The 57,671-nt window shown below is 71.2% G+C and carries 49 protein-coding genes and 5 tRNA genes (2 of these 54 running past the window's edge); 33 read left to right on the top strand and 21 right to left on the bottom strand.

The features are described 5' to 3' along the window. A protein-coding gene (cimA, locus tag ACZ58V_RS00995) for a citramalate synthase (protein WP_471287755.1) crosses the window boundary here: on the top strand, positions 1–1,082 show its 3' portion. It extends 523 nt beyond the left edge of the window; only the last 1,082 of its 1,605 coding nucleotides appear in the window; its start codon lies off the left edge, out of view; the stop codon is at positions 1,080–1,082. 173 nt (positions 1,083–1,255) lie between these two features. Here cimA and ACZ58V_RS00990 read toward each other — a convergent pair whose 3' ends face one another. Next, on the bottom strand, positions 1,256–1,915 hold the full coding sequence (locus tag ACZ58V_RS00990) for an SLATT domain-containing protein (protein WP_468194928.1): 660 nt from the start codon (positions 1,913–1,915) through the stop codon (positions 1,256–1,258). A 171-nt stretch (positions 1,916–2,086) separates the two neighbouring features. Here ACZ58V_RS00990 and ACZ58V_RS00985 point away from each other — a divergent pair, with 171 nt between their 5' ends. Beyond that, on the top strand, positions 2,087–3,451 hold the full coding sequence (locus ACZ58V_RS00985; RefSeq protein ID WP_468194931.1) for a hypothetical protein: 1,365 nt from the start codon (positions 2,087–2,089) through the stop codon (positions 3,449–3,451). Between the two features lie 78 nt (positions 3,452–3,529). Here ACZ58V_RS00985 and ACZ58V_RS00980 read toward each other — a convergent pair whose 3' ends face one another. Continuing rightward, on the bottom strand, positions 3,530–4,702 hold the full coding sequence (locus ACZ58V_RS00980) for a Cmx/CmrA family chloramphenicol efflux MFS transporter (protein ID WP_471288718.1): 1,173 nt from the start codon (positions 4,700–4,702) through the stop codon (positions 3,530–3,532). A gap of 165 nt (positions 4,703–4,867) precedes the next feature. After that, entirely contained in the window at positions 4,868–5,806 is a 939-nt protein-coding gene (locus ACZ58V_RS00975) for a DMT family transporter (RefSeq protein ID WP_471287754.1), read from the bottom strand. A 72-nt stretch (positions 5,807–5,878) separates the two neighbouring features. Between ACZ58V_RS00975 and ACZ58V_RS00970 the strand changes: the two genes are divergently transcribed. After that, complete coding sequence (locus ACZ58V_RS00970) at positions 5,879–6,463, top strand: TetR/AcrR family transcriptional regulator (RefSeq protein ID WP_471287753.1); 585 nt, start codon at positions 5,879–5,881, stop codon at positions 6,461–6,463. A gap of 39 nt (positions 6,464–6,502) precedes the next feature. After that, complete coding sequence (locus tag ACZ58V_RS00965) at positions 6,503–7,081, top strand: YdeI/OmpD-associated family protein (RefSeq protein WP_471287751.1); 579 nt, start codon at positions 6,503–6,505, stop codon at positions 7,079–7,081. Positions 7,082–8,200: 1,119 nt separating this feature from the next. Here the strand turns inward: ACZ58V_RS00965 and ACZ58V_RS00960 are convergent. Then, positions 8,201–8,986: a S1 family peptidase gene (locus ACZ58V_RS00960; RefSeq protein WP_468194942.1), complete on the bottom strand. Its 786-nt coding sequence runs from the start codon at positions 8,984–8,986 to the stop codon at positions 8,201–8,203. A gap of 226 nt (positions 8,987–9,212) precedes the next feature. Next, positions 9,213–9,818, bottom strand: a complete 606-nt coding sequence (locus tag ACZ58V_RS00955; RefSeq protein WP_471287750.1) for a YceI family protein — start codon at positions 9,816–9,818, stop codon at positions 9,213–9,215. 372 nt (positions 9,819–10,190) lie between these two features. Here ACZ58V_RS00955 and ACZ58V_RS00950 point away from each other — a divergent pair, with 372 nt between their 5' ends. The 4 genes from ACZ58V_RS00950 to ACZ58V_RS00935 all read left to right on the top strand — a co-directional run bounded on the left by ACZ58V_RS00950 (position 10,191) and on the right by ACZ58V_RS00935 (position 15,582). Further along, complete coding sequence (locus ACZ58V_RS00950; RefSeq protein WP_468194947.1) at positions 10,191–10,997, top strand: SDR family NAD(P)-dependent oxidoreductase; 807 nt, start codon at positions 10,191–10,193, stop codon at positions 10,995–10,997. Positions 10,998–11,235: 238 nt separating this feature from the next. Continuing rightward, positions 11,236–13,614: a polysaccharide lyase 8 family protein gene (locus ACZ58V_RS00945; RefSeq protein WP_471287749.1), complete on the top strand. Its 2,379-nt coding sequence runs from the start codon at positions 11,236–11,238 to the stop codon at positions 13,612–13,614. A gap of 154 nt (positions 13,615–13,768) precedes the next feature. Beyond that, positions 13,769–15,352 carry an acyl-CoA carboxylase subunit beta gene (locus ACZ58V_RS00940; RefSeq protein ID WP_382496998.1) on the top strand — a complete coding sequence of 528 codons (1,584 nt, stop codon included), beginning with the start codon at positions 13,769–13,771 and terminating at the stop codon, positions 15,350–15,352. Between the two features lie 35 nt (positions 15,353–15,387). Beyond that, positions 15,388–15,582 carry an acyl-CoA carboxylase subunit epsilon gene (locus ACZ58V_RS00935; protein WP_020271460.1) on the top strand — a complete coding sequence of 65 codons (195 nt, stop codon included), beginning with the start codon at positions 15,388–15,390 and terminating at the stop codon, positions 15,580–15,582. Positions 15,583–15,734: 152 nt separating this feature from the next. Here ACZ58V_RS00935 and ACZ58V_RS00930 read toward each other — a convergent pair whose 3' ends face one another. The 8 genes from ACZ58V_RS00930 to ACZ58V_RS00895 all read right to left on the bottom strand — a co-directional run bounded on the left by ACZ58V_RS00930 (position 15,735) and on the right by ACZ58V_RS00895 (position 26,453). Then, complete coding sequence (locus tag ACZ58V_RS00930) at positions 15,735–16,316, bottom strand: GTP-binding protein (RefSeq protein WP_009314218.1); 582 nt, start codon at positions 16,314–16,316, stop codon at positions 15,735–15,737. Continuing rightward, a complete protein-coding gene (locus ACZ58V_RS00925) occupies positions 16,297–16,875 on the bottom strand; it encodes a DUF742 domain-containing protein (protein WP_184598587.1) in 579 nt (192 codons plus the stop codon). The genes ACZ58V_RS00930 and ACZ58V_RS00925 overlap by 20 nt, the downstream gene beginning before the upstream one ends. A 94-nt stretch (positions 16,876–16,969) precedes the next feature. Further along, entirely contained in the window at positions 16,970–17,383 is a 414-nt protein-coding gene (locus tag ACZ58V_RS00920) for a roadblock/LC7 domain-containing protein (protein ID WP_003993185.1), read from the bottom strand. 10 nt (positions 17,384–17,393) lie between these two features. Beyond that, the gene (locus ACZ58V_RS00915) at positions 17,394–20,702 is read right to left on the bottom strand and encodes a nitrate- and nitrite sensing domain-containing protein (protein WP_471287748.1); all 3,309 of its coding nucleotides are present in this window, start codon (positions 20,700–20,702) and stop codon (positions 17,394–17,396) included. Positions 20,703–21,079: 377 nt separating this feature from the next. Then, the gene (locus ACZ58V_RS00910; protein ID WP_104781463.1) at positions 21,080–21,655 is read right to left on the bottom strand and encodes a GTP-binding protein; all 576 of its coding nucleotides are present in this window, start codon (positions 21,653–21,655) and stop codon (positions 21,080–21,082) included. Further along, a complete protein-coding gene (locus tag ACZ58V_RS00905) occupies positions 21,636–22,031 on the bottom strand; it encodes a DUF742 domain-containing protein (protein ID WP_053668780.1) in 396 nt (131 codons plus the stop codon). Before ACZ58V_RS00905 ends, ACZ58V_RS00910 begins: the two co-directional genes overlap by 20 nt. A 111-nt stretch (positions 22,032–22,142) precedes the next feature. Continuing rightward, positions 22,143–22,556 (bottom strand): roadblock/LC7 domain-containing protein, encoded by a 414-nt coding sequence (locus ACZ58V_RS00900; RefSeq protein WP_030667329.1) that lies wholly within the window; start codon positions 22,554–22,556, stop codon positions 22,143–22,145. 9 nt (positions 22,557–22,565) lie between these two features. Further along, complete coding sequence (locus ACZ58V_RS00895; protein WP_468194959.1) at positions 22,566–26,453, bottom strand: sensor histidine kinase; 3,888 nt, start codon at positions 26,451–26,453, stop codon at positions 22,566–22,568. Positions 26,454–27,053: 600 nt separating this feature from the next. Between ACZ58V_RS00895 and ACZ58V_RS00890 the strand changes: the two genes are divergently transcribed. The 10 genes from ACZ58V_RS00890 (at position 27,054) to ACZ58V_RS00845 (ending at position 33,382) form a co-directional block, all read left to right on the top strand. Then, positions 27,054–27,245: a hypothetical protein gene (locus tag ACZ58V_RS00890; protein WP_468195328.1), complete on the top strand. Its 192-nt coding sequence runs from the start codon at positions 27,054–27,056 to the stop codon at positions 27,243–27,245. A gap of 172 nt (positions 27,246–27,417) precedes the next feature. Continuing rightward, positions 27,418–28,194 carry a fumarylacetoacetate hydrolase family protein gene (locus ACZ58V_RS00885; RefSeq protein WP_189727922.1) on the top strand — a complete coding sequence of 259 codons (777 nt, stop codon included), beginning with the start codon at positions 27,418–27,420 and terminating at the stop codon, positions 28,192–28,194. Further along, the gene (gltX, locus tag ACZ58V_RS00880; RefSeq protein ID WP_468194961.1) at positions 28,187–29,671 is read left to right on the top strand and encodes a glutamate--tRNA ligase; all 1,485 of its coding nucleotides are present in this window, start codon (positions 28,187–28,189) and stop codon (positions 29,669–29,671) included. Before ACZ58V_RS00885 ends, gltX begins: the two co-directional genes overlap by 8 nt. Positions 29,672–29,840: 169 nt before the next feature. Beyond that, positions 29,841–32,057: a FlgD immunoglobulin-like domain containing protein gene (locus ACZ58V_RS00875; protein WP_471287747.1), complete on the top strand. Its 2,217-nt coding sequence runs from the start codon at positions 29,841–29,843 to the stop codon at positions 32,055–32,057. Positions 32,058–32,086: 29 nt separating this feature from the next. Beyond that, positions 32,087–32,818: an HAD family hydrolase gene (locus ACZ58V_RS00870; RefSeq protein ID WP_468194966.1), complete on the top strand. Its 732-nt coding sequence runs from the start codon at positions 32,087–32,089 to the stop codon at positions 32,816–32,818. A 91-nt stretch (positions 32,819–32,909) separates the two neighbouring features. Next, positions 32,910–32,981 (top strand) — tRNA-Gln (locus tag ACZ58V_RS00865). Between the two features lie 21 nt (positions 32,982–33,002). After that, positions 33,003–33,075 (top strand) — tRNA-Glu (locus ACZ58V_RS00860). Between the two features lie 41 nt (positions 33,076–33,116). Further along, positions 33,117–33,189: transfer RNA gene (locus tag ACZ58V_RS00855), tRNA-Glu, on the top strand. Between the two features lie 20 nt (positions 33,190–33,209). Beyond that, positions 33,210–33,281 (top strand) — tRNA-Gln (locus tag ACZ58V_RS00850). Between the two features lie 28 nt (positions 33,282–33,309). Next, a tRNA-Glu gene (locus tag ACZ58V_RS00845) sits at positions 33,310–33,382 on the top strand. A gap of 123 nt (positions 33,383–33,505) precedes the next feature. Here ACZ58V_RS00845 and ndgR read toward each other — a convergent pair. After that, on the bottom strand, positions 33,506–34,222 hold the full coding sequence (ndgR, locus tag ACZ58V_RS00840; RefSeq protein ID WP_184598579.1) for an IclR family transcriptional regulator NdgR: 717 nt from the start codon (positions 34,220–34,222) through the stop codon (positions 33,506–33,508). Between the two features lie 196 nt (positions 34,223–34,418). On the opposite strand from ndgR, the gene leuC reads away from it, so the two are divergent. The 4 genes from leuC (at position 34,419) to ACZ58V_RS00820 (ending at position 37,738) form a co-directional block, all read left to right on the top strand. Then, positions 34,419–35,849, top strand: a complete 1,431-nt coding sequence (gene leuC / locus ACZ58V_RS00835; protein ID WP_468194970.1) for a 3-isopropylmalate dehydratase large subunit — start codon at positions 34,419–34,421, stop codon at positions 35,847–35,849. Between the two features lie 6 nt (positions 35,850–35,855). Next, positions 35,856–36,449 carry a 3-isopropylmalate dehydratase small subunit gene (gene leuD, locus ACZ58V_RS00830; RefSeq protein WP_189727933.1) on the top strand — a complete coding sequence of 198 codons (594 nt, stop codon included), beginning with the start codon at positions 35,856–35,858 and terminating at the stop codon, positions 36,447–36,449. A gap of 277 nt (positions 36,450–36,726) precedes the next feature. Further along, positions 36,727–36,957, top strand: coding sequence for an SCO5555 family protein (locus ACZ58V_RS00825; protein ID WP_359896460.1), 231 nt, complete (start codon positions 36,727–36,729; stop codon positions 36,955–36,957). Between the two features lie 136 nt (positions 36,958–37,093). Next, positions 37,094–37,738: an HU family DNA-binding protein gene (locus ACZ58V_RS00820; RefSeq protein WP_189727937.1), complete on the top strand. Its 645-nt coding sequence runs from the start codon at positions 37,094–37,096 to the stop codon at positions 37,736–37,738. Positions 37,739–37,825: 87 nt separating this feature from the next. Here the strand turns inward: ACZ58V_RS00820 and ACZ58V_RS00815 are convergent, their stop codons facing one another. Together ACZ58V_RS00815 and cofC are read right to left on the bottom strand one after the other, a co-directional pair. Then, complete coding sequence (locus ACZ58V_RS00815; RefSeq protein WP_184598572.1) at positions 37,826–38,029, bottom strand: hypothetical protein; 204 nt, start codon at positions 38,027–38,029, stop codon at positions 37,826–37,828. Between the two features lie 9 nt (positions 38,030–38,038). Further along, entirely contained in the window at positions 38,039–38,677 is a 639-nt protein-coding gene (gene cofC / locus ACZ58V_RS00810; protein ID WP_468194975.1) for a 2-phospho-L-lactate guanylyltransferase, read from the bottom strand. Between the two features lie 159 nt (positions 38,678–38,836). Between cofC and ACZ58V_RS00805 the strand changes: the two genes are divergently transcribed. Genes ACZ58V_RS00805 through ACZ58V_RS00795 form a run of 3 tightly spaced genes read left to right on the top strand, consistent with a single transcriptional unit; the run spans position 38,837 to position 41,864 of the window. Further along, complete coding sequence (locus tag ACZ58V_RS00805; RefSeq protein ID WP_468194978.1) at positions 38,837–39,640, top strand: lysophospholipid acyltransferase family protein; 804 nt, start codon at positions 38,837–38,839, stop codon at positions 39,638–39,640. Continuing rightward, positions 39,637–40,647: an NAD(P)H-dependent glycerol-3-phosphate dehydrogenase gene (locus tag ACZ58V_RS00800; protein ID WP_468194980.1), complete on the top strand. Its 1,011-nt coding sequence runs from the start codon at positions 39,637–39,639 to the stop codon at positions 40,645–40,647. Before ACZ58V_RS00805 ends, ACZ58V_RS00800 begins: the two co-directional genes overlap by 4 nt. Before the next feature lie 59 nt (positions 40,648–40,706). Beyond that, positions 40,707–41,864: a D-alanine--D-alanine ligase family protein gene (locus tag ACZ58V_RS00795; protein WP_468194982.1), complete on the top strand. Its 1,158-nt coding sequence runs from the start codon at positions 40,707–40,709 to the stop codon at positions 41,862–41,864. Positions 41,865–41,888: 24 nt separating this feature from the next. On the opposite strand, the gene ACZ58V_RS00790 is transcribed toward ACZ58V_RS00795, so the two are convergent. Then, positions 41,889–42,407 carry a DUF3515 domain-containing protein gene (locus tag ACZ58V_RS00790; RefSeq protein WP_468194985.1) on the bottom strand — a complete coding sequence of 173 codons (519 nt, stop codon included), beginning with the start codon at positions 42,405–42,407 and terminating at the stop codon, positions 41,889–41,891. A gap of 20 nt (positions 42,408–42,427) precedes the next feature. Next, the gene (locus ACZ58V_RS00785) at positions 42,428–42,661 is read right to left on the bottom strand and encodes an Lrp/AsnC family transcriptional regulator (protein ID WP_193481916.1); all 234 of its coding nucleotides are present in this window, start codon (positions 42,659–42,661) and stop codon (positions 42,428–42,430) included. 206 nt (positions 42,662–42,867) lie between these two features. On the opposite strand from ACZ58V_RS00785, the gene ACZ58V_RS00780 reads away from it, so the two are divergent. Both ACZ58V_RS00780 and thiD read left to right on the top strand, forming a co-directional pair. Continuing rightward, on the top strand, positions 42,868–43,833 hold the full coding sequence (locus ACZ58V_RS00780; RefSeq protein ID WP_184598561.1) for a thiamine-phosphate kinase: 966 nt from the start codon (positions 42,868–42,870) through the stop codon (positions 43,831–43,833). After that, positions 43,830–44,621: a bifunctional hydroxymethylpyrimidine kinase/phosphomethylpyrimidine kinase gene (gene thiD / locus ACZ58V_RS00775; RefSeq protein ID WP_468194989.1), complete on the top strand. Its 792-nt coding sequence runs from the start codon at positions 43,830–43,832 to the stop codon at positions 44,619–44,621. Before ACZ58V_RS00780 ends, thiD begins: the two co-directional genes overlap by 4 nt. Positions 44,622–44,723: 102 nt before the next feature. Here thiD and rpmB read toward each other — a convergent pair whose 3' ends face one another. Continuing rightward, positions 44,724–44,909, bottom strand: a complete 186-nt coding sequence (gene rpmB / locus ACZ58V_RS00770; RefSeq protein ID WP_004924906.1) for a 50S ribosomal protein L28 — start codon at positions 44,907–44,909, stop codon at positions 44,724–44,726. Positions 44,910–45,174: 265 nt separating this feature from the next. Between rpmB and ACZ58V_RS00765 the strand changes: the two genes are divergently transcribed. Further along, positions 45,175–46,941 (top strand): DAK2 domain-containing protein, encoded by a 1,767-nt coding sequence (locus ACZ58V_RS00765; RefSeq protein WP_468194991.1) that lies wholly within the window; start codon positions 45,175–45,177, stop codon positions 46,939–46,941. Between the two features lie 30 nt (positions 46,942–46,971). Here ACZ58V_RS00765 and ACZ58V_RS00760 read toward each other — a convergent pair whose 3' ends face one another. Continuing rightward, on the bottom strand, positions 46,972–49,914 hold the full coding sequence (locus ACZ58V_RS00760) for a tetratricopeptide repeat protein (protein WP_471287743.1): 2,943 nt from the start codon (positions 49,912–49,914) through the stop codon (positions 46,972–46,974). Next, positions 49,911–51,749 carry an HSP90 family protein gene (locus tag ACZ58V_RS00755; protein ID WP_468195306.1) on the bottom strand — a complete coding sequence of 613 codons (1,839 nt, stop codon included), beginning with the start codon at positions 51,747–51,749 and terminating at the stop codon, positions 49,911–49,913. The genes ACZ58V_RS00760 and ACZ58V_RS00755 overlap by 4 nt, the downstream gene beginning before the upstream one ends. 189 nt (positions 51,750–51,938) lie before the next feature. On the opposite strand from ACZ58V_RS00755, the gene ACZ58V_RS00750 reads away from it, so the two are divergent. From ACZ58V_RS00750 to ACZ58V_RS00730, 5 genes are all read left to right on the top strand, one after another. After that, positions 51,939–55,181, top strand: coding sequence for a helicase-related protein (locus tag ACZ58V_RS00750; RefSeq protein WP_471287741.1), 3,243 nt, complete (start codon positions 51,939–51,941; stop codon positions 55,179–55,181). 80 nt (positions 55,182–55,261) lie between these two features. Next, the gene (gene rsmD / locus ACZ58V_RS00745) at positions 55,262–55,849 is read left to right on the top strand and encodes a 16S rRNA (guanine(966)-N(2))-methyltransferase RsmD (RefSeq protein WP_468194999.1); all 588 of its coding nucleotides are present in this window, start codon (positions 55,262–55,264) and stop codon (positions 55,847–55,849) included. A gap of 26 nt (positions 55,850–55,875) precedes the next feature. Next, entirely contained in the window at positions 55,876–56,355 is a 480-nt protein-coding gene (gene coaD / locus ACZ58V_RS00740; RefSeq protein WP_189728227.1) for a pantetheine-phosphate adenylyltransferase, read from the top strand. Between the two features lie 70 nt (positions 56,356–56,425). Continuing rightward, the gene (locus ACZ58V_RS00735) at positions 56,426–57,520 is read left to right on the top strand and encodes an ATP synthase F0 subunit B (protein ID WP_468195002.1); all 1,095 of its coding nucleotides are present in this window, start codon (positions 56,426–56,428) and stop codon (positions 57,518–57,520) included. A 128-nt stretch (positions 57,521–57,648) separates the two neighbouring features. After that, on the top strand, positions 57,649–57,671 hold the beginning of the coding sequence (locus ACZ58V_RS00730) for a YceD family protein (RefSeq protein WP_468195005.1). It continues 622 nt past the right edge of the window; only the first 23 of its 645 coding nucleotides appear in the window; the start codon lies at positions 57,649–57,651; its stop codon lies off the right edge, out of view.

Below are 57,671 nucleotides of genomic sequence, written 5' to 3'. Positions count from 1 at the left end.
AGGCCGGCGCGGACGTGGTGATCCTCTGCGACACCAACGGCGGCATGCTCCCCGCGCAGATCCAGGCGGTCGTCTCCACGGTCCTGGCCGACACGGGCGCCCGGCTCGGCATCCACGCCCAGGACGACACGGGCTGCGCGGTGGCGAACACGCTGGCCGCCGTCGACGCGGGTGCGACGCATGTGCAGTGCACGGCCAACGGCTACGGCGAGCGGGTGGGCAACGCGAACCTCTTCCCGGTCGTGGCGGCGCTGGAACTGAAGTACGGCAAGAAGGTCCTGCCCGACGGCCACCTGCGCGAGATGACCCGTATCTCGCACGCGATCGCCGAGGTCGTCAACCTCACCCCCTCCACGCACCAGCCCTACGTCGGTCTCTCCGCTTTCGCCCACAAGGCCGGGCTGCACGCCTCGGCCATCAAGGTCGACCCGGACCTGTACCAGCACATCGACCCCGAGCTGGTCGGCAACACCATGCGGATGCTGGTCTCCGACATGGCGGGCCGCGCGTCCATCGAGCTCAAGGGCAAGGAACTCGGCATCGACCTCGGCGGTGACCGGGAGCTGGTCGGCCGGGTCGTGGAGCGGGTGAAGGAACGCGAACTCCAGGGCTACACCTACGAGGCGGCCGACGCGAGCTTCGAACTCCTCCTGCGCACCGAGGTCCAGGGCAAGCCGCTGCGCTACTTCGAGGTCGAGTCCTGGCGTGCCATCGTCGAGGACCGGCCCGACGGGTCCCACGCCAACGAGGCCACGGTCAAGCTGTGGGCCAAGGGCGAGCGCATCGTCGCCACGGCCGAGGGCAACGGCCCGGTCAACGCCCTCGACCGCGCCCTGCGCGTCGGCCTGGAGAAGATCTACCCCCAGCTCGCCAAGCTCGAGCTCGTCGACTACAAGGTCCGCATCCTCGAAGGCAAGCACGGCACCCAGTCCACGACCCGCGTCCTGATCTCCACGTCCGACGGCACGGGCGAATGGTCCACGGTGGGCGTCGCCGAGAACGTCATCGCAGCGAGCTGGCAGTCCCTGGAGGACGCGTACACGTACGGCTTGCTGCGGGCGGGGGTGGCACCGGCGGAGTAGCCGCCTGCGGTTTCGTCACAGGTCGGGGACGTGTCGGGGGCGCGGGTCCGCTTGGCTGCGGGCATGCGTGCCGCCAGGGGTGGCACGGGTGGGCGCAGCGGCACCCCGCTCCGCCCGGCTGCGGACCCCCGGCACCAGCGACGATGCCCGGTGCCGGGAAGCCGCCTGATGGGTCACATGGCCGAGTCGCGGGCGCGCGGTACCTGGGCCTCGCCCAGCCGCTCACGCCCCGGCCCGCGGTCCAGCCGGAAGAGCCCCGCCCCGCTCGACCGCTGACCGGGCGCGTGGACGGTGGCGCGGGTCAGTTCCTCCACCCCGTCGGCCAGGTACCCGACCCAGGCCGAGCCCTCGTCCTCGATGATCCGCTGCGCGTCCGTCCGCAGCCGCTCGATCACCCCGAGCAGCGCGGCCTGCTCCTTGTCGCTCGGGGAGTCGGTGGCCCGCAGATACGTCTGCGCCCACTCGGACTGCGCCCTCTTGAGGATCTGCTGCAGGGCCTGCTGCGTACGGATGTAACGCGTCCAGGACGCCGAGAACCCGAAGATCCGGTCGAACAGGACACAGCCCGCCCCACCGGCCAGGAACACGAAGCCCCACTCGGGCCGCACGGTCGTGGGCGCGGCCGCGTGCACCAGCGGAGTGAGCGTGCCGACGATGCCCAGCAGCGCGGCCAGCGCCCGCAGCGACCGCGACCACAGCGACGGCCCCCGGCGCCGCGCCAGGTACCAGCCGATCGCCGTCGTCACCTCCGCCTCGGCATGCCGGAACAGCTCCCACAACAGGTCCGCCCGAGAACGCGAACGGTCCAGCTCGGTGAGTGCGGACACCGTCATGTCCGCGGCCCTGCGTCTTCCGAACATGCCCCTGATCCGCCCTTCTGCTGTGACCGGTGGCCCGGCCCGGCCCACGGCAGTAAGCCAGAAGGCATCGTAGGCGCAGCGGCGTCCCGAAATCCCCGTCCTTATCGATATCCCTTCTGTGCCGATTCGGGTAGCTTCGAACGTATGAAGGCCGCACTGGTGCGTACCGTCGTAAGACTGCTGATCGCGCCGCTCGCCGCCCTGGTGGCGGTGCTGGTGGTGATGACGGCCGGTGCGACGGGTGCGCACGCGGCCACCGACCTCTCGAAAGTCGCCGAGGAACTGCGCGAGAGCCCCGTCTACGTCGACCCGGCCGCCTCCGACCAGCTGGCGGCGTCGGACGCCGAGGCCCTCGCCGACAAGATCAAGGACGCGGACAAGCCCGTCTTCGTGGCGGTCCTCCCGGCCGATACCCCCACGCAGGACCTCTTCCGGAACCTCCGCACCGAGACCGGCGTCACCGGCCTGTACGGCGTCCGCGTCGGCGAGCAGTTCGACGCCCGTGCCGACAGCGCGGTGATGAGCCGCCAGGCGGTGTCCAACCTGGTCACGGCCGTGCGGGACGCGGGCGACACCAAGGCCCAGCTGAACGACTTCGTCGACGACGCCCTGCGCGGCGTGGGCGGTACGGCGCCGAGCAGCTGGAGCGACGGCTCGGACACCGGCGTACCGGTCGGCGGCCTGATCACGTTCGGCGCCCTGGTCGCGGCCGGCGGCGCGGGCACCTACGCGGTGGTCCGGCGCAACCGGCGCCGCCACGAGGAGGAGCAGCGGGCCGCGCTGGAGAAGCTGCGGGTGGTGGTCGACGAGGACATCACCGCCTTCGGCGAGGAGCTCGACCGCCTCGACTTCCACCCCGGGGAACCCGGCGCCGACGACGCGATGCGTGCCGACTACGAGCGCGCCCTGGACGCCTACGAGCAGGCGAAGTCCCTGATGGCGGCCGCGACGAAACCGGAGGATGTCCGGCCCGTCACCCAGGCCGTGGAGGACGGCCGGTTCTCCCTGGCCCGACTCGCGGCCCGGTGCGAGGGCGGCCGGCTGCCGGAGCGCCGCCCGCCCTGCTTCTTCGACCCGCGCCACGGCCCCGCGGTCGCCGACGCGAGCTGGACGCCCTCGGGCGGCACCACGCGCGACGTCCCCGTCTGCGCGGCCGACCAGACCCGGCTCGCCGAGGGCCGCGACCCGGTGATCCGCGAGGTCGACACCGACTACGGCCGCCGCCCGTACTGGGAGGCAGGCCCGGCGTACGGCCCCTGGGCCGGCGGCTACTTCGCCGGCGGCATCCTGCCCGGCCTCCTCGTCGGCACCATGCTCGGCAGCATGATGGCCGCCCCCGCCTACGCGGCCGACTACGGCTCCGGCTACGGCGACTTCGGCGGATACGAGGGCGGTGACGTCTCCGGCGCCAACTTCGACTCCGGCGACTACGGGGGCGGCTTCGGCGGAGGAGACTTCGGCGGTGGAGGCTTCGGCGGTGGGGGAGGGGACTTCGGGGGCGGGTTCTGAACCCGCCCCGCCCCGCCCAGCCCGCCTGAGTTCGGTGCCGTAGCGCTTCTTGGCCTACGAGCCGTAGCGCGTCTTGGCCTAAGAGCCGCGCGCCTCCTGGCCCACCAGCCGCTCCCGATGCCGCCACAGCGTCCCGGCCACGACGCCCGCGAGCGCGACCAGACCCGCGCTCACCCACACCGGCGACCGGTACCCGAACCCGGCGCCGATCGCCGCGCCACCGGCCCAAGGGCCCAGCGCCGCGCCCACGTTGAACGCGGCCGTGGCGAAACCCCCGGCCAGCGTGGGCGCGCCCGGGGCCGCGTACAGCACCTGGGCGATCAGCGTGGAGCCGACGCCGAAGGACAGTGCCCCCTGGGCGAAGACCAGCCCGAGGGCCAGGACCGGGTGCCCGGCCCCGAGGGCCAGCAGGGACCAGCCCACGCAGACCGCGACGCCCCCGCCGACGAGGACCGGCAAGGGGCTCCGGTCGGCGAACCGCCCCGCGACGGTCACCCCCGCGAACGACCCGGCCCCGAACAGCGCGAGGACCCCGGGCACCCACACGCTGCCCAGCCCCGTCACCTCGGTGACCAGCGGCGCGAGATAGGTGAAGGTGCAGAACGTCGCGCCGTTCACGAGGGCGCCCAGCAGCAGGGTGACGATCAGCCGAGGGCTGCGCAGCGACCGCAGCTCACCGCGCAGCGCGGGCGGCGCGCCCTCGGCCGCACCGCCCGGCACGGACCACGCCACCGCCACCAGGGCCGGCAGCGACACCAGCGCCACGGCCCAGAACGCCGTACGCCAGCCCCACAGCCCGCCCAGCACGGCCCCGGCGGGCACTCCGGCCACACACGCCAGCGTCACCCCGCCCAGCAGCATGGACGTCGCCCGGCCCTTCGCATCCGCCGGGACCATGCCCACGGCGGTTACGAGCGCGACGGCGAGGAACCCGGCGTTGGCGAGCGCCCCCACGACCCGCGTGGCGAGCAGCACCTCGAAACTGCCGGTGAGAGCACCGACGACATGGACGGCGAGAAAGACGACGAGGAACGCCAGCAGCGCGCCCCGCCGCGACCAGCGCCGCGCGAGACCCGCCACGAGCGGCGCCCCTACGACCATTCCCGCCGCGAAGGCGGAGGTCAGCGCACCCGCCGCGGGAACGGACACCTCCAGATCCCGCGCGATGTCCGGTACCAGCCCGGACAGCATGAACTCGGACGTCCCTTGCGCGAACACGGCAAGGCCCAGCAGAAGAAGAGCGAACGGCATGAGGAAACTCCGCACCCGGAAGTCGACGACGAACACGACACGTCGGTCGGCGATCCGGCGGCGGAGCGAAGAAGGGGCCCGCCTCAGCGGCCCGGCATCACAAGCAGCCACCGGAGAGCCGGTGGCCGCACTCTGGACGCCTCGGGGCTGGACACGACAGGCACGTTAGGCGGATTCGGAGGACCGGGTCCACCGGTTTTCCTCCCGCTCTCCCCGGGCGGCGGTCAAGGCGGTGTTCCCCCGGCCCCCACCGCGGTGGACGATGACGACGGCCGCGAGGCAGACGGCCAGCCCGAGGGCGGTCTGGACGCCGAACGGCTCACCGAACATGAGCGCGCCCCAGACGGCCGTGACCGGCGCCATGAGGAACATCAGGGTGTTGACCTCGGTGACGCCGGAGCGCTTCAGGATGAGCCAGTACAGCCCGTACCCGCCGAACGTGGACAGACCCACGAGCCAGACGACCGCCACCCAGAACGCGCCCTCGGCCGGCGGTGCGGCGGCGCCGGCGCCCAGGGCCAGGACGGTGAAGAGCACGGCGCTGGTGGCGCAGTGGACGGTCAGCGACACCGAGGGAGCGACCCGCGAGCGGGACCGGCTCTCCAGGAACGTGGCCGCGACCAGGGACAGCATGCCGAGCAGCGGGATGGCGTACGCCCACCAGGCCACGTCGGTCCCGGCGGCGGCGTCGGCCAGGGTGACCACGGCCACGCCGCTCAGTCCGAGGCCCAGTCCGATCCACTGCCGGCCCGAGACGTAGCTCCCGAGCAGCGGTCCCGCGAGGGCTCCGGCGACGAGGGGCTGGACGCCGTCGATCAGGGCCGTCGTGCCGCTGGAGACGCCGAGCTGGATGGCGTAGTAGACGCTCAGCAGATAGCCGCTCTGCGACAGCAGCCCGATCACGGCCTGCCGGGTCACCTCCCGGGCGGTGAGTCCCCGCCACGCCGATCGCGTGAGGAGGGCGACGGCGATCAGGACGACGGCCAGCGGCAGGAACCGCCACATCAGGACCGTGAGCGCGGACGCGTTGCCCGCACCGAGCTTGGCTCCGATGAACCCGGAGCTCCAGCACAGGACGAAGGCGAGGGAGAGCAGGATGTTCACGACATCACAACCACTAGACAGATCGGTTTACTCGTTCGCCGTCGACTATACAGAACGGTATACTCAGGTGTCATGGGTACCACCGCCGAGAGCCCCCGCCGGATCACGATGACGCCCGCTGCCCGCCGCGCCCTGGAGGCCGCCGCGCGGCTGTTCTACGAGCGCGGCATCCACGCCGTCGGGGTCGACCTCATCGCCGCGGAGGCCGGGGTCACGAAGAAGACCCTCTACGACCGCTTCGGCTCCAAGGAGCAGATCGTCGTGGAGTACCTCGCCGACCGCGACGAGCGCTGGCGCGCCTTCCTCGGCGAGCGCCTGGACGCGGCCGGACCGGACCCGAGGGAGCGGGTCCTGACGGTCTTCGACGCCTCACGCGCATGGGCGCGGGACAGCAGTCCCAAGGGATGCAGCATGGTCAACGCCCACGCGGAGATCAGCGACCCCGCCCACCCGGCCCACCCGATCATCATCGGCCAGAAGCAGTGGATGCTCGCCCTGTTCACCGGCCTCGCCGCGGACATCGCCCCGGACGAACCGGCCGGTCTGGCCCGGGCGTTGATGCTGCTGCACGAGGGCGCGCTCGTCGCCCACGGCCTCGGCATCTTCCCGGACGCCATCGAGCACGCCCGCGAACAGGCACGCGCACTGCTCGCGTAGCGGACGGAACCTGTCCTACTTGGTCCCTACGGTGGTGCCATGACCACCTCCGACGGCACGGCCCCTCTCACCTTCGCCACCGTGGCCGACCTGGACTCCTGGCTGACCGCCCACCCCGCCCCGCACCCCGGCCTCTGGGCCAAGGTCGCCAAGAAGGGTTCGGGCATCCCTTCCGTCAGCGCCGCCGACGTCAACGACGTGGCGCTCTGCCACGGGTGGATCACCGGGCAGCGCAAGGCCCTCGACGGGTCGTACTACCTCCAGCGGATCACCCCTCGACGCCCCGGCAGCCTCTGGTCCATGGTCAACGTCCGGCGGGTGGAGGAACTGACCGCCGCCGGCCGGATGCGCCCCGGCGGGCGCGACGAGGTGGCGTCCGCACAGACGGACGGACGCTGGGACGCGGCCTACGCGTCCCAACAGGAGGCCGAGGTCCCCGAGGACCTCACGACGGCCCTGAAACGCAGCCCACGAGCCGAAGCGGCCTTCGAAGAACTCGGCCGCACGGACCGCTACCTCACCATGCTCCCCGTCCTCCGCGCCCGGACACCACGGAGCCGGGCAGCACAGGTGGCAGCGGCGGTCGCGAAGCTGGAGGGCGACGGGCGGGGGCGATGAGCCCGACGGGAGTTGCTCTGTCGCTCGGGTGGGGGCTCGGTCTCACGGGGTGGGTCGACTGCGGGTGGCCGTGCCGCTCGGGCGCGGGCCGGGCTCGGCGCCGGACGGGCAGGCTCGGCGTGATTCGCCGCATCGCGCGGGCGCGGGTCGGTCGACGGCCGGGTCCGGGTTGACCGGGGTCGCTCTACCGCTCGGGCGGGCCGGCCGCCGGAGGGGCCGGGTACGCAGGGGCCCACTGCTCGGGTGCGGACTTGGTGCTGAACGGGCTGGGCTCGGAAGGAAGCCGCCCCATCGTTCGAGTGGGATGGTGCCGGACGGGTCGGCTCGGTCGAGGGCTGCCCCGCTGCCCCGGGTGCGGGCTCGTTGTTGAACGGGCGGGCTCGGCGCCAGGCCGATCCATTGTTCGGGCGGGGATGGTTCCGGACAAATCGGTTCGATCGAGGGTCGCCCCCCTGATCGGCCACGGGCCCGGTGCAGGACGGGCCGACTCGACGGGGGGGCGCCCCATCGTCCGGGCGGGCGCTCGGTGCTGGACGGGCGGGGGCGACGGGAGCTCGCCTCATCGCTCGGGCTGGGGACGGTGTCGGACGGGTCGGGTAGGCCGGGGCCTCATCGCTGGGGCGGGTCTCGGTGTCGGAGGGCCGACTCGACGGGAGGCGCCCCATCGTCCGGGCGGGCGCTCGGTGTTGGACGGGCGGGGGCGACGGGAGCTCGCCTCATCGCTGGGGCTGGGGCTGGGGCTGGGGCTGGTGTCGGACGGGCCGGGTAGGCCGGGGCCTCATCGCTGGGGCGGGTCTCGGTGTCGGAGGGCCGACTCGACGGGGGGCGCCCCATCGTCCGGGCGGGCGCTCGGTGTTGGACGGGCGGGGGCGACGGAAGCTCGCCTCATCGCTCGGGCTGGGGACGGTGTCGGACGGGCCGGGTAGGCCGGGGCCCCATCGCCCGGGCACGGGCACGGGCTCGGCGCCGGACGGCCCGGCCTGGTCGGGGCGATCACCGCACGGGCGCCTGGACGCCGCAGGACGCGCCGGTCCGACCGGCGGTCAGCTCACCGCGCGACCACGGGCCCGGTGCCCAACCGCACCGGACCCGTGAGCTGTTCTGTCGCTGAGGGGCGGGTCAGAGTGTGGACGCCGCCGAGGCTATGGCTGAGGCGAAGGTGGAGACCTCCGTGTAGACACCGGGGGCCTCGGGCCGGGCGCAGCCCTCGCCCCAGCTGACGATGCCGACCTGGATCCAGGCACCGGCGTTGTCCTTGCGGAACATGGGGCCGCCGGAGTCGCCCTGGCAGGTGTCGACGCCGCCCGCGTCGAACCCGGCGCAGATCTCCTCGTTCGCGACGAGGCCGCTGTACAGACCGCCGTAGGCCTTGCACGCGGCGTCGCTGACGAAGGGCACGGTCGCCTTCAGGAGGTAGCGCTGCTGGGAGCCGCCCTCACGGTTCGCGCCCCAGCCGGCGACGGTGAAGTCACCGGTGTTGTACTGCGCGGTCGTGGCGATCTTCAGGGTCGGCAGATTGATCGGCTGGGCGAGCTTGATGAGGGCCCAGTCCTTGCCGGTGCCGTTGTAGCCGGGCGCGCGGAGCACCTTGGTGGAGCGGACCTGGACCCGGCCGCTCGTGGACTGGAGGTCGACGACCCCCGCCGTGGCGGTGATGCTGGTGTTGTTGCCGGAACTGCCCACGCAGTGCGCGGCCGTGAGCACGATCTGCTGGGTGTAGAGAGCGCCGCCGCAGCCCATGGACAGCCTGACCATGAACGGGAACTCGCCCTGCGCGGCCCGCGTCCCGCCGACGACGGGCGACGGCGCGGCCTGGGCCGCGGTGACGGGCTGAAGGCTGGCGATCGCGAGCGCGGCCGCGCCGACGACCGCGCATCTCTTGAGAGCCGTGAGAAGTCTCTTCAACGTGATGCCTTCCGTGGGGGGTTGACCTGGGGAGATGTACAACCGAAGCATCCGTTTGACGAGCGCATGTCAGCAGCAGGGCCAAAAAAACGTCCATGTGCTGGCATGGACCGGTCAAAATTCTGCTGCTGGATTATGAGAACGCCGAGAGTCCTCGCACAAGAGGCACGATTCGGCCACGCCGCACGGAGTCGCCCCGTACGGCGTGGCCGGAGGTTCAGGCGGTTCAGGCGTTCCTGATCGCCGAGATGTCGAAGTTGAGCTTGATCTTGTCGGAGACGAGGACACCGCCGGTCTCCAGCGCGGCGTTCCACGTCAGGCCCCACTCGGAGCGCAGGATCTCCGCCTTGCCCTCGAAGCCGACGCGCTCGTTTCCGAAGGGGTCCTTCGCGGCGCCGTTGAACTCCAGGTCGATGGCGAGGGTGCGGGTCGTGCCGAGGATCGTCAGGTCACCGGTGATGCGGTAGTCGTCGCCGCCGAGGGACTCCGCCTTCGTGGAGCGGAACGTCATGGTCGGGAACTCGTCCGCCTTGAAGAAGTCCGCGCTCTTGAGGTGGCCGTCCCGGTCGGCGTTGCCCGTGTCGATGCTGTCCATCACGACATCGAGGGAGGCCGAGGACCGCGCGGGGTCGCTGCCGTCGAGGCGGAGCGTGCCCGTGAAGTCCTGGAAGCCGCCCTTGACGTTGGTGACCATGGCGTGGCGGGCGACGAAGCCGATCGTCGAGTGCGCGGGGTCGATCGTGTAGTCGCCGGTCAGGGCGGCCAGCTCCGGTCGCACGGCGCCGGACGTGGCGGTCGCGGCCTCGGTGTCCTTGCTGCTGAAGATGCTCATGGGTACGCCTCCTGTGCGTGATGTGATGCCGACTCTTGATGTTGAATCTTGAACTACATCAACGCGCACCACCGTAGACCTATTCCAGTTCAATGTTCAACATCATTGGAGGCTGTGTCGCGATACCGCCGCCTGGCGGCACCGAGCGGCCCTCAGGGGTGGTCCTGCCGCGACCGTAGCGGACGGTCCCGGCCCGTGGACCGCCAACGGAAACGGGCACGTCGGACCGGGTGAGCCGGGCCCGTGAGAGGGCTCCAGCACTGGCGCGGTGCACCGAAAGGGCGGTGTCCTGGAAGACGAGGTTCCGTGTGGAGGGATCCGCAGGGAGACAGTCGAGACCACGGCGGACGTACAGCGCAGGGAGACCGACCGATGACACTCACCGGCTCCGGCTCGGCCTACGACCCACCGGGCCCCGCGGCCCCTTCCAGCGTGCGCGAGCACGGGCCGGCGCGGCGTCTGGACCGGCGCGTGGCCCTCGTCACCGGGGCCTCCTCGGGCATCGGGGCGGCCACGGCACGGCGATTCGCCATGGACGGCTGGCAACTGCTCCTCAACGGACGCGACCGGCGTTGTCTGGAGCAGACGGCGTCCGGCACCTCGGCCCTCGTCCTGCCCGCCGACCTCGCCGCCCCGGGCGGTCCGCGCCTGCTGGCCCAGTCCGCGCTGCACGCGACCGGCCGGATCGACGTCCTGTTCGCCGGGGCGGGCATCGGCTGGACGGGCGCGTTCGCCGCCATGCCGCACACCGACATCGACCGGGTGCTCGCCCTGGACCTCAACGCCACGCTCCACCTCGTGCGCGAGGTGCTGCCGTCCATGATCGCGGCCGGCCGGGGCCGGGTGGTGCTGCTCGGCTCGGTCGCGGGCTGCGTGGGCGTACGGGAGGAAGCGGTGCACTCCGCCGCCAAGGCGGGCCTCGCCGCCTTCGCCGACGCGCTGCGCCAGGAACTGCGCGGCACGGGCGTGGGCGTGACCTTCGTCGTGCCCGGCCGCGCCGGCCCCACCCGCAAGGACAGCCCCCGGCCCGTCTCGCCCGGCAGCGTCGCCCAGGAGGTCTGGGAGGCCGTACGCCAGGACCGCGACGAGGCATTCACCCCCACCTGGCGAACCCTCCCGGCCCGCATCCGGACCCTTGCCCCGACGCTGTACCGCCGCCTGCTGAACCCCTTCGGCTGACGGACGCCGGTACGCCACCCGCTCCCTGCCCGGCACATGGCGCTCGCGCTGGGGGCTGGTCTCGGGCCGGTAGGCCACCCGTTCCCTGCCCGGCCCCGGCGGCCAGCCGTCCCCAAGGCGGCCCTACAGCGGGCCCGCTCGCCCTTCCTCGTTCCCTCGTTCCCCCATCCCGGTCATCCCGGTCACTCCGGCCGGATCCTCCGTTCAGGTGACCGTCTCCCCGTGGTAGGGCATGGGCATGACTCCCCAGCGTCGTGGATTCCCCCGCCGAACGGCCAAGGCAGCCACCACCCTGTTCCGCCCCCGCCGTCGGGCCCTGCTGCTCGCGGCCGCGGCGCTGGCGGCGACCGGCGGCGCGAGGCCGACGCCCCGCCGCACGGATGCCTCCGAAGCCGAGGACCCCTACGAAACCCTGCGCCGGCGCTGGCTCGGCATCGCCCTAGGCGACGGCTACGACCCGGCCGCGGAGCCGTACGCCTCCCGGCTCGCCGAGACCGGTGAACTCGCCCGCGGCCTGCGCGCCTCCATGGCCCCGGCGGCGAACTCCCTCTGGCCCGGGCACCCCTTCGACCCGCCGGCCGGCATCACCCTCAGCTACGGCCGCCTGTGGACCATGACCCAGGCCTACGTCCAGCAGGGCACCGGCTCGACCGCCGACCCGGACCTCCTCACCGACGTCCTGCGCGGCCTCGACCACCTCTCCGCGACCGTCTACAACCCCGCCACCACCCGCTACGGCAACTGGTGGGAATGGCAGATCGGCAGCCCCCTCCTGCTCACCGACATCACGGCCGCCCTGTACGAGGAACTGGGGGAGGCCCGCGTCAGCGCCGCCTGCGCCGCCATCGACCACTTCGTCCCCGACTCCGCCCTCGGCGACTACACCGGCACCTCCACCGGCGCCAACCGCGTCGACCTGTGCCGCTCCGTCGCCCTGCGCGGCATCCTCGGCCGCGACCCGGCCAAGATCGCCCTCGCCCGGGACGCGCTCTCCCCGGTCTTCCCGTACGTCACCCGGGGCGACGGTCTCTACGCCGACGGCTCCTTCGTCCAGCACACCTGGGTCGCCTACTCGGGCACCTACGGACAGGTCATGCTCGACGGCCTGGGCCGGCTCTTCGCCCTGCTCGCCGGATCCGACTGGGCGGTCACCGACCCGAACCGGCAGATCATCCTCGACAGCGTCGAGCAGGCCTACGCGCCGCTCATCCACGACGGACTGGTCATGGACAGTGTCAACGGCAGGGCCATCAGCCGCGGGTACCTCATCACCGACGACCGCAAGGTCATGCGCGGCGACCACTTCCACGGCCAGCGGCTCATCGCGGCCATCGCACTCCTCGCGGGCGCCGCGACCCCCGCGGAACGCGACCGCTGGCACGCCCGCGTCAAGGGCTGGATCGAACGGGACACGGTCACCCCGATCCTGACGGCACCCCAGTTCGGCGTCGCCGACCTGGCCCGGCTGCACGCCATCGCCGCCTCACCCGCCCCGGCCGCACCCGAACCCACCGGACACCACCTCTTCGCCGCCATGGACCGTGCCGTCCACCGCCGCCCCGGCTTCACCGTGAACATCGCCATGGCCAGCGACCGCATCGCCCACTACGAGTGCGGCAACGGCGAGAACCCACGCGGCTGGCACACCGGCGCGGGGATGGTCAGCTGGTGGTCCGGCGCGAGCGACCAGTACACGGACTGGTTCTGGCCGACGGTGGACTGGTACCGCCTGCCCGGCACCACCGTCTCCACCAAACGCCTCGCCGACCGGGAAGGCGGCGAGTGGGGCACCGCCCGCCCGGACGCGCGCTGGGTCGGCGGCACCACCGACGGCGAGTACGCCGCGCTCGGCCAGCACCTCGAAGGACTTGGCTCCACCCTCCAGGCCCGCAAGTCCTGGTTCTGCGTCGCGGACGCGGTGATCTGCCTCGGCGCCGGGATCAGCTGCGCCGACGGTGTCCCGGTGGAGACGATCGTCGACAGCCGCAACCTCGGCGAATCCGGTACCCAACGCTTCGTCAAGGGCCCGAACTGGGCCCACCTGGAGGACCACGGCGGTTGGGTCCTGCTCGGCCGTGAGCCGAAGGCGCTGCGCGAGGACCGCACCGGCTCCTGGGCCGACATCAACACCGGCAGCACCACGGAGCGCCGCACCCGCCGCTGGCAGACCCTCTGGCTCGACCACGGCACCGACCCCGAGGACGCCACGTACGCCTACGTCCTGATGCCCGGCGCGTCCCGCAACGCGGTCGCCCGCCGTGCCGTCGCCCGCCACTGGCTGTCGATCCTCGCCAACGACGCGGACCGCCAGGCGGTCACCGTGCCCTCCCTCGGCATCACGGCCGCGAACTTCTGGCAGGCCGGCACCGCGGGCCCGCTCACCGCTTCCGCCGGGGCGAGCGTGCTGACCGTCCGCCGGGACCGTACCGCTACCCTCTGTGCGAGCGAGCCGCCCCGCTCGGGCCGGCCGCTGGAGATCACCTGGGACCGCCCGGTCCGCCGGGTCGTCCGCGCGGACGAGACCGTCGAGGTGCTCTCGACCGGCCCTCGACTGAGGCTGCGCGTCACCCCGGGGGAGGTATGCGCGACGCACCGATGTGAGGTGACTCTCGGTTGAGGTCTTTGTGCGACCCCTACAAGCCGCACACCCTCTGAGCAGTCGGATTGGCTGCACTCCACCATGGTTCTGTTCAGGGGTACCAGGAAAACACGTCGGAGACTGTGAGGAGTCGACGGCCCGCTTTCCGGGGTTCGCTTCGTAAGGTCGCTACATGACCGTTTTGGATGAGGCGCCGGGTGAGCCGACCGACGCGCGCGGACGCGTGGCCGAACTGCACGAGATCCGTGCGCAGGCGGTGGCCGGACCGAGCGAGAAGGCGACCAAGGCGCAGCACGCCAAGGGCAAGCTGACCGCGAGGGAGCGCATCGAGCTGCTCCTCGACCCGGATTCCTTCCGCGAGGTCGAGCAGCTGCGCCGGCACCGGGCCACGGGCTTCGGCCTGGAGGCCAAGAAGCCGTACACCGACGGTGTGATCACCGGCTGGGGGACGGTGGAGGGGCGGACGGTCTTCGTCTACGCCCATGACTTCCGGGTCTTCGGCGGCGCGCTGGGCGAGGCCCACGCCACGAAGATCCACAAGATCATGGACATGGCCATCGCGGCCGGGGCTCCTCTGGTCTCCCTGAACGACGGCGCCGGTGCCCGTATCCAGGAGGGCGTCTCCGCCCTCGCCGGCTACGGCGGCATCTTCCAGCGCAACACCAAGGCCTCGGGCGTGATCCCGCAGATCTCGGTGATGCTCGGTCCGTGCGCGGGCGGCGCGGCGTACAGCCCCGCCCTGACGGACTTCGTGTTCATGGTCCGCGAGACCTCGCAGATGTTCATCACCGGCCCGGACGTCGTCAAGGCGGTCACCGGCGAGGAGATCACCCAGAACGGCCTGGGCGGCGCCGACGTCCACGCCGAGACCAGCGGTGTCTGCCACTTCGCGTACGACGACGAGGAGACCTGCATCGCGGAGGTCCGCTACCTCCTCTCCCTCCTCCCGCAGAACAACCGCGAGAACCCGCCCCGCGCGGAGGCCACGGACGCCGTCGACCGCCGCTCGGACGTCCTGCTGGACCTGGTCCCGGCGGACGGCAACCGGCCGTACGACATGGCCAAGGTCATCGAGGAGATCGTCGACGACGGCGACTACCTGGAGGTCCACGAGCGCTGGGCGCGGAACATCATCTGCGCGCTGGGCCGGATGGACGGCCAGGTCGTCGGCATCGTCGCCAACCAGCCGCAGGCGCTCGCCGGTGTCCTGGACATCGAGGCCTCCGAGAAGGCGGCCCGCTTCGTCCAGATGTGCGACGCCTTCAACATCCCGATCATCACTCTTCTGGACGTACCCGGGTTCCTGCCCGGCGTCGACCAGGAGCACGGTGGGATCATCCGCCACGGCGCGAAGCTGCTCTACGCCTACTGCAACGCGACCGTGCCGAGGATCTCGCTGATCCTGCGCAAGGCCTACGGAGGTGCGTACATCGTCATGGACAGCCAGTCCATCGGTGCGGACCTCACCTACGCCTGGCCGACGAACGAGATCGCCGTCATGGGTGCGGAGGGCGCGGCCAACGTCATCTTCCGCCGCCAGATCGCCGAGGCCGAGGACCCCGAGGCCATGCGGGCCCGCATGGTCAAGGAGTACAAGTCCGAGCTGATGCACCCGTACTACGCGGCGGAGCGCGGCCTGGTCGACGACGTCATCGACCCCGCCGAGACCCGCGAGGTCCTGATCAAGTCCCTCGCGATGCTCCAGACCAAGCACGCCGACCTGCCTTCCCGCAAGCACGGCAACCCTCCGCAGTAACCCCGCGGACATCTCTCTCACGGAGACTGACACCCATGGACACCCCTGACATCCGCGTCGAGAAGGGCCACGCCGAGCCCGAGGAAGTCGCCGCCATCACGGCGATCCTCCTGGCCCGCGCCGCCGCCCGCCCCACCGACCCCACCCCGACGCACCGAGGCCGCGTCAAGGCCGGCTGGCGCCGCCTGGAACGCGAGCCGGGCTTCCGAGCCCCGCACAGCTGGCGCTGACTGACAAGCCCAAGAGGCCCCTCCGATTTCGGAGGGGCCTCTTGGGCTTGGGGGCGCGGGGAACTGCGCGACAAGCCCCCACAACCCGCACCCGGCAACGCAACAGCCCCCGGCAGCCCAGAGGCCGCCAGGGGCTGTCCCACAGCAAGCAGTTAACGAAGCCGTGCCATAAGCGCGTGCTCGACCAGCGTGATCAACGCCGACTTCGCATCCGCCCGATGACGCGCGTCCGTCGTGATGATCGGCGTGTCAGGCCCGATCTGCAGAGCCTCCCGCACCTCGTCCGGGTTGTACGGCTGCTGCCCGTCGAAGCCGTTGAGGGCGATGACGAAGGGCAGGCCGCTGTTCTCGAAGTAGTCGACGGCCGGGAAGCAGTCGGCCAGCCGGCGCGTGTCCACCAGGACGATCGCGCCGATGGCGCCGCGCACCAGGTCGTCCCACATGAACCAGAAGCGGTCCTGGCCGGGTGTACCGAAGAGGTACAGGATCAGGTCCTGGTCCAGGGTGATACGGCCGAAGTCCATGGCGACCGTGGTGGTGGTCTTGTCCCCGGTGTGGGTGAGATCGTCGATGCCCGCCGAAGCGGACGTCATGACGGCCTCGGTACGCAGCGGGTTGATCTCCGAGACGGCCCCGACGAACGTGGTCTTGCCCACGCCGAAGCCACCCGCCACCACGATCTTCGCTGAGGTGGTGGAGCGGGAAGGACCGCCGCTAGAGCTTGCGAAGTCCACTGAGCACCCTTTCGAGCAGTGTCACGTCTGGCTGGCCGCCGGCGTTCTCGTCGCCGCCGGGCTGATGGATGGCGACCAGTCCCGCCTCCGCCAAGTCGGCGACGAGGATCCTGGCCACGCCGAGAGGGATCGTGAGGAGCGCCGAGATCTCGGCGACCGACTTGATTTCCCGGCAGAGGTTGCAGATCCGCTGATGCTCGGGCAACTGGCCCTGCATCTGGTGCGGCTGCGCAGTGGTGTGCACCAGCGCCTCGATGGCGAGCTGGTAGCGCGGGCGGGTCCGGCCACCGGTCATGGCGTACGGACGCACCAGCGGGTTGTTCGACGCCCCGGCGGGTGCCGGCTCGGGGGTGCGGCGCTGCGGCTGCACAGGCTGGATACGCGGGGCAGGCGGCTGGTCGTACGGCGACGGGCCGGGGCCCTGCGGCGCGTACGGCTGCCGGTGGCTCGGTGTGGAGGGGAAGTTGTAACGGTTCGGGTTCTGGGCACCGTCGTTCTGGCCCTGTGCAGGGCCGTACGACCAGTTGCCCGAAGACGAACCGCCTGGGGGTGTTGCCACTTTCTCCTCCTCCGACTGTGCCTGGCACCCATCGCTGTGGAGCCGCGTCCCGAAACTTTACGGCCACGGGACGCCAAAACGCACCGTCCGTCCGTTAGTTGAGCAGGCTCCCCTGGAGCTCCGCACGAAGGTCCGGTGTCAGGACCGTACCGGCTCGGTCGACCAGCAGTGCCATCTCGTACCCGATGAGACCGATGTCCGCCTCGGGATGTGCGAGAACCGCGAGCGACGAGCCGTCGGATACGGACATGATGAAGAGGAATCCCCGCTCCATCTCCACAACCGTCTGGTTCACAGCGCCTCCCTCGAAGATCCGGGAGGCGCCTGCCGTCAGGGACGTCAGACCGGAAGCGACGGCCGCGAGCTGGTCGGCGCGGTCGCGGGGGAAGCCTTCGGACATAGCCAGAAGGAGTCCGTCGGCGGAGACCACCACCGTGTGGGACACCCCCGGGGTGTTGTCCACGAAGTTGGTGATCAACCAGTTCAGGTTCTGTGCCGCCTGGCTCATCGGGCTCACACTAACGCTCCTGGTTGTAGGTGCTGTCAGGACCGAAGCCCTGGCCGTTCGTTTCACTGCCTGCGTTGCGTCCGCGTTCCACGCCGCGACGCAGGTTGCTCAGCCTGCCCCGGACGTCCTCCGGGGCGCGGGAGACCTGTGGGCCTCCCTGGTGGGTGCTCTCGGCGGCACCCTCGATCAGGTTGGCCTTGGGTACCCGCCTCGGCAGGCCGGAGGAGGTGACCCCGCCCGCCCTGGGCTTCCGGAGCTGCGAAGCCTGCTGCCACCGCTCGTCGTTCGCCGAGCGCCAGTCGCTGTCGCCATTGCTCTCCGGGGCGGAGGCCGGAGGCTCCTGGCCCACGTGCCGCGCGCCGCCCGTGCCGTTCGCACCGCTCGCAGTGGACCCGCGGCGGGGAAGTCCCGCGTCGGTCATCGAGGGGGCGGCGGAGTGGGCCGGTCCCGGACGGTCGAAGCCTACGCGGTCCTGCTCACTTGCGTCAGCGGCCTGCGCAGATTCCGTTTCCTGGGCCTGAGAAGGGTACTGGCTCGGGTAGCCGTTCTGGTAACCGTCCTGCTGCGGCCAGTCGTCCTGGTGACGCCGTTGCTCGAACGCGGCGAAACCGCCCTGCCCGCCCGCACCCTGCGCCGGGGGCTCCTCCTGAGCCGGCTCCGCATAGGAGGGCTCCGGGTAGCCGCCGTTCGGCGAGAAGGTGTCGTTCTGCGGCAGGCCGCCGTTGGGCGCGTAGTACTGCTGGTCGTACGCAGGGCGCTGCGGCTCCTCGTACGCCGTGTGCCGCTGCTCCTCGTACTGCGCCTGCTGGTCCTCGTACGTCGCCTGACGGTCGTACGCGGAGGGCTGCTGCTGGGGGTAGCCGGTCCGGCCCGTGTCGTAGGCCTGGCCGGTGTCGTAGCCCTGCTGCCCGTTGAACTCCTCGGGGTACCCGTGCCCCTCGTCGGGGTTCTGCGGGTTCGGCCCGGGCAGGGCGGGCTGCTCGTGGGACTGGGCCTCCAGGGCCGCCCTGCGCTCCTCGCGCATCAGGGAGCGGCCGACGGGGTCCAGCTCACGTATGTCGTCGGGGACCTCGGAGTAGCGGCTGTCGTCGAAGCCGAGCTCCGCCGCCGTGCGCATGGGCTGGCTGAAGTTCTCGCCCTGGTAGTTCTGCTCCGGGATGATCTGCGAGACGGTGAACTCGTCGCGGTCCACGTGCTGCTCGCCGCCACCACCGTGGGTGATCGCGTCGGGCAGCATGACCAGCGAGGTCGTACCGGCCTGCTCGCCCGAGGGGCGCAGCTGGACGCGGATGCCGTGCCGGTCGGACAGCCGGCCGACCACGAACAGGCCCATGCGCTGCGAGATCGCGGCGTCCACGGTCGGCGGGTTGGCCAGCTTGTGGTTGATGTCCGCGAAGTCCTCGGCGGTGAGGCCGATGCCCTTGTCGTGGATCTCGATCATGACCCGACCGTCGGGGAGACGGGTTGCGGTCACGCGAACCTTGGTCTGCGGGGAGGAGAACGTCGTGGCGTTCTCCAGCAGCTCGGCGAGCAGGTGCACGAGGTCGGTCACGGCACGGCCGTGGATCTCGGCCTCCGGGACACCGGACAGCTCGATGCGCTCGTACTGCTCCACCTCGGAGGAGGCGGCGCGCAGCACGTCGACCAGCGGCACCGGCTGGTCCCAGCGGCGGCCCGGCTCCTCGCCGGCGAGGACCAGGAGGTTCTCGCCGTTGCGGCGCATACGGGTCGCGAGGTGGTCCAGGCGGAAGAGGTTCTCCAGCTGGTCCGGGTCGGCCTCGTTGTTCTCCAGGTCGGTGATCAGGGTCAGCTGGCCCTCGATCAGCGACTGGTTGCGGCGCGACAGGTTGGTGAAGATCGCGTTGATGTTGCCCCGCAGCAGGGCCTGCTCGGCGGCGAGCCGGACGGCCTCGCGGTGGACCTGGTCGAAGGCGCGGGCGACTTCGCCGATCTCGTCGGTGGTGGTGATCGGGATGGCCTGGACACGGGTGTCGACGCGGCCGGGGTCGGTGCGCGAGAGCTGGTCGACCAGCATCGGCAGACGCTGCTCGGCGATGCCGAAGGCGGCGTTGCGCAGCTGGCGCATCGAGCGGCTCATCTGGCGTGCCACCGCGCCGGCCAGGATGAAGGCGAGGAGCAGGGCGACCACGACGGCGGCACCGGTGATGTAGGCGTCACGCTGGGCGTCGTCGGCGATGTCGGAGGCTTCGCTCACGGCCTTGTCGGCCATGTCCGCCTCGATCTTCTCGTACGCGTTGAACTTGAGCGTGTTGACCGCCCACCAGTTCTCGGCGGTGACGCCCTTCTCGCCGAGTGCGGCACGGGCGCTCGGGTCGGTGCTCGGGAGCGTCGCGACGGCCGAGACCATCGTCGTCGGGTTGGCCGGCGGCGGGACGTAGTCCGGGTTCTTGGCCTTGGCCTCCCGGGCCATCGCGGCGCCGTCGGTCTTCATCTTGGCCTCGGCGGTCGTGAGCTTGGCCGCGTCCTCCTCCGTACCGCCGCCGATGTACTCCTCGATAGCGATGCGCTCGAGGTACGCGTACGAGGACAGGGCGATGCGCTGGCTGGCCAGGTTGCCGTCGTCCGGGCCCGGCTTGACCAGGATGTGCATGCCGATCGAGCGCTGCAGCGACAGGGCCGCCTTGGTGAGCTCGATGGCGTACACGGTCCGGCCGTAGCTGGTGATGTTTCCGGTGCCCAGGCCCAGCTCGTTGGCGAACTCCGTCAGCGGGTGGGCGACCTCGACGTAGCCCTCCTCGGTCTGCACACCCTTGAGCTTGGAGGTGTACGCGACCTGGCGCAGGGTCTGCAGCTTCGGCTCCGCCTTGCGGAACAGCTTCAGACGGCGCTCGAGGCCGGGCTTGGCCGGCATGCTCTGGGCCGCCGTGTCGAAGGCGTCGGCGGCCTCGTCGGTGGCCTTGCGGACCTGGGTGACGGTCGCCTTGTCCTGGGCCGTCTGGGCGCTGCCCTTCAGCAGGGGCGCCGCCGAGGTGTCGCGCTCGTTGTAGAGGGCGTTGGCGTACAGCAGGGAGGCCCGCACCAGGCGCGCGGTGTTCTGCGCGTCCTCGGCCTCCTGCCAGGTGTCGATCGAGCTCTTCACCTGGAAGCCGCCCATGACGAGGCCGACCAGCACGGGTATGAGCAGGATCGCGTTGAGCCTGGTCGCCACGCGCCAGTTGCGCGGGGAGAGACGGCCGCTGCTCTCGGCAGGCGTGGCCGTCGGCTCCGAACCGGGCACGGGGGCGGGCGCCGCTGTGCGCGGCGGCGGGGTGAAGTTGCCCCGGGCCGACGGCTCGGGACTGTTCTTGCTTCGCCTCACTCGACCAACAACCTCTCGGCGGTCGGCACCAACGTTGTGCCGCAGTGTCTCAGAGCCCAACACGCCATCGACGGACGAGTGCGTCATTGACTATTGGGCAGTTCAGGCATTCCAGCACGACGACCTGCGCTCTTCCAAACAGTCCGGGGCGTGGATTCGGAGTGATGTAAGCCCCAGATAAAACGGTCATAAAGAGCGAGCCCCGCCAAAAGGCGGGGCGATTGTGCGCGCAGCGAGACCGGATGTGCGCGACGCGTGGCCGTACCACCCGATTCCTCTGCCGAAACGTTATGAACACCTTGGCCGACCGTGTCAAAGGACACAGTCGGCTCCGGTGCATCTACGACAACTGCCGTATGGCGCTCTCGAATTGGGTGCTACCTCAGCCGTGCCATCAAAGCGTGCTCGACCAGCGTGATCAGGGCACTCTTCGCATCGGCCCGGTGGCGGGCGTCTGTCGTGATGATCGGGGTGTCCGGCCCGATCTGCAGCGCCTCGCGCACCTCCTCGGGCTGGTAGGGCTGCTGGCCGTCGAAGCCGTTCAGCGCGACGACGAAGGGCAGGCCGCTGTTCTCGAAGTAGTCGACGGCCGGGAAGCAGTCGGCCAGCCGGCGCGTGTCCACCAGGACTACCGCGCCGATGGCGCCGCGCACCAGGTCGTCCCACATGAACCAGAAGCGGTCCTGGCCCGGCGTACCGAACAGGTACAGGATCAGGTCCTGGTCCAGGGTGATACGGCCGAAGTCCATGGCCACCGTGGTGGTGGTCTTGTCCCCGGTGTGGGTCAGGTCGTCGATCCCCGCGCTGGCGGAGGTCATCACGGCCTCCGTGCGCAGCGGGTTGATCTCCGAGACGGCACCGACGAACGTGGTCTTGCCCACGCCGAAGCCGCCCGCCACCACGATCTTCGCGGACGTGGTGGAACGACCCGCGTCAGAGCTTGCGAAGTCCACTGAGCACCCTTTCGAGCAGTGTCACGTCCGGCGCACCGGTGGCGTCGTCGCCGCCCGGCTGGTGGATCGCGACGAGACCGGCCTCCGCGAGGTCCGCGACGAGGATCCTGGCCACACCCAGCGGCATGTTGAGCAGCGCCGAGACCTCGGCGACCGACTTCACCTCACGGCACAGGTGGCAGATGCGCTGGTGTTCCGGCAGCAGCCCCATGAGTGCCGCGGGGTCCGCGGTCGTGCTGATCAGAGCCTCGATGGCCAGCTGGTAGCGCGGCCGCGTCCGGCCGCCGGTCATGGCGTAAGGCCGTACCAGCGGCTGGTCGCCCTCATCCTCGTACGGCTCCGCGTACGGATCATGAGAGGCGGGGGGCGGGGTCATGGGTCCTCCGGGCGGGACAGCAAGTCGGTCAGTCGAGCCGTCTGACGGGGCCTGTGTGGGGTCTGTGGCGGCCGGACGGTGATGTGGTGAGACGGGTGGTGCCGGGGCCGATCAGTGGAGCAGACTCCCTTGGAGCTCAGCTCGCAGGTCGGGGGTGAGGACCGCGCCCGCGCGGTCGACCAGGAGCGCCATCTCGTAGCCGACGAGGCCGATGTCGCAATCGGGGTGTGCCAGGACGGCCAGCGACGAGCCGTCCGAGACGGACATCAGGAACAGGAACCCCCGCTCCATCTCCACGACCGTCTGCGCGACGTCGCCGCCCTCGAAGATCCGGGAGGCGCCTGCCGTCAGGGACGTCAGGCCCGAGGCGACGGCCGCGAGCTGGTCCGCGCGGTCGCGCGGAAAGCCCTCCGACATCGCCAGGAGGAGACCGTCGGCGGACACGACGACGGTGTGGGACACCCCGGGGGTGTTGTCCACGAAGTTGGTGATCAACCAGTTGAGGTTCTGTGCCGCCTGGCTCATCGGACTCAACTAACGCTCCTGCTGGTGAGAGGGTCGAGGGAAGCTGCCGGTCTGGGTGGACCCGGCCTGACGACCCTGTGCGATACCGCGACGGAGATTGGTCAGCCGGCCCCGGACGTCATCGGGCGCCCGGGAGATCTGCGGACCGCTCTGCTGCTGCGGTTGTTGCTGCGCCGTGCCCGCGACGAGGTTCGCGCGGGGTACCCGGCGAGGCAGGCCGGAGGTGGTGACACCGCCGGCGGCCGGCTGGCGGACGCGCTCGGCCTGGCGGCCGAGATCGTCGTTCGGCGAGCTGCGCCAGCCGGCGGGTGCGGACGACCGCTGCGGACCGGTGGGTCCCTGCGGTTGCTGCGGAGCCGAGCCGTTGTTCTGCGGCTGCTGGGACTGCTGCTCCTGCTGGCCGTTCTGGCCGTGGAACCAGTTGGTCTCGAGTGTGTCGTACAGCGGCGTACGCCCGTCGCCCGGACCGGACGCCGGCGGCAGGGCCTCGGGCTCCTGCCGGGCGGGCCGGGCCTGCGGGGCGGGCGGCCGCGGTGCGCCGAAGTCGGACCCGCCCCGGCCGCCGTTGACCTGCGGCCGCTCGTACTGGCCCGTGCCCCCGGGGTCGGCCGGGGTGGCCGGACCCGGAAGGGTGGGCCGGCCGGAGCCGTTGTCCTGGCGGGGCGCCGGGTACTGGCCGGTGCTGCCGTTGTCCTGGTGGGGTGCCGGGTATTGGCCGGTGCTGCCGTTGTCCTGGCGGAGTGCCGGGTACTGGCCGTTCGACCCGTTGTCCTGGCGCGGCGCGGGGTACTGGCCCGTGGAGCCGTCGTCGTAGGACTGCGGGGCCTGCGGGGCCGGGTACTGGCCCGTCGTCGAGGACGGGTCGCGGCGGCCCGCCGGGGAGCCGAAGACGTCCGGGCGGACGAACTGACCCGGGTCCTGCGATCCGTTCGTGCCGGAGGCGTACTGGTCCGAGTGCTGGGGGCCGCCCATGCCGAAGTCGGCCGGCGAGCCGGGGCCCTGCCGGTCGTCGTCACGCGGCACGGCCGGGATCTCCGCCGTCGCGCCCGGGCCCTGGCGGTCGTCGATCCGAGGCATCTGAGACGTACGGGAGACGTCCGAGTCCTCGTGACCACGCGGGGCGTCCAGCGAGGCACGCGGCACCGGCGGCTGGGCGTTCTCGTCGCTCCAGCTCGGCACGCGCGGCTGCGGGTCGCCACCGGGCAGCTCGGCCCGCGGACCGCCGCGCGGCGGCAGCTGCGGCCGATGGCCCTGGCCCTGCTCGGCGTTGCCGCCCGGGCGCTGCTGGCCACGGCCGCCGCCGAAGGCGTCCTGGCCCTGCGGCCCGTTCGTGCCCGCGGCCTGCAGGCCCTGCGGGGCACCCGGGGCCTGCCCGTACCCGGCACCGGCCGGAGCCGGACGGCCCTGCGGGGGCGCGGGGGGAGCACCCTGGTCGAACAAGGACGGGGACTTCTCGGGACCCTGAGGTCCGCGTGCTCCGCCCGGCGCTCCCGGACGGCCACCGTCCGCGTCCCGCCCGGGCAGCGCGGCCCGCGGGCTCTGGCCCGGACCGAGCCGGCCCCCGCCGGACGCGCCGGCGCCGAAGGCACCGCCACCGGAGGGACCCGCCCCGAGCGCGCCGCCGCCCTGGCCGGCACCGGCGCCACGCCGGGCCGCGGCCACACCGGCGGCGGCCTGCGCGGCGGCCGGACCGCCACCGCCGAGCGGCGGCTGGCCGGGCTGCTTGGGCTGGGGCTTCCTGCCGCCCTGGGCGACATCGACGGGCAGCATGACCAGCGCGGTCGTACCACCGGAGTCGGACGGGCGCAGCTGGATGCGGATGCCGTGTCGCTGGGACAGACGGCCGACCACGAACAGACCCATGCGGCGGGAGACGGAGACGTCCACCGTCGGGGGAGAGGCGAGCCGCTCGTTGATCGCGGCCAGGTCCTCCGGCGACAGACCGATACCGGTGTCGTGGATCTCGATCAGCACACGGCCGTCGGGCAGCGCGTGACCGGTGACCTTGACCTTGGTCTGCGGCGAGGAGAACGAGGTCGCGTTCTCCAGCAGCTCGGCGAGCAGGTGCACGAGGTCGTTGACGACCCGGCCGGCCACTTCGGTGGTCGGTACGGAGGCCAGCTCGATGCGCTCGTACTGCTCCACCTCGGAGGCGGCGGCGCGGAGCACGTCGACCAGCGGGACCGGGCGGGTCCAGCGGCGGCCGGGCTCCTCACCGGCGAGGACGAGGAGGTTCTCACCGTTACGGCGCATGCGGGTGGCGAGGTGGTCGAGCTTGAAGAGGGAGGACAGCTGGTCCGGGTCGGCCTCGCGGGACTCCAGTTCGGAGATGAGCGACAGCTGACGCTGGATGAGGCCCTGGGAGCGGCGCGAGAGGTTGGTGAACATCGCGTTGACGTTGCCCCGCAGCAGGGCCTGCTCGGCGGCGAGGCGGACCGCCTCGCGGTGCACGTCGTCGAAGGCCGCGGCCACCCGGCCGATCTCGTCCCGGGAGTGCACGCCGACCGACTCCACGGACGTGTCGACGTCCTGCGGGTCGGACTCGGACAGCTGCTTGACCAGCTCGGGCAGCCGGTCGGAGGCGACCTTGGTCGCGGTCTCCTCCAGGCGGCGCAGCGAGCGGATCATGGAGCGGGCCACGACGAAGGCGCCGACCAGTGACACACCGAGCACGATCAGGATCAGCGCACCGGAGATGATCGCGTCGCGCTCGGTGGCGCTGCGCAGCTCGCGGGCCTTCTGTTCCATCTCCTCGAGCAGCGTGTGCTCGATGTTCTTCATCTGCTGGATCTTGGTCGAGCTGTCGTCCAGCCAGTCGCGGTAGGACCGCTTGTCCTGCTGGGCGAGACCGCTCGCGGAGACCAGGGCACGGCCCGCGTAGGTGTCGGTTGCCTTGATCGTCGAGTTGCCGCCGTCCTCGATCGGCTGCAGCAGCTCGGCGGCGGCGTCCTCGCCGTAGATGCTCTTGAAGCTGCGGATCTCGGACTTCTGGCTCTCCAGGGACGACTCGGCGTAGAGCCGGTCGTTCGGCGAGAGCTTGCCGGTCGTGGTGTTGCTCGCGGGCAGCGCCGCCGCGAGGGCCGCGCGCTGGATCGAGGAGTACTCCTTGGCGGAGGAGAAGGCCGCCAGGGCGCGGGTGCGCTGGATCATGTCCGGGTTGCTGGTCGCCTCGGCCATGTCCTGGGAGAGGTCGACCAGGTTCTCGATCAGACGGTGGTACGCCTCGATCGTCTGCGTGGAGTTGCCCTCGGAGGCGTAGGCGCTCTTGCGGATCTGCGCCAGGTCGCCCAGCTCGCCGGCGAGCTGGATGAGGTACTCGCGGACGCCCTTGAGGTTGCCTTCCTTGCTGGCGCTGTCGATCTCCTCGGAACTGTCGAGGAAGTTCTTCATCGCCCGGTCGGTCTTCTCACGCAGACCCTTGACCGTGAAGTCGGTCGCCTTGCCGCCGTGCGCGAGCGGGCCGGCCGACTGGTCGCGCTCCTCCTGGAGCGCGGCCGACAGCTCGGTGGCCTGCTTGGTCATGTCCGTCAGCAGCTTCATGTTGTCGAGCTGCTGGATGTCGTCCATGGACTGGTTGATACGCAGCGCGCCCAGCGAGGTGGCCGCGACCACCGGGAGGGCGAGCAGCGAGACCAGCCGGGTGGAGATGCGCCAGTTGCGCAGGGCTATTCGCGGGCCGGGGCCGGTGGGTCCCGTCGGCGGCTTCAGCGCCGGGGACGGGCTCGCGGCCCCCGAGGGGGCCGATGTACCGGACCGCCCGGAGCGCTCGCCGCCGTCGCCGGCCGAGCCCGGGTTCTGGGCGTGCTGGGGCGCGGGGCCACCCTTCATGGGGCCAGTCCCGCCGTGCGGCTCCGGCTCCGCCGAAGCGCTGCCATCCCTCTTGAAACGTCCCTGCACTAGCGTCGCAACCTCTGGACCAGGCACCCCGTCGCGTGAGCGGCGGGGCACGGTGTCGGCGTTCTGGGGACGCCCTGAGTACGCCCCGTGGTGGTCGTGGGTGACCGGCGCTGGTTCCCCCTTCTCGCCGCCACTCGGCGCGTCTGTGCGCCCCCTGTGCGCCGGCTCGATCCTGCGGCGGTCCGAGAGATTCCAGCACAGCACAGGATCTCCAACAAGGCCCGTAGGCCAGGCCGTGACGTAGGTGACACCACGTGAGGGCCGGATCACCGGACGTAGAAAGTGAGTTCGTCCATTTCGGACGTAATCCCGCGAGTCGCCCATCCGTGACGGGTGTCCCAGTCGCCATGATCAGGAGCGGAATGATGGCTTCAGTGGGTCAATGTCCGTTTCGTGGGGGTGGGGCATGGGTCCCGATTGACCGATTCGCCCTCTGATTCGTGAGAAAACTCACATGCTGATCATGGTCCCTCCGCGATTGCGCCGGGAATCCCATGTTTAGCCTGACGCTTTACAGAGATGGCAAAACCGACAACCCGCGCCCGGCGCGAGGTCCATGGACCCGCCCGGCGCCGTCACAGGACAGGGTGCAAGTAAACAGTGAAGACGACGACGATGTTCCACAAGATCGCCAACCCGCGACGCACGACGCTGGCTCACTTGGACGACGCCGACGAACTGCAGACGCCGGAGCAGCCGGAGCACCGCGCCGAACTCCCCGCCCAGACCGCCAACCCCAAGCGCACCATCCTCACCGAGGTCCCCGTCGCGGCCGCCGCGGCCGCGGTGTGACACCAGGTAGTACGCGCACCGGCCGCCGACTGCTCAAGGCGGCGGGACACGAACATCGAGGGCGCCCTCCGACGACGGGGGCGCCCTTCATCATGAGCACGGCGCGGACACCTGCCCGCGTTAGCCTGGAGCGTCAGACTCCAGCCGCTTCAGTCAAGGGGCCAAGCATCCCGTGCGCATCGCCAGATTCTCCATCGACGGGAACGTCGCCTTCGGCGCCATCGAGGGCGAAAAGCAGGACGAGCTCGTCCTGGACATCATCAAGGGCATCCCGTTCGCGGACTTCGAACTCTCCGGTACGAAGGTGCCGGTGAGCAAGGTCAGGCTGCTGCCGCCGGTGCTCCCCAACAAGGTCGTGGCCTTCGGCCGCAACTACGCCGAGCACGCCAGGGAACTCGGCAACGAGGTCCCCGACGCCCCCTTCGCCTTCTTCAAGCCCTCCACCTCGGTGATCGGCCCCGGCGACGACATCCAGTACCCCTCCTTCTCCGAGGAGGTGCACCACGAGGCCGAGCTGGCCGTGGTCATCGGCCGGATGTGCCGCGAGGTCCCGCGCGAGCGCGTCCGGGATGTGATCTTCGGCTACACCTGCGCCAACGACATCACCGCCCGCGACGTCCAGCGGCGCGAGAAGCAGTGGGCCCGTGCCAAGGGCTTCGACTCCTCCTGCCCGCTCGGCCCCTGGGTGGAGACGGACCTGGACCCGGCCGACCTCACCATCCAGCTCACGGTCAACGGCCAGCAGCGCCAGCTGGGCCGTACGAGCGAGATGATCCACTCCATCGAGGACCTGATCGTCAACATCTCCGAGGCCATGACGCTGCTCCCCGGCGACGTGATCCTCACGGGCACCCCGGCTGGGGTCGGCCCCCTGAACGTCGGCGACGAGGTCGCCGTCACCATCGAAGGCATCGGCACTCTCACCAACAAGGTTGTCAAGCGTGGCTAGCGCACCCGGCACTCCCGTACGCGTCCGTTTCTGTCCGTCGCCCACCGGTAACCCGCACGTGGGCCTGGTGCGCACCGCCCTGTTCAACTGGGCGTTCGCCAAGCACCACCAGGGCACTCTGGTCTTCCGCATCGAGGACACCGACGCGGCCCGCGACTCCGAGGAGTCGTACACCCAGCTGCTCGACTCGATGCGCTGGCTGGGCTTCGACTGGGACGAGGGCCCCGAGGTCGGCGGCCCGCACGCGCCGTACCGCCAGTCGCAGCGCATGGACCTGTACAAGGACGTCGCGGCCAAGCTCCTCGACGCCGGCCACGCCTACCGCTGCTACTGCTCCCAGGACGAGCTGGACACCCGCCGCGAGGCCGCCCGCGCCGCCGGCAAGCCCTCCGGCTACGACGGCCACTGCCGCGAGCTGACCGACGCCCAGGTCGAGGAGTACAAGGCCCAGGGCCGGGAACCGATCGTCCGCTTCCGGATGCCCGACGAGACCATCACCTTCACGGACCTGGTCCGCGGCGAGCTGACCTTCACCCCGGAGAACGTCCCGGACTACGGCATCGTCCGCGCCAACGGCGCCCCGCTCTACACGCTGGTCAACCCGGTCGACGACGCCCTGATGGAGATCACCCACGTCCTGCGCGGCGAGGACCTGCTCTCCTCCACGCCGCGCCAGATCGCCCTGTACAAGGCGCTGACCGAGCTGGGCATCGCCAAGGAGATCCCGTCCTTCGGCCACCTGCCCTACGTCATGGGCGAGGGCAACAAGAAGCTCTCCAAGCGCGACCCGCAGTCGTCCCTCAACCTCTACCGGGAGCGCGGCTTCCTCCCCGAGGGCCTGCTCAACTACCTCTCCCTGCTCGGCTGGTCCCTCTCGGCCGACCAGGACGTCTTCTCGATCGACGAGATGATCGCGGCGTTCGAGATCTCCGACGTGAACCCCAACCCGGCCCGCTTCGACCTGAAGAAGTGCGAGGCCATCAACAGCGATCACATCCGCCTGCTGGACGTGAAGGACTTCACGGAGCGCTGCGCCCCGTGGCTCCGGGCCCCGTTCGCCCCCTGGGCCCCGGAGGCCTTCGACGAGGCGAAGTGGCAGGCCATCGCGCCGCACGCGCAGACCCGCCTCAAGGTGCTCTCCGAGATCACCGACAACGTCGACTTCCTGTTCCTGCCGGAGCCGGTGGTGGACGAGGCCAGCTGGACCAAGGCCATGAAGGAAGGCTCGGACGCCCTCCTGCGCACCGCCCGCGAGAAGCTGGAGGCCGCCGACTGGACCTCCGCCGAGTCGCTGAAGGAGGCCGTCCTGGCCGCCGGTGAGGCCCACGGCCTCAAGCTCGGCAAGGCCCAGGCCCCCGTCCGTGTCGCCGTCACCGGCCGCACCGTCGGCCTGCCGCTGTTCGAGTCCCTGGAGGTCCTGGGCAAGGAGCAGACCCTGGCCCGGATCGACGCGGCGCTGGCGAAGCTGGCCGCGTAACGCACCACCCACCACGAGGGCGGCGTCCGCTTCGGACGCCGCCCTCGTCGTGTCCGCCCAGCCGTCACCCGGAGTTCACCCTTCCGGCCAACTCCTGTCTCCTGCGGGGACGTTGGATGCCCCCTGTGCACACGGTGTGCGTGTGCGCCCTGGTACCGGGGGAGAGAACATGAGCCGTTCACGAAGACTTGTCCACGCGGCCGTCGGCGGGGTGGTGGCCCTGTCCTGCACCGTGCTGACCACACCCGCGCAGGCGGCACCCGACGCGGAAGCGCCGGTGGGCACCGTGCGCCTCGTCACCGAGAAGCGCGTGACCGTCGACTACCCGTGGGCCGGCGCCTCCGGCTTCCAGTACCGGCAGGGAACCACCTCGGTCACCTCGGTGGACTACCCCGACGCGGTCCCGCCCGCCCACGCCGGCCCGGACGACCTGGCCAGCGGCACCGACGTGGTGAACACCCGCTCAGGCCAGACGGTCACGCAGAAGCACCGCTCCACGGGCGTCACCGCCACCGTCACGATCCCCTCCGGCCACGCCTACCGGGCCGCCGCGGGCTGGAGCGTGCTGACCATGGACGGCACCGGCGCCCCGCACGTCCTGCGCGCCGCCGCCGACGGCACCACCACGGACACCCCGGTCACCGGCTTCCCGACGGGCGCCCGGCCCGTCCTCTACCGCACCGGCGGCTCGGTCGGCCGTCTCGCGATCGTCTCCGCGCTGGACGGCAGGACGGCCGTGGGACTGGTCGACCTCACGGACGGCACCTACCGCACGTACGTGACCAGCGCCGAGGCGACGCCGCAGCTCGCCTTCAACGACCGCTGGCTGGTCGCCGACTGGAAGGCGATCCGGGTGGACGCCGAACCCGGCACCCAGCCCACACCCCTCACCAGGACCGACGCCCAGCTCGAAGCCGTCGTGGGCGACCAACTGCTCCTCGGCAACCCGACCTTCGTCCTGGGCGGCACCGAGGCCGCGCTGACCGCCCGCTCCCTGGTCACGGGCGCCTCGAGCACCGTGCTCACCTCGTCCTTCGGCGGCATCGGCCCGACCCCGGACGGCGGAGCACTGGCCACCGCGGGCCCCTCCAGCCTCGACTGGGACATCCACCGGATCACCCTCACCGACAGCGGCGGCCTCACCACCACCAAGGTGGCCCGGGTCCCCGCGGCCTCGACCGGAGTGCAGGGACTGGCCGTCGCCGGCGGCGAGTTGTTCCTCTACGGCGCCACGCCGGGCGGCTCGCTCCGCTACAGCGGCTTCCAGCTGGACGCCACCGGCCGGCCCGCCGGGCCCCAGACCCGCCGCAGCCCCGGCCTGGACGCGTCCACCTGCCTCACCGGCGACGCCGCCTGCCCCCAGCACGAGGCCCTGGGCGACGGCCGGGTCGCCTACCTGTGGACCAGCGACACGGGCCAGGAATCCGTCCTCAGTGTCGGCCTCGACACCAGCACCATCCTCAACGGCCCCACGGACGGCGACTCCGGCGGCCGCCTGGCCGGCAGCACCGGCCGCTACGTGCTCTACAACGGCGCCTCCGGCAAGCAGCGGCTCGTCGACTTCCCGCGTGCCGCGACCGGCGGCGAGACCACCCTCACCCGCGACCGCACCGCAGCCGCCGTCTGGGGGCAGACCCTGTGGGCACCGGGCAGTACCCAGGGCTCGGCCACCGGCCGCAACCTCAAGACCGGCACGGTCACCACCCTCGCCACCGGCGCCCCGTGCACCCCCACCGACATCCAGGCCGTCAACACCTGGCTGTACTGGTCCTGCGGCAGCTCCGCGGGCGTCTACGACCGGGCCACGAACCGCAGGATCACGGTCCCGGCCGACATCGGCCCCGCCCGCCTCGCCGACGGCTTCCTGCTCCGCGAGAACCGCACCACCCACGACCTGCTGCTCACCGACTTCCACACCGGCACGGCCACCACCCGCACCCTGGTCAAGCTGCCGGCCACGGACCAGAACACCGGCGGCAGCAACGGCCGCTGGGCCGTCGACCGCTTCGGCGGTCACATCGCCTACCTCAACGGCACGTACGGCGAGGTGACGATCGTCCCCAGCGGCGTCCCCACCTCACCGCTCGCGCAGACGGAGGCCCAGGTCTACTCGCCGTCCGTGATCGGCAGATCGTTCCCCTGGTCGCCGGTCTGGCAGCTGAACAAGCCGTCCACCTGGACCCTGACCCTGACCACGGCCTCCGGCACCGTCGTCCGCACCCTGACCGGCACCTCCACCGGAGCCGCCGTACGCCCCGCCTGGGACGGCACCACCGGCACCGGCGCGGGGGCCCCGTCCGGCGGCTACACCTGGAGGCTCACCGCCCACCCCCGCGACAACCAGGGGCCGGACCTCACGCTCTCCGGCACGATGAACCTGGGCTGAGCGCGGGGCGCGGTGGGTACGGTCGGACCATGAGCATCCAAGCCGTGGTCTGGGACGTCGACGACACCCTCTTCGACTACACCACCGCCGACCGCCTCGGCATGCGCGCCCACCTGACGACCGAGGGCCTGCTCGACGACTACGACACCGTCGACCAGGCCCTCGCCCGCTGGCGGGAGATCACCGACCTGCAATGGGCGCGCTTCGCGGCCGGGGAGGCCACCTTCGAGGCCCAGCGGCGCGACCGCGTACGGGTGTTCCTGGGCCGCGACCTGACCGACGCCGAGGCCGACGCGTGGTTCCGGCGGTACCGCGCCCACTACGAGGAGGTCTGGACCCTCTTCCCGGACGTCCTGCCCGTCCTCGACGCCCTCGCCGCCAGCCACCGGCACGCCGTGCTCTCCAACTCCAGCATCCACGTCCAGGACCACAAGCTGCGCGTCCTCGGCGTCCACGACCGCTTCGAGAGCATCCTGTGCGCAGCCGAGCTAGGTGTCTCCAAGCCCGAGGCCGGCGCGTTCCTCGCCGCCTGCGCGGCCCTCGATCTGCCGCCCCACCAGGTCGCCTACGTCGGTGACCACCCGGAGATCGACGGGCGGGGCGCCGCCGACGCCGGGCTGCTGTCGGTGTGGATCGACCGCGGCGGCTTGTACGCCACGATCGAGCCGCCCGTCGGCCCGCACCGCATCGCCTCCCTCGCCGAACTGCCCTCACTGCTCGGCCCGGATAGTCGTTTTGGAGCCCCGTCCACCTTCAGGTAATGTTCTTCCTGCGCCGCGGGGAGCGGGCCGGAAGGCAGGAGCCCCAGGCGCACTACTAGAACAAGAACCCCCTAGGGGGCTTGCGTTCCAGTGGCCTATGGTGTAATTGGCAGCACGACTGATTCTGGTTCAGTTAGTCTTGGTTCGAGTCCAGGTAGGCCAGCTCGCAGAGCTCATCTGCAAGGCCCCCGTTGTGTAGCGGCCTAGCACGCCGCCCTCTCAAGGCGGTAGCGCCGGTTCGAATCCGGTCGGGGGTACAGGGTTCCGAAGGATCGACGATCATCTCGGAACTGCTAGGGCCCCCGTTGTGTAGCGGCCTAGCACGCCGCCCTCTCAAGGCGGTAGCGCCGGTTCGAATCCGGTCGGGGGTACTGACTGGTCTAAACCACATTGGTCTATGGTGTAATTGGCAGCACGGCTGATTCTGGTTCAGTTAGTCTTGGTTCGAGTCCAGGTAGACCAGCTCGGACCTGCGGAAACGCAGGCTCCACGCCCCCGTTGTGTAGCGGCCTAGCACGCCGCCCTCTCAAGGCGGTAGCGCCGGTTCGAATCCGGTCGGGGGTACATAAGGGAAAGGCCCTCCACTTCGGTGGGGGGCCTTCTTCGTGTCCAACCTGGGGTGCGGTTGCGCTGGGGAAAGCCTGCCGCGGCGTTGAGGCCTGCTCTCCCCAAGGACGATCAGTCGGTTCAGCCGGTCCGTCGCAGCGCCTCGGAGAGGCGCCCCGCCGCATCGATCACAGCCTGGGCGTGCATCCGCCCCGGGTGCCGCGTCAACCGCTCGATCGGCCCGGACACCGACACGGCCGCCACCACACGGTTCGACGGCCCTCGCACCGGCGCGGAGACGGACGCGACGCCCGGCTCGCGCTCGCCGATCGACTGGGCCCAGCCCCGGCGCCGTACGCCCGACAGGGCCGTCGCCGTGAAGCGGGCCCCTTGCAGGCCCCGGTGCAGCCGCTCCGGCTCCTCCCAGGCCAGCAGGATCTGCGCCGAGGAGCCGGCCTTCATCGTGAGCGTCGAGCCGACCGGGACCGTGTCCCGAAGTCCGGACAGGCGCTCCGCCGCGGCGACGCAGATGCGCATGTCGCCTTGGCGGCGGTAGAGCTGCGCGCTCTCGCCCGTGATGTCACGGACGTGGGTGAGCACCGGGCCGGCGGTGGCGAGGAGACGGTCCTCACCCGCGGCCGCTGCGAGTTCTGCCAGGCGGGGGCCGAGAATGAAACGGCCCTGCATGTCGCGCGCCACCATGCGGTGGTGTTCCAGGGCCACGGCCAGGCGGTGGGCCGTGGGTCGTGCCAGTCCGGTGGCACCGACCAGGCCCGCGAGGGTGGCCGGACCGGACTCCAGAGCGCTCAAGACGAGGGCCGCCTTGTCCAGAACGCCGACGCCGCTACTGTTGTCCATGAAACGATACTCGCGTCTCACTCTGTGAAACGCAAGTTCAATTTTCCGTGGAACCCGCCACTCTGGAAGACACGAAGTCACAACGGCCCGTGACGTACGGGCCTGGCGGCGGATGCGCGGAATCCAGGGGCGCGGGCCCGCCTCCTCAAGATCTCTAGTTGGGCCGGCGGATCGTCGTCGGCCGGAGGGAACAGCGATGGGTAGGACACTCGCGGAGAAAGTCTGGGACGACCATGTCGTCCGGCGCGCCGAGGGCGAGCCCGACCTTCTCTTCATCGATCTGCACCTGCTGCACGAGGTGACCAGCCCGCAGGCCTTCGACGGCCTTCGCAAGAGCGGCCGCAAGGTGCGGCGCCTCGACCTCACCATCGCCACCGAGGACCACAACACCCCCACCCTCGACATCGACAAGCCCATCGCAGACCCGGTCTCCCGGGTCCAGCTGGAGACGCTGCGCAAGAACGCCGCCGAGTTCGGCGTGCGCCTGCACCCGCTGGGCGATGTCGAGCAGGGTGTCGTGCACGTCGTCGGTCCGCAGCTGGGTCTGACCCAGCCCGGCACCACCGTAGTCTGCGGCGACTCGCACACCTCCACGCACGGTGCCTTCGGGGCGCTGGCGTTCGGCATCGGCACCTCCCAGGTGGAGCACGTACTGGCCACCCAGACGCTGCCGATGTCCCGCCCCAAGACCATGGCGATCACGGTCAACGGCGAACTGCCCGACGGTGTCACCGCCAAGGACCTGATCCTGGCGATCATCGCGAAGATCGGCACCGGCGGCGGCCAGGGCTACGTCCTGGAGTACCGCGGCGAGGCCATCGAGAAGCTCTCGATGGAGTCCCGCATGACCATCTGCAACATGTCGATCGAGGCCGGTGCCCGCGCGGGCATGATCGCCCCGGACGAGACCACCTTCGCCTACCTCCAGGGCCGCCCGCACGCCCCCGAGGGCGCCGACTGGGACGCGGCCGTCGAGTACTGGAAGACGCTCAGGACGGACGAGGACGCCGAGTTCGACGCCGAGGTCGTCATCGACGCCACCGAGCTGGCGCCGTTCGTCACCTGGGGCACCAACCCCGGCCAGGGCGCACCCCTTTCGGCGTCCGTCCCCGATCCTGCTTCGTACGAAGACGCATCGGAGCGCTTCGCCGCCGAAAAGGCCCTGGAGTACATGGGGTTGGAGGCGGGGCAGCCGCTGCGCTCCATCAAGGTGGACACCGTCTTCGTAGGCTCCTGCACCAACGGCCGCATCGAGGACCTGCGCGCCGCCGCCGAGATCGTCAAGGACCGCAAAGTCGCCGACGGCGTACGGATGCTGGTCGTCCCGGGCTCCGCGCGGGTCGGTCTGCAGGCCGTTTCCGAGGGTCTGGACGTCGTCTTCAAGGACGCCGGCGCCGAATGGCGGCACGCGGGCTGCTCGATGTGTCTGGGCATGAACCCCGACCAGCTGGCCCCGGGTGAGCGCTCCGCGTCCACCTCGAACCGCAACTTCGAGGGCCGGCAGGGCAAGGGCGGCCGTACGCACCTGGTGTCGCCGCAGGTCGCGGCCGCGACCGCCGTCCTGGGCCACCTGGCCTCCCCGGCCGACCTGTCCGCCGCCGACACCCGTACGCCCGCTGGAGTCTGATCAGTCATGGAAGCCTTCACCACCCACACCGGCCGGGCCGTCCCGCTGCGCCGCAGCAACGTCGACACCGACCAGATCATCCCCGCCCACTGGCTCAAGAAGGTCACGCGCGACGGGTTCGAGGACGGGCTGTTCGAGGCCTGGCGCAAGGACGCGTCGTTCGTGCTCAACCAGCCCGAGCGGCAGGGCGCGACCGTTCTGGTCGCCGGCCCCGACTTCGGTACCGGCTCCTCCCGCGAGCACGCCGTCTGGGCGCTGCAGAACTACGGCTTCAAGGCCGTGATCTCCTCCCGCTTCGCCGATATCTTCCGCGGCAACTCGCTCAAGAACGGCCTGCTCACGGTCGTTCTGGAGCAGAAGATCGTGGATTCGCTGATGGAGATCGCCGAGAAGGACCCGCAGGCCGAGATCACCGTCGACCTGGTCGCCCGCGAGGTGCGCGCCGAGGGCGTCACCGCCTCGTTCGAGCTGGACGAGAACTCCCGCTGGCGGCTGCTGAACGGCCTCGACGACATCTCGATCACCCTCCGGAACGAGGAGGACATCGCCGCGTACGAGGCGAAGCGCCCCGTGTTCAAGCCGCAGACGATCCAGCTCTGATCCGGAGCACGATCCGCCGCCTCTGAACAAGGCGACTTTCGGCCACCGCAACACCCCCTCTGTACCCCCGATCAGCCCGATCGGGGGTACAGCTGTGTCTGCACCCGAACGGCCCTGTCCGGCCGGAGGGCGACGCTCAACTTCCCGCGTTAAGCAGGTGGTTGCCGGGGTACGCGAGGTGTACAGCCGCGACTTCCGCGCGTGCCCGGAAGGCCGTTTGCGGCGGCAGTTGTCCCCTGCGCAGGCGACAACTCGCCCCAGATGGCACAATCTGTGCATGGAACACGACGGCCAACTCGAGCTCTATGCGGCAGTCGCGGGCCAACTCAAGGAAGCGCACCAAAGGGTGCGCGCACTGCAAGTCCCGGAGGGCGTACGGATGGCGCTGACCCGGAAGCTGCTGGTCATTACGGCCGCGGCCAAGCACGATCTCGCCGACGCGGCAAGGCGGCTGGAACGGTTCACCGTGGACCTCGACGAGGGGCGACTCCCCGGCGAGGAACGCTGAACCGGACGACACCGCCGAGTTCGTTGCGGCACAAGGGTGAGAAGCCCGTTTCGTGTTTGATTTGCGGTATATATCTGCCTAACGTGCGAAAAAGCTTGAACACTTTCGTTCTGGCGATGTCTCCGAAGGGGAAGACGTGAACAAGGCGCAGCTCGTAGAAGCGATTGCCGACAAGATGGGCGGCCGCCAGCAGGCCGCCGATGCTGTCGACCACGTACTGGACGCCATCGTCCGCGCGGTCGTCTCGGGTGAGCGGGTTTCCGTCACCGGCTTCGGATCGTTCGAGAAGGTCGACCGTCCGGCCCGGTACGCCCGTAACCCCCAGACGGGCGAGCGGGTTCGGGTCAAGAAGACCTCCGTTCCGCGCTTCCGCGCGGGTCAGGGCTTCAAGGACCTGGTCAGCGGCTCGAAGAAGCTGCCGCGTGGTGGCGAGGTCTCGGTCAAGAAGGCGCCGAAGGGCAGCCTGACCGGCGGTGCCGGCGCGACGGTCAAGAAGGCCGCCGCGAAGAAGGCGACGACCGCGAAGAAGGCCGCCGCGAAGAAGGCCACCGCCAAGAAGACGACGGCGAAGAAGGCGACCACGAAGACGGCGGCCGCGAAGAAGACGACGGCGAAGAAGGCGCCCGCCAAGAAGACCACGGCGACCGCCAAGAGCACCGCCGCGAAGAAGACCACCGCCAAGAAGGCCCCGGCGAAGAAGGCCACGGCCAAGAAGGCGCCCGCCAAGAAGTCGACGGCGCGCAAGACCACCGCCAAGAAGACCACCGCCCGCAAGAAGTAGGGGCGCCGAGGTACTCACGCGACGGGCCGGACTCCCGCATGGAGTCCGGCCCGCGGCGTGTTCAAGCGGAGGTCGTTCAAGCAGAGGTCAGAGGGTCTGCAGCGTCACCAGAGTGATCCTGAGGTCGTCCTTCGCGCCTTCCACCTCGATGCGCACGCGCTGCCCGGGGCGCAGCAGCCTCAGACCCCCCGCGTCGAACGCCGGCGCGTCGAAGGGCACCGGGGTGCCGTCGTCCAGGAGCACTTGCCCGCTGCGGCTTTCGGGGTCGTACGTGTACGCGGTCGCCTGCATGGCCGCAGCCTACTGCCCGGGGATCAGCAACCGCGCGGCGGCCGCGGCCGTATGGGGGCCGACCCCCAGGGCCAGCGCGTTGCGCAGGTCGTCGCCGGTGTCCACGTCCTGGCGTACGGAATCCACGTCGGCAAGGCCCAGTTCCACGGCCCCGGAGGCGCGGTGCCGTGCCCGGGAATCGGTGCCGAAGGCCGGGAGCAATTCCTGGCCCGGGGCGGCGGCCAACAGGGTCGTACCGATTGCGGCCGCGTCCGGGAGAAATGCGCGCGGGAATTCAGCGGCCGCGTCGAGTACCCGAGTCAATTCCGGCGGGCGCATTGCCGGCAGATCGGCGTTGAGCGCGGCCACCGGACTTCCGGGGCGAGTGGACCTTATGATCCCCGCCCCGTGCGCGAGGGCGGCGTTGAGGCCGCTGCCCGGCTCGTCGGGGATGATCGCGGCGCCGAGTACGGCCAGCTCACGGCCCGCCCGGGCGTCGTCCGTGACGACTGCCACATCCCGTACCGCGGGGCAGGCCAGCGCGGCCGCCACGGTGTCCTGGGCGAAGGCGAGCGCCAGGCCCGGCCGCACCCCGTCGTCCGCGGTGTCCGCAAGCCTGCTCTTGGCCTGGGCCAGGGGTTTCAGGGGTACGACCAACGTCCACTGCACAGGTGTTCCGTCCCTCTCTTGTCGCGGTCATTGTCACCCGGGGCATCGGGCGGCCGGTGGGTCGGGGCGTACGGTGTTCTCGACAGACCGGCGGCCTGGGGCGACACTTGTGCGGCCCCCCGGTGGCCCCCGCTTCAGGCCCTAGAGGAAGGTGTCCGCGTGCCCCGCCGCAGAATCGGCTTCTGGTACCGCCTAGCTGCGGTGATCTGCAAACCGCCGCTGGTGGTTCTGCTCAGGCGGGACTGGCGCGGAATCGAGCACATTCCGGCTGATGGTGGATTTATCACCGCGGTGAACCACAATTCGCACATCGATCCTTTCGCCTACGCGCACTTTCAGTACAACACCGGGCGCGTCCCGCGATTCCTCGCGAAGAGCGGGCTTTTCAAGAGCGGATTCGTCGGGGCCGCGATGCGAGGCACCGGGCAGATCCCCGTCTACCGCGAGAGCACGGACGCGCTCAGCGCATTCCGGGCCGCGATCGAGGCCGTGAACCGTGGTGAATGCGTCGCCTTCTATCCCGAGGGCACTCTCACCCGCGATCCGGAGGGCTGGCCCATGACCGGCAAGACCGGGGCGGCGCGCGTCGCCCTGGAGACCAAGTGCCCGGTGGTCCCCGTCGCCCAGTGGGGCTGCAACGAGCTGCTGCCGCCGTACGCGAAGAAGCCGCACCTCCTGCCGCGCAAGACACATCGCGTGCTCGCCGGACCGCCCGTGGACCTCACGCGGTTCTACGACCGGGAGATGACCGCGGACCTCCTGAAGGAAGCCACCGAGGTCATCATGGCGGCCGTCACCTGTCAGCTGGAGGAGATCCGCGGGGAGAAGGCGCCCGCCACGCCCTACGACCCGCGCCGGGAGCGGATCGAACAGCGGCGCCGCACCCAGGCGCAGACACAGCGGGGCGGGCAGGAATCGGTGCAGTCGATGCAGTCGGCGCAGGAAGAGGGGCTGGGCAAGTGAGCAAGCCGGTCAAGGCGGCGGTCCTGAGCGCCGGTTCGTGGGGTACGGCGTTCGGCATGGTGCTCGCCGACGCGGGGTGCGAGGTCACCCTGTGGGGTCGCCGTCCGGAGCTCGTGGAGGCGATCAACTCCACCCGGACCAATCCCGACTACTTCCCGGGCGTCGAGCTGCCGGAGAACGTACGCGCCACCACGGATCCCGCGGAAGCCGCCGCGGACGCCGACTTCACGGTCCTCTCGGTCCCCTCGCAGACCCTGCGCGGCAACCTCGCCGAGTGGAGCCCGCTGCTCGCCCCGAACACGGTCCTCGTGTCGCTGATGAAGGGCGTCGAACTCGGCTCCGCGATGCGGATGAGCGAGGTCATCGACGACGTCGCCAAGGTCGGCCCGGACCGCATCGCCGTGGTCACCGGGCCCAACCTGGCCCGGGAGATCGCCGCGCGGATGCCGGCCGCCGCCGTGGTCGCCTGCACCGACGAGGCCGTCGCCCAGCGGCTCCAGGCCGCCTGCCACACGCCGTACTTCCGCCCGTACACCAACACCGACGTCGTCGGCTGCGAACTCGGCGGCGCGGTGAAGAACGTCATCGGGCTGGCCGTCGGCATCGCGGACGGCATGGGTCTCGGCGACAACGCCAAGGGCTCGCTCATCACCCGCGGTCTCGCCGAGACGACCCGGCTCGGCATGGTCCTGGGTGCCGACCCGCTGACCTTCTCCGGACTCGCGGGCCTGGGCGATCTGGTGGCCACCTGCTCCTCGCCGCTGTCCCGCAACCACACCTTCGGCACCAACCTCGGCAAGGGCATGACCCTGCAGGAGACCATCGCGGTCACCAAGCAGACCGCCGAGGGCGTCAAGTCCTGCGAGTCGGTGCTGGATCTGGCCCGCCGGCACGGCGTCGACATGCCGATCACCGAGACGGTCGTGGAAATCGTGCACGAGGGGAAGCCTCCGGTCGTGGCCCTCAAGGAGCTGATGTCGCGCAGCGCGAAGCCCGAGCGACGCTGAGCGACGCGACGCCGGGGGCGCTGTATCCCTGTCCTACCAACGGGTACTCTCAACCCGATATGAGCACCGAGAACCTCCCCCAGAGCCCCGAGCAGCCGCCTCGCAAGCCGCGTGTGGCCGTCGTGTTCGGCGGGCGCAGCTCCGAACACGGGATCTCCGTGGTCACCGCCGGCGCCGTCCTCAAGGCCATCGACCGGACCAAGTACGACGTCCTGCCGATCGGCATCACCCAGGACGGACGTTGGGCGCTCACGGCGGACGAACCGGAGCGGATGGCGATCGTCGACCGCCGCCCGCCGAGCGTCGACGCGCTCGCCGAGTCGGACGAGGGCGGAGTGATCCTCCCGGTCGACCCCGCCAACCGCGAAGTCGTCTACAGCGAGCCGGGATCGGTTCCCAAGGCGCTCGGCGAGGTCGACGTGGTCTTCCCGGTGCTGCACGGCCCGTACGGCGAGGACGGCACCCTCCAGGGCCTCCTGGAACTCTCCGGCGTCCCGTACGTGGGTTCGGGTGTGCTCTCCTCGGCCGTCGGCCAGGACAAGGAGTACATGAAGCGGGTGTTCACCTCCTTCGGGCTCGGGGTCGGCCCGTACGTGGTGGTCCGCCCGCGCGAGTGGGAGCGGGACGAGACCGCCGCCCGCAAGAAGATCGTGGACTTCGCCGGAGAGCATGGCTGGCCGCTGTTCGTGAAGCCCGCGCGCGCCGGTTCGTCGATCGGCATCACCAAGGTCGACGACCTCTCCGGACTGGACGAGGCGATCGCCGAGGCCCAGCGGCACGACCCGAAGATCCTGGTGGAGGCCGCGCTGCGGGGCCGCGAGATCGAGTGCGGCGTCCTGGAGTTCGAGGACGGCCCCCGGGCCTCCGCCCCCGCCGAGATCCCCACGCCCGAGGCGCACGCGTATTACGACTTCGAGGCCAAGTACATCGACTCGACGCCGGGGATCGTGCCCGCGCCGCTGACGCCCGAGGAGACGGCCGAGGTCCAGCGCCTGGCGGTCGAGGCCTTCGAGGCGGCGTCCTGCGAGGGCCTGGTCCGCGCGGACTTCTTCCTCACCGAGGACGGCGAGTTCGTGATCAACGAGATCAACACGATGCCCGGCTTCACGCCCATCTCGATGTATCCGCAGATGTGGCAGGCGAGCGGGGTGTCCTACCCGGAGCTGGTGGACCGCCTGGTGCAGGCGGCACTTCGCCGTTCGACGGGCCTGCGCTGAATCGACCGCGCGTCGCAGGAGGTGTCAGGAGGCGATCCCCTCGGGGATCGCCTTCTTCACGGCTGAGGCCAGATCGATCAGCACCCCGGAGCTGTCCGGCCCCTGCGGCACGCGCACTTCGACGTACGTCTCCCGGTTGGCCGTGGTGAAAACGTGCCCCCCGTCGTCCCGCTCCTCCATCAGCCAGTCCACCCCGTTCACACCCCCGGCGACCGCGTCCGGATCACGTCCGTCCGCCACCTTCGGATCGATCATCTTCGGCGGCTGCGGAACACCGCAGCGAAGTATGATCGCCGGGCTGCCCCAGCCCGCCGTCAGCGCCGACGCGGGCTCGGGATCCTCGCGTCGCTCACCATCCACCTTCGCGGGCAGTACCTTGTCCAGGTTCCGGCACAGTTCCGTGGCCTTGGCGCCCGGACTGGGAACCGCCGCCGACGCGCTGTCGTCTGCTGAGGAGCAGCCCGCGACAGTGATCAACAGCGCGAGAGCGGGCAGGCGGAACATGCGGAAGACAGAACGGTGCCGGTGACGGAAAGAGTTCACCGGCACAGGGTAGACGGGGGCTAGATATGGACGACCGGGCAGGTCAGGGTGCGGGTGATGCCGTCCACCTGCTGGACCCTGGCGACCACCAGGCGACCGAGATCGTCGACGGTGTCGGCCTGGGCCCGCACGATGACGTCGTACGGTCCCGTCACGTCCTCGGCCTGGACGACCCCAGGGATCTTGCTGATCGTCTCGGCGACGGTCGACGCCTTGCCGACCTCCGTCTGGATCAGGATGTACGCCTGTACCACGGAACCTCCAGGGCGGCCACGAGGATCATGTGGGGAAAAGGAACGCCACGGTATCGCGTCGCCGCTCACCACGGGGAGACCCGTGGGGACCGGGTCTTGCGCGCCGGGGCGCGGGTCCGGCAGAACATGACGGTCACTTCGACCGTAGCGAGGCCCCAGTTGCCTCGCGACCGGGCATGTACAGGGACAGAAGGGGAGAGAGGGCAATGAAGGGCACTGTTGGTGAGCTCGGTGAGTTCGGGCTCATCAGGGAGCTCACCTCCCGTCTGACCACCACCCCGGCGGTCCGGGTCGGCCCCGGCGACGACGCCGCGGTGGTGGCCGCGCCCGACCGCAGGGTCGTGGCCAGTACGGACATCCTGGTGGAGGGCCGGCACTTCCGCCGCGACTGGTCGACGGCCTACGACGTGGGCCGCAAGGCCGCCGCGCAGAACCTCGCCGACATCGCCGCCATGGGCGCCGTGCCGACCGCGCTGCTGCTCGGTCTGGTCGTCCCGGCCGAGCTGCCGGTGACCTGGCCGAGCGAGCTGATGGACGGCCTGCGCGACGAATGCCAGGTGGCGGGCGCCGCCGTGGTCGGCGGTGACGTCGTACGCGGCGACTCGATCATGGTGTCGATCACGGCGCTGGGCGATCTGCGCAACCAGGAACCGGTGACGCGGGCGGGCGCGCAGCCCGGCGACCTCGTCGCGGTGACCGGCTGGCTGGGCTGGTCGGCGGCCGGGTACGCGGTGCTGTCGCGGGGGTTCCGCTCGCCGCGCGCGTTCGTGGAGGCCCACCGGCGTCCCGAGCCGCCCTATCACGCGGGTCCGGCCGCCGCCGGGCTCGGGGCGACCGCGATGTGCGATGTGAGCGACGGGCTGATCGCCGACCTCGGGCACATCGCCGAGGCCAGCAAGGTGCGGATCGACATCCGCTCCGGGGCGATCGACATCCCGACCCAGATGAACGACATCGGGCAGGCCGTCGGCGTCGACCCCATGCAGTGGGTGCTGACCGGGGGAGAGGACCACGCGATCGTGGCGACGTTCCCCTCGGACGTGAAGCTGCCCGCCCGCTGGAAGGTCATCGGCGAGGTCCTCAACCCCTCGGCGCTGCCCCAGGTCACGGTCGACGGAGCGCCGTGGACCAGCAAGGGCGGCTGGGACCACTTCGGAGACATAGAGTCATGATCCCCAACGTCCTTACGGTGGCGGGCTCCGACTCCGGCGGAGGCGCGGGCATCCAGGCCGACCTGAAGACGATGCTCGCGCTCGGCGTGCACGGCATGAGTGTCGTCACGGCGGTGACCGCGCAGAACTCCCTCGGCGTGCAGGGGGCTTGGGAGCTGCCCGTGGAGGCGGTTCGGGCCCAGTACCGCAGTGTCGTCGACGACATCGGCGTCCAGGCGGTCAAGACCGGCATGCTGGCCTCGGCGGAACTCGTGGAGGCGGTGGCCGAGTTGCTCGCGGCGACGGACGCCCCGGCGGTCGTCGACCCGGTGGGCGTCTCCAAGCACGGCGACTCCCTGCTCGCCGCCTCGGCGCTGGACTCCGTCCGTACGAAGCTGCTGCCGGTGGCGACGGTCGCCACCCCGAACCTCGACGAGGTGGCCCAGCTGACGGGGGTGCGGGTCGAGTCGGAGGAGGAGCTGCGGCGCGCCGCGGCGGCCGTGCTGGCGTACGGGCCGCGCTGGGTGCTGATCAAGGGCGGGCATCTGCCCGGGGACGCCGTCGATCTGCTCACCGACGGCTCCGAGGAGCACTGGCTGCGGGCACCGCGCCACGACAACCGGCACACGCACGGTACGGGCTGCACGCTGGCCTCCGCGATCGCCTCACAGCTCGCGAAGGGGCGGTCCGTGCCGGAGGCGGTGACGGCGGCCAAGGAGTACGTCACGGGGGCCGTCGCGGCCGGCTTCGCGCTCGGCGGGGGCATCGGGCCGGTGGATCACGGCTGGCGGTTCCGGGCCGGTTCCTGAGCGTCCGGCCCTTCCTGGACATCCGGACACGGCAAAGAGCCGGTCCACCTCAGGTGGACCGGCTCTTCAGCGAACCAGCAGTGGCCGCGCGCTAGCTGAGCGTCAGCGCGAGACCTTGCCGGCCTTGATGCACGAGGTGCAAGCGTTCACGCGCTTCGGCGTCCCGCCCACCACGGTACGCACACGCTGGATGTTCGGGTTCCAGCGACGGGGCGTACGGCGGTGCGAGTGCGAGATGTTGTTGCCGAAGCCCGGCCCCTTGCCGCAGACGTCGCAGTTGGCAGCCACGGGTCACTCCAAAGACTTCAGATGCACTTACGGTTAATCCCGGCATGCCGGGATCGAGATCGTGGGGCTCAAGGAGCCGTCCGGTCTGAGTGGCGCTGCCAGGGGGAAGGCCCGATCGGGATCGGGCAACCGGAGCAGCATACAACGGCTGCACCCGTAGAGCGAAACTACCATGGCGGCTCAGGGGCCGGGCCCGGCCCGCCTCCGGTCCGGACCGCCCCGGAGACTACGCTGCGTGCCACGTCCAGCAGCTAAGGGAGGCGCGGTGGCGCAGGTGCCGCAGACATTCTTCGACGCTGTCGCGGTGCGCACCTGGTGTGGTCTCGCTCTCGAGACGCTGGGGCGGGCGCGTGAGGAGATCGACGCGATCAATGTCTACCCCGTGGCGGACGGGGACACCGGCACGAACCTGTACCTGACCGTGGAGTCCGCGGTCGCGGCGGTCGAGGCGGTGTTCGCGGGCCATGCGGCGGGGTCTGGGCCCGAAGGGCCGACGCTCGCCGATGCCGCCCGGGCGATGGCGCACGGGGCGCTCATCGGTGCCCGAGGGAACTCCGGGACGATCCTCGCCCAGCTGCTGCGCGGCATGGCCCAGGTGCTGGCCGACGACGAGGCCGCCGACGCCGACGGCCAGGGCCTGCGGCTCGCCCTGCGGCACGCGGCCGACTCCGCCCGCCAGGCCGTGGCCCACCCCGTCGAGGGCACCGTCCTCACGGTCGCCTCGGCCGCCGCCGACGCCGCCGACGGTGCCGAGGGCGACTGCGGGAAGGTGGCCCGGGCGGCCTACGAGGGAGCGCGCACGGCCCTCTCCGCGACCCCGGGCCAGCTGCCCGTCCTGGAACGCGCCGGGGTGGTCGACGCCGGTGGGCGAGGGCTGGTGGCGGTGCTCGGGGCGCTGGTGGAGACGTTCACGGGGGAGATGCCCCGGGCGGTGGTGGCGGGTGCGGTGAGCGTGCCGGGGGCCAGGGTGCCCGGGGGAGCGGTTGCCGGCGCGTACACCGGCCCGGACGAGGACCCCCACGCGCGCGTGGAACCCGACGACGGCCCCGTCCCGGTCGGTGGCGCCCCGGGCGAGTGCGCCGACAGCACCACCGCGGCGGACCAGGACGGGCCCGCCTTCGAGGTGATCTACCTCCTGGAGGCCGAGGACGCGGCCGTGGGGCGGCTGCGGGAGCGGCTCGACGCCCTCGGGGACTCCCTCGTCGTGGTCGGCGGTGACGGGCTGTGGAACGTCCATGTCCATGTCGACGACGCGGGCGCCGCCGTCGAGGCCGGCATCGAGGCCGGGCGGCCCTACCGGATCCGCATCACGCACTTCGGCGCCGGCGACGTGCACACCACCGGCGCCGAGCGCCCGCCCCGGGAGCGCGCCCAGCGTGCCGTCGTGGCCGTCGTGCCCGGTGAGGGCCTGGCCGGGCTGTACGCCGAGGCCGGCGCGACCACCGTGCTCGCACGCCCCGGGGAGCCCCCCGCGAGCGGCGAACTCGTACAGGCCGTACGGCGGGCCCACGCGCGCGAGGTCGTGCTGCTGCCCAACGACGCCGAACTGCGTCACACCGCCGCGGCGGCGGCCGAGCAGGCCCGCACGGAGGGCATCCGCGTGGCCCTCATCCCGACCCGCTCGGCGGTCCAGGGCATCGCCGCGCTGGCCGTGCACGAGCCGGAGCGCCGCTTCGACGAGGACGTGGTGTCGATGACCTCGGCGGCCGGCGCGACCCGCTACGCCGAGGTCACCGTCGCCGAACGCCAGTCCTGGACGATGGCCGGCATCTGCCAGGCCGGCGACGTCCTGGGCCTGATCGACGGCGATGTGGCCGTGATCGGCGCGGACGTCGCGGCCACCGCCGAGACCGTCCTGGACCGGATGCTCGCGGCCGGGGGCGAGATGGTCACCCTGGTGCTCGGCGACGACGCCCCCGAGGCGATCGCCGAGCACCTGGAGGGCCGGGTCCGCGAGGGATACCTCGCCGTCGACACGGTCGTGTACCGGGGCGGACGGCAAGGGGCCCTGCTCCTCATCGGAGTGGAGTAGGACAGGATCGGCGTGGAGCAGGGCAGGAACTCACCCCTGCCGCTCCGCCGCGGACTGGAGCATGTGCCCGGCCTCCGCCCGCCGGGCCCGCACCTCCTGGCCTTCGACGGCCCCCGTGTCGTCGAAGCCGTCGTGTCCCTCGTACGCCGCCAGCACCGCACGCGCGCGTGCCACGGCCTCGGCGGGGCGGCCCAGGTCGGCCTCCAGCCAGCCCGCGGCCAGCTCGGCGCCGGTGCGGCTGTGCAGGGCGCCGTCCCCGAGGGCCGTGAACACCTCGACCGAGCGGATCACTTGGGACAGGGCCTCCTCGAAGACGGCCCGGTTCGAGGCGTCTTCGACACCTTCGGCGACGGAGCGGGCCAGCAGGTCGCCGAACTGCCGGTGGGTGTGGCCGAGTTCGGCTTCGAGCCGGAGCCGGGTCTCCTCGTCGGCGGCCGTGTCCCGCGCCGCCTCGCACTCCCGGACCGCGCTCGCCATCAGGCCCCGTGCCTCCTCCAGCCCGTCCGGCGCCTGCAACGCCAGCCAGGCGCGGGCGCGCAGGGAGCGGACCAGCCCGTGGGTGTTGCCGAGTTCGCGCCACAGGTCGCCCGCGCGCGTGTAGGCCCGGTCCGCCTCGGCGGCCAGCCCGGCCTGCGCGAGCGACTCACCGGCCAGGTGGGCGAGGGTGGCGTGGTCGTGCTGCTCGGGCCAGTGCCGGGCGATCTCGGCCGCCTGCAGACGCCGTTCGGCGGCGGCGCGGTGCTCGCCGAGTTCGCTCAGGCAGTCGCCCAGCCACCACTGCGTCTGCACGACCGCCCCGTCGCCGTGCGTCTCCGCGGTCAGATCGGGCAGCGCCGACTCCAGCACCTCGGCGGCCTCGGCCCACCGACCCTGCCGCAGCAGGAGCCCGCCGAGCTGCTGCCGTGCCCAGGCACCCAGCGTCGCGCTCTCGCCCGCCTCGTCGGCCCAGTGCGCGGCCTGCAGGGCGTGCTCGGCGGCCTCCACGGCCTCGCCCCGGCCGCCGACCACCTCGGCGAGCTGGAGGTGCAGCTGGGCCCGGCCGGGCGCCTCCAGATGCGGCCCGCCGTGCTCCAGGGCCGCCCGCAGCGCCCGTTCCGCCTCCGCCATGTCGTCGAGGTGGTGGGCCAGGGAGGCGAGCCGGGCCTCGTACTCCACCGCGAACCAGGGCAGCCCCGCCGCGACGAACGCCGCCGCGCCCCGCGCGAACAGCCCCGCGGCCGACTTCAGGTCCCCGGCCAGTCCCGCCAGCTCGGCGAGCATCGCCTGCGCCTCGGCGGCCCGCGCGGTCAGCCGTACGTCCTCCCCGGTCCGCCCGTCGACGAGCGCCAGGACCTCCTGGACGGCGGCTTCGGCCTCGGTGAGCACCGCCTCCGTCCCGGGGCCCTCGGCCTCGTGCGCCCGGCGCATCAGGATCCGGGCCCGTCCCATGACGACGGACGCCGTCTGCCGCAGGCCCGTGCCACCGGCGGCGTGCAGCGCGAGGATCTCGTCGTACGGGCCGGCCACGGCCGCGACCGCCTCGGCCACGTCGCCCCCGAGAGCGCGTACGTACGCCGCACGCGCGCGTGCCGCCAGGGCCTCGCCCGGGTCGCCCGCCTCCGCGTACAGCCCGGCGGCCCGCTCGAAGAGCGCGGCGCCCTCGGGGCCGAGGCCCATCGCCTCGTGGTCGGCGATCTCGGCCCGGTCGCGCGGGTCCAGCTCGACGCCCTCCGCCGCCCCGGCGACCGCCGCCCACGCCTCCACGGCGCCCGGCCGCAGGGTGTCCGACAGCCGCCGTGCCTCGGCCAGCAGCGCCGGCAGATCCGGCTGCCCGGCGACAGCGGTCGTCACGGCCGGGGGAGCGGGCGGAGGAAGCGGCCGTACCGACCGCACCCCCAGCGGCAGCCGCTCCACCAGGGGTTCCCGCGCCATACGCGCGCGGGCCCGCTCGCTGACGTATCCCGTGCCGTTGCGCTCGTCGAAGCGCGCCGCCAGGGCCAGGGCCTCCGCACGCGCGTGCGTGGCCAGTTCCCGGGCGGTCCACTCCCGGCCGGCCGGGCCCGGCACCTGCCGGTCGCCAAGACCGAGGCCGGTCAGACGGTCCATGAGCAGGGCCACCACGCTCATGAAGTCCAGCTTGCTCTGCGGCTGCCCGTCGTCCGTGAAGTACGCGGGCCGCTCCGCGAGCAGCTCGAGCCCCCGCGCCTCGTTGCCGGTCAGCGCGCAGAACTCCACGTGCTCCGCGTACGCGCCGCGCATGCTCTCCATGGCCCGGACCAGCCGGAAGCCCCGCAGATGGTGCGCGCGGGCCTCGTCGAGGCGGCCCAGCCGCAGCAGCGGCACCAGGGAGGAGGCGAGCGCCGTGTGCGGCTCGTGGGCGCAGGCGTACTCGCCCTCCAGCACCGGCCGCCACAACTCCACGGCCTCCGCGTCCCGGCCCAGCTCCGCCTGCCACCAGCCCTGCCCGTGCAGCTCGCACGCGTGGCAGTCGGCCATGCCGTCCCGGTCGGCGGCCAGCCACGCGGCGTACGCCCGCTCGGCCCGCGCGATGTCCCCGACATGGGCGGCCACGCTGTGCTCGGCGCTGCGCACGGCCCGCTCGGAGTACCCGCCGATCCGGTAGCGGTGCTCCATCTCGCCGAGCCACTTCTCGATCGACGCGAGCGGGATGTGCGGCTGGTCGAGCATGCCGGACGACACCCACTTGAAGACCCAGTGCAGCGAGTGGGTCTCGTACTCGTCGAAGTCCTCGGGGCGTTCGTCCCACAAGCGCAGCAGCCGCGCGAAGGGGACGAACATCTTCCCCTTCTCGGAGCTGTAGTTGTAGACCTTCAGCTGGTGCCCGAGGGCCTCGATCACGGCGAGCGGGATGTTCAGCTTCTCGGCCGCCGTCAGAAGCTCCTCCGCGCGCGCGTTGCGGGCAGGACCCTCCGGCTCGTCGGAGTTCTCCGCCATCGCCCGGCGCAGGGCGTCGAAGTCGGTGATCTCACTCATGCCTGACCGTCCTCGCTGTGCGTGGCCCACTCCAGGAGACCGATGAACGCGCGGTTGAGCAGCGCCGAATCGGCGGGCCTCAGCGGCCGCTGCGCCATCAGCAGGGCCTGCCCGTACAGCGACTCCGTCGCCGTACCGATCAGCTCCGGGTCGTGCAGCGCGCTGATCCGCCGGACCAGCGGATTGAGGTGGTTGAGCACCAGACGCGCGCGGGGAGCACTGCCGCGCAGGGAGCCGAGGATGCCCGCCCACAGGTCGTCGGCCTGCGCCTCGGCATCGGCCCGGGCCTGTTCGTGCCGGGCGTCCCGGTCGTCGAGGTGCAGCGCGGGCACCGAGAGCGGGTGGAAGGCCCGCAGCACCACATCGCAGCCCAGCTGGTCGAGCCGGGCCCGCGCCGCAGCCAGGAAGCCCGACAGGGCCAGCTCCTCGGCCGGGTCGACCGCGTCCAGATGGGCGGTCACCGTGTCCGAGTCCAGTTCGGCGACCACGGTCCCCGGCCGTACCGAGGGCAACGCCTCCACCAGCTCGCTGTCGTACGTGTAACCGCCGTTGATCACGCCGATGCCCTGCGCGGACGCGATCGGCGCCACCTGTCGGTACTCCTCGACGGTCCGCGTGAAGTGCACCACCGGGTGCCGCTGCGCGAACTCCTCCAGGGACAGCCGTCCGTCGGTCGTCTCGAAGGGCAGCCACGGCAGCATCGTGCGCAGCATCTCGCGGTCGTGCCGGGCCAGCGACTTCACACCCAGGTGGTGCACCGACAGGAACGCGGCCAGCCGTTCCGGATCACCGGCCGCCAGGCCCGTCAGCCACGCGCGGATCCGCTCGCCCAGCGCCTCCCGTACGGCGGCCAGGGTCTCGTCCTCGTACAGCGACTCGCGTGAGGCCGTCGGCCGCAGACTGTCCGTGTCGAGCACACAGCGCACGAAGAACGCCCAGTCGGGCAGCAGCTGCTCGGCCCGCTCGGTCAGCAGCATGCCCTTGAGATGCACGCGATGACCCGCGCGCTGGGCCGGGCTGACCGCCGACGGCAGCACATAGGCCACTCCGCGGATGCCGGCCAGCGGCACGGCCAGGTCGATCGTGTCCAACGGGGTGAAGCCGAACAGGTCGTGGCAGTGCCGGGCGAGGGCGACGCGGCGGCCGGCCGGGCTCGGATACGAACGGTCCCAGGGCGCCGGGAGGTCGGTGACCGCCTCGTCGCCCACCCGGACGTCGTACGGCAGCAGCGACCCGAAGTCCCGTGCCAGGGCGGCGACCCGCTCGGGCGTGAGCCACTCCGCCGCCCCCGCCCGGGCCACCAGATGCACGGTGGTGCCCGGTTCGGGCCGCTCGGCGTCCGGCAGCGTCCGCACGGTGTACGAACCGTCGTCGCGCGCAGTCCACTCCACGGGCGGCGCCCCGGGCGTACGGGCGCTGCGGCTGACGACCCGGATCCGCTCGGCCACGACGAAACAGGCCAGCAGCCCGATGCCGAACTGCCCGAGGAAGTCGGAGCGGGCCTCCTGAAGCCCCTCGGCACGCTTGGAACTGCGCCCGATCGTGGCGAGCAGACTGTGCACGTCCGCCTCGGTGAGGCCCACGCCGGTGTCCTCGACCCGCAGGGTGCCGCCCCGCGCGGACAACCGCACCCGGGCCGGGGCGTCGGGCTCCGCCGCGCGTCTGGCGGTGATGGCGTCCACCGCGTTCTGCAGCAGCTCGCGCAGATACACCTTGGGACTGGAGTAGAGGTGGTGGGAGAGCAGGTCCACCAGACCACGCAGGTCGACCTGGAACGTATGAGGTGACTGGGGCGAACGGGGTGCCTGGGAAGCCTGTGAGGTCTCGGAATCCATCATCACGGCGCCGGTGGGAGGACTCGCGACGGCGCGGGGTCGGGCGGTCCCGGTGGGGCGGTGACCGCGAAGAAGGGCCGGGAGCGCGCCATCCTAAGGCCCGAACCAGCCGTCTGACCAGGGATTTCCGGGACGTATACGGCAACGTCCGCCGCGGCCTCTACAGCATTGTCAGTGGCGTGGTGTGCAATGGATCTCGTGCCCGCACTGGAAGAACCCCTGCGACAACCGCTGAAGTCGGTGCTCGGCCCCGCCACCGCGAAGGTGATGGCCGAGCACCTCGGCCTGCTCACCGTCGGCGACCTGCTCCACCATTACCCGCGCAGATACGAGGAGCGCGGCCAGCTCACCCACCTCGCCGACCTCCCCATGGACGAGCACGTCACGGTGGTCGCCCAGGTGGCCGACGCCCGCCTGCACAGCTTCGCCTCCGCCAAGGCCCCGCGTGGCAAGGGCCAGCGCCTCGAAGTCACCATCACCGACGGCAGCGGCCGCCTCCAACTGGTCTTCTTCGGCGCCGGTGTTCACAAGCCCCACAAGGAGCTGCTGCCGGGCACGCGCGCGATGTTCGCGGGCAAGGTCTCCGTCTTCAACCGCCGCCTCCAACTCGCCCACCCGGCCTACGAGTTGCTGCGCGGCGACCCGGATGAATCCATCGAGACCTGGGCGGGCGCCCTGATCCCGATCTACCCCGCCACCGCCAAGCTGGAGTCCTGGAAGATCGGCAAGGCGCTCCAGACGGTCCTGCCCACGGCCCAGGAGGCCGTCGACCCGCTGCCGGACTCCCTGCGCCAGGGCCGCGGCATGGTCCCCCTCCCCGAGGCGCTGCTGAAGATCCACCGCCCGCACACCAAGGCGGACATCGAGGACGCCCGCGCCCGCCTCAAGTGGGACGAGGCCTTCGTCCTCCAGGTCGCCCTCGCCCGCCGCCGCCACGCGGACGCCCAACTCCCGGCGGTGCCCCGCAAGCCCACCCCCGACGGCCTCCTCGCCTCCTTCGACGCCCGCCTCCCCTTCACCCTCACGGACGGCCAGCAGCGCGTCTCCAGGGAGATCTTCGACGACCTGGCCACCGACCATCCGATGCACCGGCTGCTCCAGGGGGAGGTCGGTTCGGGAAAGGCACAGCCGCTTGACTCACTGGTGCTCACACCCACGGGCTTCCGTCCCATGGGAGACCTACGGGTGGGCGACGAGGTGGTGGTGCCGGACGGGGACATCACGCTGATCGACGGCGTCTTCCCCCAGGGGGAGCGTGATGTGTGGCGCCTGGTTCTGTCCGACGGGAGTTCCGTCGAGTGCGACGACGAGCACCTCTGGATCGTCGGTACGAGCTGCGGGTGGCACCGCGGCCAAGCTCCCAAGGTCATGACGACCCGGGAGATCCGTCTCGACACGTTCAAGGCCAACGGGTCGTCGAAGTGGTACATCCCAGCGGCGAAGCCGGTCGATCTGGGCGGCGACTCCGGGCTGCCCCTCGACCCGTACCTGTTCGGTCTGCTGCTGGGAGACGGCTCGTTCCGGCACAATCTCCGCCTTTCCATCATCGATGACGAGATCCGTGACGCGGTAGCTACGGCAGTGGCGCCCGAATGCCGGCTGGTACCGGTGAAGGGATCGCGCTGTGACTACACAATCCAGCTATCGCGGCGTGCAGGAGGCGTGCGCAACCCCGTAATCCAGGCCTTGCGGGAGTGGGGCCTCTGGGGAGCGACATCCCACGGCAAGTTTGTCCCGGACGACTTCAAGAACAGGCCGGTCAAGGACCGTCTCGCCCTGCTGCAAGGGCTTCTGGACACGGACGGCACCATCCAGGCCGACGGCCTGAGCATCTCCCTCTGCTCGGCTTCGCGCCGGCTCGCGGAGGACGTTGCCTGGCTCGTGCGGTCTCTGGGCGGCCGGGCGCGGGTACTCCCGAAGAAGGCCGCGTACGACGTGTCCGTGGCCCTGCCGGACGAATACGCCCCGTTCCGGCTCACCCGCAAGGCCGAACGCGTGCGCGCAAGGCCGAAGTACAACACGTTCCGGCGCGGCATCCGGGCGGTCGAATACGTGGGACGGAAGCCCGTCCAGTGCATCAGCGTCGCCCACCCGAGCCATGCCTACATCACCGACAACTTCACCGTCACCCACAACACGATGGTCGCCCTGCGCGCCATGCTCGCCGTGGTCGACGCCGGCGGGCAGGCCGCCATGCTCGCGCCCACCGAGGTGCTCGCCCAGCAGCACCACAGGTCCGTCGTGGAGATGATGGGCGAGCTGGCCGAGGGCGGCATGCTGGGCGGGGCCGAGCGGGCCACCAAGGTGGTGCTGCTCACCGGGTCCATGGGGGCGGCCGCCCGCCGCCACGCCCTGCTCGACCTCACCACCGGCGAGGCCGGTGTCGTCATCGGCACGCACGCGCTGATCGAGGACAAGGTGCGGTTCCACGACCTGGGCCTGGTCGTGGTCGACGAACAGCACCGCTTCGGCGTCGAGCAGCGCGACGCCCTGCGCGGCAAGGGCAAACAGCCCCCGCACCTCCTGGTCATGACCGCCACGCCCATCCCGCGCACGGTGGCCATGACGGTCTTCGGCGACCTGGAGACCTCCGTCCTCGACCAGCTCCCGGCCGGCCGCTCGCCGATCGCCAGCCATGTCGTCCCGGCCGCCGACAAGCCCCACTTCCTGGCCCGAGCGTGGGAACGGGTCCGCGAGGAAGTGGGCAACGGCCATCAGGCGTACGTCGTCTGCCCACGCATCGGGGACGAGGAGGACGACCCCAAGAAGTCCGGGAAGAAGAAGTCCTCCGAGTCCCCGGAGGACGCCGCGGAGAAGCGCCCGCCCCTCGCCGTCCTCGACGTGGCGGACCAGCTCTCCAAGGGCCCGCTGAGCGGCCTCAAGGTGGAGGTCCTGCACGGCCGTATGCAACCCGACGACAAAGACGCGGTCATGCGCCGCTTCGCCGCGGGGGAGACCGACGTCCTGGTCGCCACGACGGTCATCGAGGTCGGTGTCAACGTCCCCAACGCCACCGTGATGGTGATCATGGACGCCGACCGCTTCGGCGTCTCCCAGCTCCACCAGCTGCGCGGCCGCGTCGGCCGTGGCTCGGCGCCCGGCCTGTGCCTCCTGGTCAGCGAGATGCCCGAGGCGAGCGCGGCCCGCCAGCGCCTGAACGCCGTCGCCGCCACCCTCGACGGCTTCGAGCTCTCCCGCATCGACCTGGAACAACGCCGCGAAGGTGACGTCCTCGGCCAGGCCCAGTCGGGTGCCCGCACCAGCCTGCGGATGCTCGCCGTCATCGAGGACGAGGAGATCATCGCGCAGGCCCGGGAGGAGGCGACGACTGTCGTGGCCAGGGACCCGGAGCTGACGAACCTCCCGGCACTGCGGACTGCTCTGGACGCCCTCTTGGACGAGGAGAGGGAGCAGTACTTGGAAAAGGGGTGAGGGATGCCAACTCAGGGGCGCGGGGAACTGCGCGACCAGCCACACTGATACCTGAAGCCGCCCACGACCAAGGACCACAGATGACGCGCGTGATCGCCGGCCGGGCCGGCGGACGCCGCCTGGCCGTCCCGCCAGGCACAGGAACCCGCCCCACATCGGACCGCGCCCGAGAGGGCCTGTTCTCCACCTGGCAATCCCTCCTGGGCGGCCCCCTGGACGGCGAACGCGTCCTCGACCTCTACGCCGGCTCCGGAGCCGTAGGCCTGGAGGCCCTCTCCCGAGGCGCCTCCCACACCCTCCTCGTCGAGGCCGACGCCCGAGCGACCCGCACGGTCCGCGAGAACGTGAAGTCCCTCGGCCTCCCCGGCGCCGAGGTCAGATCGGGCAAAGCTGAACAGATCATCCGTACGCCGCCCCCCGGCGAGCCCTACGACCTCGTCTTCCTCGACCCCCCGTACGCCGTCACGGACGACGATCTTCGCGAGATCCTCCTCACACTCCGCACCGAGGGCTGGCTCGCCGAAGAAGCCCTCGTCACCGTGGAGCGCAGCACCAGGGGTGGTGAATTCCGGTGGCCCGAGGGTTTCGAAGCCCTCCGGGCCCGTCGCTACGGCGAGGGAACGTTTTGGTACGGTCGCGCCGCCTCTACGTGCGAAGACGCACGATGACCGGACCGGAGAGCGAGGGAACACAAGTGCGCCGCGCCGTCTGTCCCGGGTCGTTCGACCCGATCACCAACGGACACCTCGACATCATCTCCCGCGCCTCCAGGCTGTACGACGAGGTCTACGTCGCGGTGATGATCAACCAGGCCAAGAAGGGCCTGTTCGAGATCGAGGAGCGGATCGACCTGATCCGCCGGGTCACCGCCGAGTACGGGAACGTCCGTGTGGAGGCATTCCACGGCCTGCTCGTCGACTTCTGCAAGCAGCGCGACATCCCCGCCATCGTCAAGGGCCTGCGCGCGGTCAGCGACTTCGACTACGAGCTGCAGATGGCCCAGATGAACAACGGCCTCTCGGGCGTGGAGACCCTCTTCATCCCCACCAACCCCACCTACAGCTTCCTGTCGTCCTCCCTGGTCAAGGAGGTCGCCACCTGGGGCGGGGACGTCTCCCACCTGGTCCCGGCGGAAGTCCTCCAGGTCCTCAACGAGCGTCTGCGCAAGGACTGATGAGACTGCTGATGGGACTACAGTCGTCCCGTCCGTCTCCAACGCATCCGTAGAGAGTGGCGAGCACACCGTGGACGTGCAGAAGAAGCTCGACGAGATCGTCTCCGCGGTCTCCGGCGCCCGGTCCATGCCCATGTCGGCGTCGTGCGTGGTCAACCGCGCCGAACTGCTCTCGCTGCTGGAAGAGGTGCGCGCGGCGCTGCCCGACTCGCTCGCCCAGGCCCAGGAGCTGATCGGCGGCCGCGAGCAGATGGTCGAGCACGCCCGCCAGGAGGCCGAGCGGATCATCGGGCAGGCGCACGCCGAGCGCGGCTCCCTGATCTCCGACACCGAGGTCGCCCGCCGTTCCCAGGCCGAGGCCGACCGGATCCTCGCCGAGGCCCGCCAGGAGGCCGAGGAGGTCCGCGCCGAGGCCGACGACTACGTCGACTCCAAGCTCGCCAACTTCGAGGTCGTCCTCACCAAGACCCTCGGCTCCGTCGGCCGCGGCCGCGAGAAGCTCCTCGGTACCGGCCCCGGCGTCGACGACCAGGGCTACGAGGACGAGGACGCCCCCGAGCGCAGCCACGACCCGGAGACCCTGCGCCGTACCGCCGACGAGTACGTCCACGCCAAGCTCGGCTCCTTCGAGGCGGTCCTCGCCAAGACCCTGGAGGCCGTCGGCCGCGGCCGGCAGAAGCTGCACGGCCGTATCGCCAGCGACGACCTCGGCGCCCTCGCCGACGACCTCAGCACGGTCCAGCACTCCAGTGACGCCGACTACCTCGCCGACCTGGCCGCCCTCGCGGAGCAGAAGCCCCCGGCCGAGCAGCCCGCCCAGCAGCAGGACTACGGACAGCCGCAGCCGGCCTATGGCTATCAGCAGCAGCCCGACCCCTACGGCGGCGGCTACCAGCAGCAGGCCTACGCCGCCCAGCAGGACCCGTACGGCTATCAGCAGGCCGATCCCTATGGCTACCAGGGCTACGACGCCCAGCAGGCCGCGTACGACCCGAACCAGGCCCAGCAGGCCCAGCAGGCGCAACAAGCCCAGCAGGCGCAACAAGCCCAGCAGGGGCACCAGGGCCAGCAGGGATACGCCCTCGACGAGACCAGCCTCTTCGACACCGGCATGATCAGCGCCGAGCAGCTGAGGGCCTATGAGCAGGGTCGCGGCAACGGCTGAGCACCGGATTGGGCCGACAGCGAAAGGTCCAGTATCCTGGCTCTTCGGTCGCGCGAACGTCCGCGATCCACGCTGCCCGGAACACCGAAGGGCGGCAACCCTCTCAGCTCGCAAGATCGAAAGCAGGAATGGCTCTGAACGCCCGCCTCGA

The sequence above is a fragment of the Streptomyces sp. NPDC040589 genome, from assembly GCF_055594445.1.
The sequence above is the reverse complement of the archived record's forward strand: the minus strand, read 5'-3'. Positions and strand labels throughout refer to the sequence as shown.

Coding starts and splice junctions, on each gene's coding strand:
- ACZ58V_RS00990 (WP_468194928.1), bottom strand. CDS start 1,915: ATGACGGTGTCCGCACTCACCGAGCTGGACCGTTCGCGTTCTCGGGCG.
- ACZ58V_RS00985 (WP_468194931.1), top strand. CDS start 2,087: ATGAAGGCCGCACTGGTGCGTACCGTCGTAAGACTGCTGATCGCGCCG.
- ACZ58V_RS00980 (WP_471288718.1), bottom strand. CDS start 4,702: ATGCCGTTCGCTCTTCTTCTGCTGGGCCTTGCCGTGTTCGCGCAAGGG.
- ACZ58V_RS00970 (WP_471287753.1), top strand. CDS start 5,879: ATGGGTACCACCGCCGAGAGCCCCCGCCGGATCACGATGACGCCCGCT.
- ACZ58V_RS00965 (WP_471287751.1), top strand. CDS start 6,503: ATGACCACCTCCGACGGCACGGCCCCTCTCACCTTCGCCACCGTGGCC.
- ACZ58V_RS00955 (WP_471287750.1), bottom strand. CDS start 9,818: ATGAGCATCTTCAGCAGCAAGGACACCGAGGCCGCGACCGCCACGTCC.
- ACZ58V_RS00950 (WP_468194947.1), top strand. CDS start 10,191: ATGACACTCACCGGCTCCGGCTCGGCCTACGACCCACCGGGCCCCGCG.
- ACZ58V_RS00945 (WP_471287749.1), top strand. CDS start 11,236: ATGACTCCCCAGCGTCGTGGATTCCCCCGCCGAACGGCCAAGGCAGCC.
- ACZ58V_RS00940 (WP_382496998.1), top strand. CDS start 13,769: ATGACCGTTTTGGATGAGGCGCCGGGTGAGCCGACCGACGCGCGCGGA.
- ACZ58V_RS00935 (WP_020271460.1), top strand. CDS start 15,388: ATGGACACCCCTGACATCCGCGTCGAGAAGGGCCACGCCGAGCCCGAG.
- ACZ58V_RS00920 (WP_003993185.1), bottom strand. CDS start 17,383: ATGAGCCAGGCGGCACAGAACCTGAACTGGTTGATCACCAACTTCGTG.
- ACZ58V_RS00905 (WP_053668780.1), bottom strand. CDS start 22,031: ATGACCCCGCCCCCCGCCTCTCATGATCCGTACGCGGAGCCGTACGAG.
- ACZ58V_RS00900 (WP_030667329.1), bottom strand. CDS start 22,556: ATGAGCCAGGCGGCACAGAACCTCAACTGGTTGATCACCAACTTCGTG.
- ACZ58V_RS00875 (WP_471287747.1), top strand. CDS start 29,841: ATGAGCCGTTCACGAAGACTTGTCCACGCGGCCGTCGGCGGGGTGGTG.
- ACZ58V_RS00870 (WP_468194966.1), top strand. CDS start 32,087: ATGAGCATCCAAGCCGTGGTCTGGGACGTCGACGACACCCTCTTCGAC.
- ndgR (WP_184598579.1), bottom strand. CDS start 34,222: ATGGACAACAGTAGCGGCGTCGGCGTTCTGGACAAGGCGGCCCTCGTC.
- leuC (WP_468194970.1), top strand. CDS start 34,419: ATGGGTAGGACACTCGCGGAGAAAGTCTGGGACGACCATGTCGTCCGG.
- leuD (WP_189727933.1), top strand. CDS start 35,856: ATGGAAGCCTTCACCACCCACACCGGCCGGGCCGTCCCGCTGCGCCGC.
- ACZ58V_RS00825 (WP_359896460.1), top strand. CDS start 36,727: ATGGAACACGACGGCCAACTCGAGCTCTATGCGGCAGTCGCGGGCCAA.
- ACZ58V_RS00815 (WP_184598572.1), bottom strand. CDS start 38,029: ATGCAGGCGACCGCGTACACGTACGACCCCGAAAGCCGCAGCGGGCAA.
- ACZ58V_RS00795 (WP_468194982.1), top strand. CDS start 40,707: ATGAGCACCGAGAACCTCCCCCAGAGCCCCGAGCAGCCGCCTCGCAAG.
- ACZ58V_RS00780 (WP_184598561.1), top strand. CDS start 42,868: ATGAAGGGCACTGTTGGTGAGCTCGGTGAGTTCGGGCTCATCAGGGAG.
- thiD (WP_468194989.1), top strand. CDS start 43,830: ATGATCCCCAACGTCCTTACGGTGGCGGGCTCCGACTCCGGCGGAGGC.
- ACZ58V_RS00760 (WP_471287743.1), bottom strand. CDS start 49,914: ATGAGTGAGATCACCGACTTCGACGCCCTGCGCCGGGCGATGGCGGAG.
- ACZ58V_RS00755 (WP_468195306.1), bottom strand. CDS start 51,749: ATGGATTCCGAGACCTCACAGGCTTCCCAGGCACCCCGTTCGCCCCAG.
- ACZ58V_RS00750 (WP_471287741.1), top strand. CDS start 51,939: ATGGATCTCGTGCCCGCACTGGAAGAACCCCTGCGACAACCGCTGAAG.
- rsmD (WP_468194999.1), top strand. CDS start 55,262: ATGACGCGCGTGATCGCCGGCCGGGCCGGCGGACGCCGCCTGGCCGTC.